Raw genomic sequence first — 56,518 nt, forward strand, 5'->3', positions numbered from 1 at the left:
CTAGGTCGCGCCCGTCTTTCGTCAGCGCCCGGTGCACCTGGCCGATCGAGGCGGCGGCCAGCGGGTGAACCTCGAACTTCTGGAACCGGCGCAGCCAGTCGGCGCCCCAGTTCGCGGTCAGCACCTTCTTCAGCTGGCCGCCCGGCATGTGGTGCGCCTCGGCCCGCAGGCGGCCCAGAATCTGCGCCAGTTCCGGCGGCAGCATGTCGCCGGCATCCATCGACAGAAGCTGGCCGACCTTCATCGCCGCGCCGCGCATCTGCGCCAGCTGATCGGCAACCTTGATCGCATTGGCCGGCGTCAGCAGCAGGTCGCCCATGCTGGGGCGCTTGCCCTGGGCGAACTGCCGCGCGCCCTGCACCGCCATGCCGCCGGCGATGCCGGACGCCAGCCCGCCCAGCCGGGCCAGCCGCGACAGGCGGGAACCGGGAACGGCAAGCGGGCGGGAGTCGAACTTCGGATGTGTCACGTCATGTTCCTGCGAGCGGGGTGCCGCAGCGCCCCGGCGAAAAAGGTGTCCGCCCGGAAGGGCGGACCGATGATTTCCTGAACCGGAATGTAGTGCCCCCCGGCGCCGCGCCAACGCCGTCATTCGGCGATGCAGATCTCGTTGCGCCAGATGCCCAGGGCCGTGCGCAGGATCAACCCGGCCACCACCAGCACCAGCACGACCAGCAGCCCCGCCCCGATCATCCGGTGCACCGCCGATGCCGCAGCCCCTGCATAGGCAAAGCTGGCAATCGTCAGCGCGGCCAGCGGGAACGACAGCGCCCACCACGACAAGGCGAACGGCATCCGGGTGAACTTCGCCGCCTGGGTCAGCACGATCAGCGCAAAGACATACCCGATGCTCAGCAGGATGTGCCCGAAGGCACCCACCTCGCCGGTCAACCTCAGCCACGCGATGAACGACACGGCGGGCGGCGCCACCATGATCATCAGCGTCGGCACCATCCGCCCCGGCATCGGGTCGTGGAACATCAGCCGGTTGATCACCAGTGTCAGCAGCACGATCCAGAAGATCAGCCCCCCGGAAAAGAACAGCCACGAAATCTCGGGGTGGCCCAGCGGCACGCCGGCAATCGGCACGATCACGTTGCCCACCGCGGGGATGAACCACGCCGGGGTCAGGTGCCCGGTCTGGAACGAGCGGTGCCCGATCCAGGCGCTGATCACCGACAGGGCAAGGACGCCCTGCAACCCGGTGCCGATCATCCAGACGATCCGCGCCGCCCCGGGCGCGGTGGCCAGCAGCGCCACCGACAGCAGCAAGAGCGAAATCGACATCGCCGGGAAGAAGGCAATGCGCACCGGATGATGCCATTCCGCCACCACTGCCGCCGGATGGCGCAGCGTCTTGGCCAGGTAGCCCAGCGTCACCAGCCCCAGCAGGGCAAGCGACACCATCAGCGACGCCTGCGAGGCTTGCGACCCCAGCCCGAAGGCCGTTTCCCCGGCATGCAGCGCCAGGGTCAGGCCCATCATGCCCATGCCGATGGCAAAGAACGTCACCGGATAATGCGACAGCCGCGCCGGGTGGGCGATGGCCTGGGGGTGCGGCGTAGCGGTCATCTGCGGTCTCCTGCCGGGTTCGAAGGCACGGTCGATCGTGGCCGGAGCCGGTGCAGAGCTGTCATGCGCGGTATCATCTGGTCACTCCTGAAAGCACCGGGGCTACGGCGGAACGGGTGCCGCGGGCGTTCGATGGCTGATAGCAGGTCGCGCGGCAAAGGGATGTGATGTGGTCACATTGCGCAAACCCTCTTGCCGGATTATCCGCCCGGGGGTCCTGGCGCACAGGGCATGGCCGCGGCCCGGCCAAAGTGCATCGCGATATGCGGCACGCAGCCCGCCACCTCGACCGGCTGGTTCTGCGTCGCCTGCCTGCGCCCGCTACCCTTGCAGCGTCGGCATCCATACGGCGCATACCCGCGCTGCCATCGGCGGTGTTGCGACGCCGCCTTGCGGGGCTCAGCGGCGCGCCTGTTCCGGCAGGTCGGTGCCGGTTTCGGCCACCCTTTCCAGCCGCGCGGTGATTTCCCGGCGCAGGGTGCGGCGCAGCTTGGCGGCGCGGTAGCGGTGCTGGTCGATCTCGGTCACGGGAACATAGGCCGGAATGGCCGCCGGGTGGCCGGCGTCATCGACCGCGACCATGGTGAAATAGCATGAATTGGTGTGCCGGATCACGCCGGTGCGGATGTTTTCCGCCTCGACCCGGATGCCGACTTCCATCGAGGTTCGCCCGGCATAGTTGATCGAAGCCTGAAACGTCACCAGCTCTCCGACGTGGATCGGTTCCTTGAACACCACCTGATCGACCGACAGCGTGACCGCGTAGCATTTGGAGAAGCGCGAGGCACAGGAAAACGCCACCCGGTCCAGCAGGTTCAGCAGCGCACCGCCGTGCACCTTGCCGCTGAAGTTCGCCATGTCCGGCGTCATCAGCACGGTCATTTCCAGATGGCGCTCGTCGGACATCGGATCGTCTCTCCGTCGGTTCAGGCAGGGTTTTCGTGCGGGCCCGGCCGTGGCGGGCGGGCGACGGATATGGAGATACCGCCCCTGACGCGCCCTTGCCGCGGGTAAAGCACAGGTGTCACCGCCCGTAAAGCGGGCTTGTGCCGACACGCGCTTGGCGGCGCTGAGAAACCTTTTTTGTCGCAGGGCAGGGGCAGGGGCAAGACTGCACCGGGTCGCCGCGCATAGTGCATCGGAGAAGAAATGGTGCCCCAGGAGGGACTCGAACCCCCGACCTCCTCATTACGAATGAGGCGCACTACCAGCTGTGCTACTGGGGCAGCGCGGGCCTGCGTATATCGGCCCCCTGCGATCTTTTCAAGACACCAAACGCGCCTTGCAGGATCATCGTGACGTTCCGTTACTGACCCATCTGCAACAACATCGCAACGGGTCGTTCGGGGGTGCAGCGCGTGCTGCCGACCCGACCTGCGGGCTTTTCCTATGGCCCTGACGGTGGCAAGTCAAGCCCTGCAACCGGCCGTTCCGCGGGTCTGATCGCCGGTCGGGCAGGCCTATCTGCTGCCCGCGTTCGCGCTGATGTCGATGATGTCCGATTCTCGCTTGGCCGCTGCGGCAGGCTTGCCGACGATCAGGGGCAGCAGCTCTGACCCGGTGGCGCTGGGGCCGCCGCTTTCCACGGGCTCGCGCCAGCTCAGCGTGTCGAAGCCACCGCAGTTGTCGCAGATCGGGCCCCAATTCGTGTGGATGGCCTGACATTTGTCGCAGCACCACTGCGGACCCCGCGGCGCGGTCAGCGCACGCGCAAGCCAGCCGCGAACCACCGCCTCGTCCGACCCTTCGCCGCGCTCGATGGCGGCCATGATCGCAAGCGACCGCTGCGTGGGGTGCCGCGTGGCCAGATCGCCCATGGCGCGGCGGGCCTCGGGGAAATCTTCGGCGGCGATGTTCAGTTCGGCCAGCAGCATCCGGGTTTCATCCTTGTCGGGATGAACCTCGGTCAGTGCACGAAAGCGCGTCACGCGGGCCGCGGCGGTTTCGTTCGGGTCGATTTCGGCGAAGGCCGCCGCGAGATCGGGGTGGGGCAACGCCTCCCACGCCTTTTTCAGCACGCGGGTGGCAAGCTTTGCGTCACCCTTGGCGATATAGCCGCGTGCGGCCATGGCGGCGGCGGGAATCAGGTCGGGCGACCGCCGGTTGGCCTCGATTGCCGCTTCACGTGCCTCGATCGAGGCATTTTCGTCGAACACCACCCTGGCTTCCTGCAGCGCCAGAACGGCATCGCGGCGGCGATACAGATCCTTGGGCATGCTGCCGCCCTTGAGCTTGGCCCCAAGCGTGGCGCGCGCGCCCTTCCAGTCCGACTGACCGGCCTGAAGCTTCAGCAGGATGTCCTGGGTCTCGGTGTTGCGCGGCTTCAGCGAGAACGCCTTTTCCGCCAGTTTCAGCGCGGTCTCGCTGTCACCTTCGGCCATTTTTTGCAGCATCAGGCCGCGCACGCCGATGAAGCGGGTCTGGGGTGCGGTCAGAAGGGCCTTGTAGGCTTCGGTGGCGCGCCTGCTGTCGCCCGCGAGTTCGGCCGCCTGGGCGGTCAGCAGGGTGGTGAGCTCGGGGCGGCCCAGATACTTCTGGGCCTTGGCGGCGCGCGACAGGGCAAGGCGGCCCTCGCCGGAAGCCAGCGCCAGCATCGATTCCGACAACGCCTGATAGCCCTTGCGTTCCCGGTTGCGGTCAAAGTAGCGCGAAATGGCGGTTTCATCGCCGTTCAGAAACTTCAGCACCGCCACGATCAGGCCAACGACCCGCATCACCAGCCAGATCACGACCACCAGCACCAGCGCCACGATCACCGCCTGCAGCGGACGCAACGTGAATTCCCACTGGGCAACCGCGATGCGGATGCCGGTGCCATTGTCGAGCAGCAGGCCGGCGCCGAAGGTCAGGCCCGCGATGGCGGCAACAAAAAGCAGAACCTTGATCAGGGACCAGATCATCGTGCGCGCCTCACTTTGCTGTCAGTTTGGCCGCCAGATCGGCGGTCGCTTGGGTTGCCTGCAGCCGCAAGGTCGCGAGCGCAGTCCACGGTTCCATCGCCGCCTTGCCTTCGGGTGGCAGGCTGTCAAGCAGCGCGACCGCCCCCGCAAGGTCGCCCGCGCGCAGCGCAGCCTCCATCCGCGACAGAACGGCATCGGGATCGTCGCCTTCGCGCGGGGAAAGCGACCTCACGCCGGTCTGGCTGCGCAGGAAGGCGCTGATCCGGTCGGTGACCTGTTCCCCCATGTTCGCCCGCAGCGAGGCTTCCAGTGCCGCCCGTGCCGGTTCGGAGAATTGGTCGATAAGGGCCGGCAGCGTCGGCAAGCCCTTGCCCGCCGCCCCGACCAGAATGCCGGGAACCTCGACGCCAGAGGTCGCAAGGTCGGTCAGCGCCTCGCCATAGGGCGAACCGCTGTCGATCGCGGCCTGCACCCGGGAAAGGGCCGCGAGCGAAATCGCGGCGCGGGCAGTGGCCACGGCTTCGGCCTTGATCGCGTTGGCATTGGCTTCGGCTTCGGTAAGCCTGTTCTGCGCGGCCTCGACCGACGCCACGATTTCGGCGGGCATTGCGGCGGTGGCGGCGCGGAGTTCCTCGACCTGAACCTTCAGGCCGCCAAGATCGGATTGCATCGCGAACAGCGCGGCGGGCGACATGCCGCCGCCTTCGATCGGCAGTTGCTCCAGCCTGGTCATCCTTTCTTCAAGCGCGGTGGCGGCCTCGGCCGCAGCGGTCAGCGCGGCATTCGCCGCAGCGATATCTGACATCATCGGCGCAAGCTGGTCTTCGGTCGCCCCGACCGGGCGTGCGTCAAGATCGGCGCGAAGGGCGGCGACGGCGCTGGTCAAGGCGGTGATTTCAGTGGCCTGCGTGGCGATCCGCGCCTCCATCGGGCCGGTGGCGGCCAGCGGCCAGCCATCGGGCACCGCAAACCGCGCCAGGGCGAAACCCATGCCCGCGGCGATCAAACCACCCAGCAGCAGACCGAAGAAGCCGCCTGCGCCACGTCTGCGCGGCGCTGCCGCCGCCACGGGTTGCACCCGGGCGCTTTCGGCGGCGAACGGCCCCTCGGAGATTTCGGCATCGGAACCTGTGCGGTTCGATGCGGCTTTCGGCGCATCGTCCAGATCGCGCAGAATCTCTTCGGCATCGGGAACGTCGCGCGACTGGTCAGGGCGCGACGCTTCGCCCCATTCCGGCGCGGAGGTCACGAAACCCGGCCTTGACGTTTCGTCGCCAACCAGATCGTCCTGCCGCGGCAGCTTGGAATCCGTATTTGCCATGGCCTTGCCTCCTAGCCTGTCCGGGGGGTGGCCGGACTCACTTGACCCTAGTCGTTGCGCGGCTCTCGCTCAAGCGCCGCCTCCTGCGGCAATCAGCAGCGCCACGGCCTCTTGCATGGCGTCAGAATCGGGCCGCCCTGCCGTGACCATGCGAGCCGGTTGCAGGCCCCCGGCCGCCTCTGCCACAGTCGGCGACAGGGCCGCAACCCATAGCGGTGCCGAGGTGCCCGCCTGCTGCGCCGCAGCGGTGAACAAGCTGGCGCTGCGCGGCGAAAACAGCGGCACCACCACTGGCGCCCCCTGCCGCAGAAGATGCAGCGCGTCCGGCGTCAGCGCCGCGGATTCTTGCGCGTAAACAACAGCCTGATCGGTCGGAATGCCCCTGGCGGTCAGCATTCCGGCCAGATCGCCCCGCACCTCGGCCCCGCGCAGGTGCAAGAGCGGCCCGGTTTCGCCTGCCGCAACAATGGCTTCCAGCAGCGCGTCGGCATCGCCTTTCGCCGAGATCGCGGTCAGTCCGCAATCGCGTGCCGCCTTGGCCGTGCGATCGCCCACGCACCACGCCCGGGTGATTCGCGCCAGCACGGGGTCGGCGGATAGTCGCGCAAAAGCGGCAACGCCGGTTTCCGAGGTGAATATCAGCGCGTCCACCGGCGTTTGCGGCAAAGCAGGCGCAAAGTAGCGCGGAACGAGCATCGGCGCGGCGACGCAGCGCAAGCTGTCGCCAAAGCGCGCGCGCAGCGCCGCTGCGAAACGGTCGCCCTGTTCGGCCGGGCGGGTCAGCAGGATCGCGGGCAGGGTCGGGGCCGGGGATTGTCTGGTCATGGTGCAGGTGTTACCTGCGGGCAACCTTTCTGGCAACGGTATGCCCATGGCGACGCTGACCTTCCTTGGCATCGAAAGCAGCTGCGACGACACCGCGGCAGCGGTGGTGCGCCATGTGCCGGGGCAGGTGGCGCAGATCCTGTCGTCGGTCGTTGACGGGCAGGCGGCGCTCCATGCCCCCTTTGGCGGCGTGGTGCCCGAGATTGCGGCCCGCGCCCATGCCGAGCGGCTGGATCACTGCATCGAGCGGGCGTTGCTGGAGGCGCAGGTGACGCTGGCCGATCTGGACGGCGTGGCGGTGACGGCGGGGCCGGGGCTGATCGGCGGCGTGCTGTCGGGGGTGATGTGCGCCAAGGGCCTGTGCGCCGCGACAGGGCTGCCGCTGGTTGGCGTGAACCATCTGGCCGGGCACGCGCTGACGCCGCGGCTGACCGACGGGTTGACGTTTCCCTATCTGATGCTGCTGGTTTCGGGCGGGCATTGCCAGTTTCTGCTGGTGCGCGGCGCCGAAGATTTTACCCGGCTGGGCGGCTCGATCGACGATGCCCCGGGCGAAGCCTTTGACAAGGTAGCGAAACTCCTGGGCCTGCCGCAACCCGGCGGCCCTTTTGTCGAAACCGAGGCGCGCGCAGGCGATGCGCGGCGGTTCACCTTGCCCCGCCCGCTGCTGGACCGGCCCGGCTGCGACATGTCGTTCTCGGGGCTGAAGACGGCGGTGCTGCGGGCGCGCGATGGTCTGGTGGCCGCACAGGGCGGGCTGACCCGCGCCGACCGCGCCGACCTCTGCGCCGGCTTTCAGGAAGCGGTGGCGGCGGTGCTGGGCGAAAAGACCCGCCGCGCGCTGGGTCTGGCGGGGGTGGCGGCCTTTGCCGTCGCCGGCGGGGTGGCGGCCAACAGCCGGATCCGCGCCGTGCTGGAAGCCGTGTGCGAAAAGGCCGGTGTGCGCTTTCTTGCGCCGCCGCTGGCGCTTTGCACCGACAATGGCGCAATGATCGCCTGGGCCGGAATCGAGCGGTTCCGGCTTGGCCTGCGCGACGACATGACGCTGGCCGCCCGCCCGCGCTGGCCGCTGGACAAGACCAGCCCGGCGCTGCTGGGGTTCGGCAAGAAGGGGGCGAAGGCATGAGCGTGGCCATTCTGGGTTCGGGCGCGTTCGGCACCGCCTTGGCTGTGGCGCTTGGGCGCGAAGGGCGGGTGACGCTCTGGGGTCGCTCGGCCGCCGGGGCGCGGCTGCCGGGGGTGGTGCTGCCCGACAGCGTGACCGTCACGGCAGACTTGGCAGCGGTTGAGGCGCAGACCGTGCTGATTGCCGTGCCGACCCAGGCGTTGGGCGGATTTCTGGCCGAACACGCCGCAAGGCTCGACGGGCGGCGGCTGGTGGCCTGCTGCAAGGGCGTCGACCTCGCGACCGGGCTGGGGCCGACCGGCCTGATTGCCCGCGCCTGCCCGGCGGCGCTGCCCGCGCTGCTGACCGGCCCCAGCTTTGCCGCCGACATCGCGCGCGGCCTGCCGACCGCCCTGACGCTGGCCTGCGCCGACGAGGCGGCGGGCGAGGCACTGCAAAGGCGGTTGTCGACCGGGGTGCTGCGGCTTTACCGCACCACCGATGTAACCGGGGCCGAGATGGGCGGTGCGCTGAAGAACGTGGTCGCCATCGCGGCCGGCGTGGTGATCGGTGCGGGACTGGGCGATTCTGCCCGCGCCGCCCTGATGACGCGCGGTTATGCCGAGATGGTCCGCCTTGCGCTGCGCTTCGGGGCGCGGGCGGAAACGCTGGCCGGCCTGTCGGGTTTCGGTGATCTGGTGCTGACCTGCACATCCGACCAGTCACGCAACTTCCGCTATGGCCGGGCGCTGGGTGCGGGCCAGCCGTTCGACACGTCCGTGACGGTCGAGGGCGTGGCCACCGCGAAGGCCGTCTGCGACCTTGCGCAGAAACATGCGATCGACATGCCGGTTGCCATGATGGTTTCTGCCCTGACCCGTGGCAGGATAGCCCTGCCCGATGCAATCCAGGCCCTGATGTCCCGCCCCCTGAAACAGGAATGAACGATGCGAGTTGCCCTGATCTGCCAAGACAAGCCTGATGCGCTGCAAATCCGGCTTGATACCCGCGCCGCCCATCTGGCGCATATCGAAAGCTCCGGCGTGGTCGAAATGGCCGGGCCGTTTCTGGATGCCGAAGGCCGGATGACCGGGTCGCTGGTCATCCTGTCGATTGAAACGCTGGATCAGGCCCGGCAATGGGCCGCCGCCGACCCCTATGCGCTGGCCGGTCTGTTCGCCTCGGTCACGATCACCGAGTGGAAGAAGGTGATCGGCTGATGGCCTTCTGGCTGTTCAAGTCCGAACCCGATGTCTGGGGATGGGATCACCAGGTCGCCAGGGGCGATGCGGGCGAGGAATGGCACGGCGTGCGCAACTATCAGGCGCGCAACAACATGCGGGCGATGAAGGTTGGCGATCAGGGGTTCTTCTATCACTCCAACATTGGCAAGGCCGTGGTCGGCATCGTCGAGGTCTGCCGCGAAAGCGCGCCCGACAGCACGACCGACGATCCGCGCTGGGATTGCGTCTGGGTCCGGGCGGTTCGGCCCTTTGCCCGGCCGGTGACGCTGGATACCTGCAAGGTGCAGCCGGGGCTTGAAAACATGGCGCTGGTGAAGAACACCCGCCTGTCCGTGCAGCCGGTCACCCCAGAGGAATGGCGAATCGTCTGCGGCCTTGGTGGCGTGGAACCCTGACCCTTGCGCGGCAACTGATGACGGCGCCAAAGCCGCCAACGGGGGACGTTCGGGTTGCCGGGAAAGGAACGAAGGGCCCCGCACCCCTACGGGACCCTTCATCCACCCCACGCGCTCCCTAGCACCACACGTGTTCTGAAAAGGTCCCGGGCTTCTGCCCAAGGCTGAACACTACCCCGAATCCGGGCCCGCACCAACGGCAATGCCGTGAAGAATTGATTCCATTCGGCTCAAAATCTTTAAGGGCCCGGAAAGGAAGCCCGCGCCACCGGCGCGGGCGTGCGGCAACCCGTTGGCAGGATCAGCCGTAAACCGCTTCCTTGCCGAAATGCCGGACCAGCATGTAATAGACCACCGCGCGGAACTTGGAACGGTTTGACCTGCCATAGGTTTCGATCACCGCCTGAATGCCGTCCATCAGCGCCGGTGAATCCGCCAGCCCCAGTTTCTTCATCAGGAAATTCTGCTTGATGGTTTCCAGCTCGCCGGCGTCCGTGCCGGCAACGGTAGAGGAATCGTCGCTGTAGATTGCCGGGCCGCAACCGATGGTGACCTTGGTCAGCAGCGCCATGTCGGCAACGATGCCGCATTTCGTCTTCAGGTCTTCGGCATATCTGGCGATCAGATCGTCTCTCTTGCTCATGTGGCATGTCCTCGTCCCGTTGGTCCGGCATGGCCCATGCCTGCCGATTGGACGAAAGCTTAGGCGAAAGGAAAGGGCCGACAAAGGAAAATGTCGGCCGCGCTTTCCGGCTTACGCAGGGTCAGGCACGGCTCAGGCGGACCGCCCACTGGTTGGCCAGCAGCTTCAGGCTGGCCTTTGCGCCCAATGCGGCAACGGCCTTTTCCACCGCGTGTTTCACCGGCGCACCGCTGGCTTCGGCCTGCCAGCTGAAATCGTCACCCGCGATGATGCCGTTCGGTTTCACCTTCTTGAGGCAAAGCGCGATATCGTCCGAGATGAAGGGATCGTTGTGATTGCCGTCGATATAGACCCAGTCCAGCGACCCATCGGGCAGCGCGTTCATGGCGTCAGCCGAGGTGGCGCGGTGAATCTTCACCACCGGATTGCCCGCGAACAGCGCAACGACCGCCTGATACTTCTCTTCCATCAGGTGTTCGTTCTTCTTGCGGCCGAAACCGGTATTGCCGAACTCCGGCATATACATCCAGGGGTCGATCAGGTGCAGTTCGGCGGGCTGGCAGATTTCCAGAATGCGCTGGCTGAAATTGCCTTCCCAGACGCCGATTTCTGCAACCACGCCGCCCTTGGGCAGGCTTTCCAGCAGCTTGCCCCGAACCTGTTCCCGTTTGCTGTTCTGTTCCATCCCGCCTCGCTGCCCCTTGTGCCGGGTGTTTGCTTCGGTGCGGCGATGATAGGCAGGGATGGCCGTGCTGGCAAAGGGTGTCTGGCGGTGCCCCGCCCGGCGTTGCACAAGCGCCGCAAGCATGGGGCCGGGCTTGCACCCGGCCCCGCGCGCCTCAATAGCGGTAATGGTCCGACTTGAACGGGCCGTCGACGTTCACGCCGATATAGTCGGCCTGATCCTTGCGCAACTCGGTCAGCTTGACGCCGATCTTCTTCAGATGCAGGCGGGCGACCTTTTCATCCAGCGCCTTCGGCAGGATGTAGACGCCCGGCGCATAGTCGCCGCCCTTGGTCCAGAGCTCGATCTGCGCCAGCACCTGGTTGGTGAACGAGGCCGACATCACGAAGGACGGATGCCCGGTCGCGTTGCCGAGGTTCAGCAGGCGCCCTTCGGAAAGCAGGATGATCCGCGCGCCCGAGGGCATCTCGATCATGTCCACCTGGTCCTTGATGTTGGTCCACTTGTGGTTCTTCAGCGCGGCGACCTGGATTTCATTGTCGAAGTGGCCGATGTTGCCGACGATCGCCATGTCCTTCATCTCGCGGATATGCTCGATGCGGATCACGTCGCGGTTGCCGGTGGTGGTGATGAAGATGTCGGCCGAAGACACCACGTCTTCGAGCAGCACCACCTCGAACCCGTCCATCGCGGCCTGAAGTGCGCAGATCGGATCGACCTCGGTCACCTTCACCCGGGCGCCCGCGCCCTGCAGCGAGGCGGCAGAGCCCTTGCCCACGTCGCCATAGCCACAGACCACGGCGACCTTGCCGGCCATCATGGTGTCGGTGGCGCGGCGAATGCCGTCGACCAGCGATTCCTTGCAGCCATACTTGTTGTCGAACTTCGACTTGGTGACCGAGTCGTTGACGTTGATCGCCGGAAAGGGCAGTTCGCCGCGCTTGTGCAGGTCGTAAAGGCGGTGAACGCCGGTGGTGGTCTCTTCCGACACGCCCTTGATGGCGGCGCGCTGTGCGGTGAACCAGCCCGGGCTCTCGGCAAGGCGCTTGCGGATCTGGTTGAACAGGCAAACTTCTTCATCGCTGGTCGGCACGGCGATCAGGTCGGTCTCACCCGCTTCGACCCGCGCGCCCATCAGAATATACAGCGTCGCGTCGCCGCCATCATCCAGGATCATGTTGCAGGTGCCTTCGGCGAACTGGAAGATCTTGTCGGTATAGGTCCAGTATTCTTCCAGCGTTTCGCCCTTGATGGCAAAGACCGGGGTGCCGGTTTCGGCAATCGCGGCCGCCGCGTGATCCTGGGTCGAGAAGATGTTGCACGAGGCCCAGCGCACATCGGCGCCCAGCGCCACCAGCGTCTCGATCAGCACGCCGGTCTGGATCGTCATGTGCAGGCTGCCCGCGATGCGCGCGCCCTTCAGCGGTTTCGTGGTGCCGAATTCCTCGCGCAGCGCCATCAGACCCGGCATTTCGGTTTCCGCGATAGTCAGTTCCTTGCGACCGAATTCGGCCAGAGAGATATCCTTGACGATGTGATCGTTCGGCATGAGCCGCGCTCCTTTTCAATGTGATTGCGCGGCAGATAGCATTTGTTGCGGGTCTCGACAACGCAGGGCTTCACTGTCTAGGGTCGGGCCGCAGAAAGAGGCCCCGATGAAACAACCCCGCGCCTGGCAACGGATGCTTTCGGGCCGCAGGCTGGACCTGCTGGACCCGACCCCGGTCGATATCGAGATCGAGGACATCGCGCATGGCCTGGCCTTCGTCGCGCGGTGGAACGGGCAGACCTTTGGCGACTGGCCCTATTCGGTTGCGGAACACTCGCTGCTGGTCGAAGAGATCTTTTCCCGCATGAACCCCGGGCAGCCCGCGAAATGGCGGCTGGCGGCGCTGCTGCACGACGCGCCCGAATACGTCATCGGCGACATGATCAGCCCGGTGAAATCGGCCGTCGGCCCGGCCTATGGCGAACTGGATGCCCGGCTTTCGGCTGCGGTTCATATTCGCTTCGGCCTGCCCGCGCTGCTGCCGCCCGCCGTGAAGAAGGCCGTCAAGGCGGCAGACCGGGTATCGGCCTGGCTGGAGGCCGTGCAGATTGCAGGCTTCACCAGAACAGAGGCAGACAAGCTGTTCGGGCGGCAGAATGCGATATTGCTGACGGGGCTGGAAATCCGGCTGCGCCCACCTGTCGTGGTGCGCGCAGCCTATGTTGCCCGCCATTCGGCGCTGCTGTCAGACTGCATCCCCTAGCCGATGCAGGTTGCCCTGCCTTTGGGCGACCGCAATTGCCGTTCATGACCCGGGACTGCAATCAGCATCAAGGCCGGGTCGGCCTGAAGATAACCCTCGGGTTCGCCGGAATACCATCACGGCCAATACCGGAACCGGTATCCCCGTCAGACTGCCAGATCGTCGGCGGCTTTGCCGGCCTTCATGGCAGCCTCGAACCAGCGCGGCCTGCGCCCGCGGCCCGACCAGGTATCCGAAGGATTCTCCGGGTTGGCATCCCAAGTTCGACAGCTGCGGGGCGGTTTTTGGTAGTTTTGGAATCGTCAGGATAGGAAAATCAAGTGGTTAGCTCGCCCCAAGATGGCTTTTGCAACGTATCTGTAGTTACACGCCCTAGCGATAAATTCCCTTTATTTTCAGCGGTTTTTCCTCTATTCTGCATTCCATGTTTACGCGCGTCACAGAGTCCGGCGGTCGCCGCTACCTGCAGATTGTCGAGTCGTTCCGCAACGATGCGGGCAAGTCGCGGCTGCGCGTCGTGGCCAATCTCGGTCGGCTGGATGCGTTCAAACTGGGACAGCTCGATGCCCTCATCAACGGGCTGAACCGTGCAGCCGGGCGCGCTGAAAATACGGCGTCGGATGTCATCTACGATGCCTCCCTCGGCTACGGCGACGTCTTCGCCCTTCACGAGCTTTGGAAGGATCTCGGCTTTGATCGCGCCCTGCAGCGCGCCCTGCGATCCGGGCGCAGGGAGATCGACGCTGAGGCCCTGATCCGCGCCATGGTGTTCAATCGGCTCTGCGCCCCGGACAGCAAGCTCGGGTGCCTGCGCTGGCTCGAAACCGTGGCAATGCCCGCGATGCCACAGGGCGTCACCCACCAGCATCTGCTGCGTGCCATGGATGCGCTGATGGACCATGCCGAGACTGTCGAGGGCGCGCTCGCCCGTCAGATCAGGCCCCTCGTGGATCATGATCTGGCCATTGTCTTCTATGATCTGACCACCGTGCGCATCCACGGGGAGGGGAGGGTCGACGACGATCTGCGCGCCTTTGGCATGAACAAGGAAACCGGCGGCATCGCCCGCCAGTTCGTCCTCGGCGTCGTGCAGACCGCCGAGGGCCTGCCTCTGATGCATACGGTCCACCCCGGCAATGTGGCTGAAACCAAGACGTTGCAGGCCATGCTCAAAACCGTGCTGCAGCGTTTCCCCATCCAGCGTATCATCTTGGTGGCGGACCGTGGCCTGCTGAGCCTCGACAACATCGGTGAGCTCACCGCCATGGCCGATCATGGTGGCCGCAAGCTCGAGTTCATCTTGGCCGTGCCGGCCCGCCGCTATGGGGAACTCGTCGAGACCTTCCGTGGGTTGGCTTTCGTGGAGGGTCTTGCCGAGGCTGCCTTTGCTGGCAACCGGCTCATCGTGGCTCAGGATCCCGACCGGGCAGCGCTGCAATCGGCCAAGCGGCGGGAGCGGATAGCGGAGCTGGAAACCATGGCCGACAAGCTGGTGACACGGCTGGATGCACAGGACGCCGGCGAGACCGCCCGCGGTCGCCGCGCCTCCGACCGGGGCGCCTACAGCCGCTTCACCCGCGCCGTGGCAGAGGCCGAGCTGACCCGCTTCATCAAGGCCGACTATACCGCAGACCGCTTCAGCTGGGCCGTGGACGAGGATGCCATCACCCAGGCAGAGCTCTTCGATGGCAAGCTGGCGCTTCTGACCAACGCTCCCGACCTCACGCCCGCGGAGGCAGTCACCCGCTATAAGAGCCTGGCCGATATCGAACGCGGCTTCCGCGTCCTGAAATCCGATATCGAGATCGCGCCGGTTCATCATCGCCTGCCAGACCGCATCCGCGCCCATGCCTTGATCTGCTTTCTCGCCCTCGTGCTCTACCGCGTCATGCGCATGCGCCTGAAGGCCAAGGGACACGCCGGCAGCCCTCGCACGGCGCTCGACCTGCTGGCTCGCATCCACAGGCATCAAGCCCGTATCGCGGAAAAAACGTTCCAAGGAACCACCACGCCAACCCCGGCGCAACTCGAGCTTTTTGATGCCCTGAGCCTGCCAAAACCCGCCCGATAGGGCCCCGTAGTTACATTTTTGGCTATTACGCCATAATAATATCAATCACTTACGCGTTTAACTGTCGAACTTGGGTGGCATACTTCGCGGCTGCCGGGGCGCGTTTGCGCGACGGCGCAACGCCCGTCAGTTCCGAAAGCGAGAAACCCATCTCGCGGGCCCGCTCCTCAAGATCCGCGAGGGCGTCTTTTTTCTTTCGGTCTTCATAGGATGCAATTGCCTTTGCAACCTGCACCTGAAGGTCTTTCAGTTCCTTCAGCGTCAGCGCGTTCAAGTTCTTGTCCACGAGTCTATCCTTGTATCATCCCCATATCAATTTAATCCAACTCGCGGATAAACTCAAGATAGCCTGAATACCCAAAAGGGCCCCGGAATACCGGAGCCCTCGATTGGCGAAATCACGCTTACTTTACTTTGGGCTGCGCTTGGCGAGGATGCGCTGCAACGTGCGGCGATGCATGTTCAGGCGGCGGGCGGTTTCGCTGACATTGCGTTCGCACATCTCGTAAACGCGCTGGATATGCTCCCAACGGACCCGGTCGGCCGACATCGGGTTTTCCGGCGGCGGCGGCAGGGTTTCACCGCGTGCCAGCAGCGCATTGGTCACCTCGTTGGCATCGGCGGGTTTGGAAAGGTAATCCGTCGCGCCGATCTTCACCGCGGCAACTGCCGTCGCAATCGCGCCATAGCCGGTCAGAACCACGATCCGGCAATCGGGACGCCGTTCGCGCAAGATCTCGACCACGTCAAGGCCGTTGCCATCTTCCAGCCGCAGGTCGACCACGGCGTAGGCCGGGGGACGCGCCTGCGCAATCGCCTTGCCGGCCGCAACACTGTCAGCGGTTTCCGGGATGAAGCCGCGCTTTTCCATGGCTTTGGCAAGACGCTTCACGAAAGGCTCGTCGTCATCGACAAGCAGAAGCGTCCTGTCGGCCCCAAGCTCGGCGCCCAATTCCTCAACCATGCTGACATCCCCTGTCCTGCGCGTGTCCGCAGACCGTAAGCCCATTTTGCGCAGAGGTCAAACCGCGCTGACATATTCAACCGGCATTGAGCACGCAAGCCACACGTTCGGCCATCTGGTCCGGCGTGACCTCGCGTTTGAAGAAATCGACGAAGCCGGTTCCGGGCAGCACCAGATAGGTGAAAGTGGAATGGTCGATCAGATAGTATTCCTCTGTCGGGTCCTGGATCTTGAAGTATGTCTTGTAGGCCAGCGACGCCGCCTTGACCTGTTCGAGGCTGCCGGTCAGACCGACCATCCGGGGGTGCATGTTGTCGGTGAACTCGGCCATCACTTCGGGCGTGTCGCGCGCCGGATCGACCGAGATGAACACCGGCGTCACCTCCAACCCCTGTTCTTCCAGAATATCCACCGCTTCGGCATTGCGGGCATTGTCGAGCGGACAGACATCGGGGCAGAAGGTGTAGCCGAAATAGACCAGCGACGGCCGGGTGATCACCTCGGCATCCGTGACCGTTGCCCCGGTTTCGTCGATCAGGGTGAACGGCCCGCCGATCGCGCCCCCGGCGACCTGCCCGCCGCGGCATTCGCTGTAGATGTCGGCCCCGCCGCGGAAGAACGCCGCCCAGACGGAAACGCCCACAATCACCAGCGTCATGGCCGCAGCCAGCCCTGCACTCAGCCTCGTCATCGGTTGCCGCCTCCACATGCCGCCCGCGTTCTTTCGGGCGGCACCATTGAACCAGCAAGCGGCCTCGCTTAACAAGGGGCAATATCGACCTGCGATCGCAAGGGCATTTCATGTTCTCTCCCAAACTCGGCCTGCTTTCGCGGGAAACCCATGGCGACTGGGTCCGGCTGCGCACCCTGATCGTGCTGCGCTGGATGGCGGTCACCGGTCAGCTTGCCGCGATCACGGTGGCCGACCGCATCACCGGGCTCGCGCTGCCGCTCGGGCTTTGCTACCTGGCCGTGGGGGCGGCGATCATCGCCAACCTGGTGTCGATTTTCGTCTATCCCGAGAACAAGCGCCTGTCCGAGGGCGAGGCGCTGATGACGCTGCTGTTCGATCTGGCCCAGCTATCGGCGCTGATCTTCCTGACCGGCGGGCTGACAAACCCGTTCGCGCTGCTGCTGCTGGCCCCGGTGATCATTTCCGCCAGCGCGCTGCAACTGCGCACCACGCTGATGCTGGGGCTGATCGCGATCGGGATGGTGACCTTCGTTGCAAGCTACAACCTGCCCCTGCATTTCCAGACCGGAGAGATGCTGGTCATTCCCGAGCTGTTCGAGTTCGGGTTCTGGCTGTCGATCGTGATCGGCATCCTGTTCCTCGGGCTTTATTCGCGGCGGATCGCGACCGAAATCCGGTCGATGTCCGAGGCGCTGCTGGCCACCCAGATGGCGCTGGCACGCGAACAGAAGCTGACCGACCTTGGCGGGGTGGTGGCGGCTGCGGCGCACGAACTCGGAACACCGCTGGCCACGATCAAGCTGGTCAGTGCCGAAATGATCGAGGAACTGGATGAATGGCCGGACCTGCGCGACGATGCCCGGCTGATCCGCGATCAGGCAGACCGGTGCCGCGACATCCTGCATTCGATGGGCCGGGCCGGGAAGGATGACCTGCATCTGCGGCAGGCCCCGCTGGACGCCGTGCTGCGCGAGGCCGCCGAACCGCACATCAACCGCGGCAAGACCATCCTGTTCCGGCTGGAACCGGGCGTGGGCGGCGAGCGGCGCCAGCTGAACGTCCGGCGCCCGCCCGAGGTGATCCACGGCTTGCGCAACCTGATCCAGAACGCAGTCGATTTCGCCCGAAGCACCGTCTGGGTCGAGGCGCGCTGGACCCGCACGCGGATTCTGGTCCGGATCAGCGACGATGGCGAGGGCTACCCGCCGCATCTGATCGGCCGGATCGGCGACCCGTTCGTGCGCAGCCGCCGGTCGGAACAGGATCTGGCGAAGCGCCCCGAATACGAAGGCATGGGTCTTGGCCTGTTCATCGCCAAGACCCTGCTGGAACGCTCGGGCGCCGAACTGACCTTTGCCAACGGCACCGACCCGTTCCTGCGGCCCGACGAACGCCCCGTTCGCTGCGGCGCGATCATCGAGGTGGTTTGGCCGATCGAACGCCTGCTGGCCCCGACCGACCAGCCGCTGGGCGAGAACACGAGGTTCGAGACCTAGTCGCTTGTAAAAATGGCGCCATTCTCTTTTCTTCCAGTCGCCCGGTTCCGCCTTTAATCTTCTGTTAACTTTCTCCTCTCACGGTTGCTCCTGATCGGGGCTTTTCTCTTTTGGGGATTCGGCATGCAAGTGGACTGGGTGCTCGGCCTGGAGCTTCTGGCGACGGCCGTGTTTGCCGCGGTGGCGGGATTGCTGGCGCTTGCAGCCCTTCAGGCGCGCGGCGCCGCGTCAAGGGGGGCGATCTTCACAGAAACGGCCGGGGGCACCACCTTCCTGTTCGATGGCGAAACGCTCGTCGATGCCACGCCCGGCGCGCGGGCCCTTCTGGCGCAAAGTCACGGCAAGGGTTCGCCGTGGGCCCGGCTTCTGGCGGTGCTCGGCCCGCGCTTCCCGGCGTTCGAGACCCGGCTTGGCGCGCTGTCGGGCGAAGGGCGGATTGCGCTGGCATCGGTCGATTCTGGGCAGGCCCCGCTGATGCTGCGCGCCGAACTGCGTGGCGGTCTGACCCGCATCACCCTGCTCGACCCCGAGGCAGAAACCAATCCGCCCGGCGCCGACCCCCTGACCCAGCGGGTGATCGAGGAAGAACTGGCACAGTTGCGCTCGACCGTGACGCAAGCCCCGATGATGATCTGGCGCGAGGCGGCGGGCGGCGACGTGGTCTGGGCCAATTCGGCCTATCTGCTGCAAGCGGCACGAAGTCTCGACCCCGGGCAGGATCTGGGCTGGCCCCTGCCGCGCCTGTTTGAACGGACGGCCAGCGCGCAGGGGGCTTCGGGGCAGCGTCAGCGGCTGGAACAGCCCGGCGGCGGGGCGGTCTGGTTCGACCTGATCAGCTATCCCGATGGCGAGGGGCGGCTGGTCTTCGGCCTGCCTGCCGATGCGGCGGTGCAGGCCGAAGGCCACCTGCGCGACTTCATGCAGACGCTGACCAAGACTTTCGCGCATCTGCCCATCGGCCTTGCGATCTTCGACAACCAGCGCCAGCTTGCCCTGTTCAACCCTGCCCTGATCGACCTGACCGGCCTGCCGCCGGACTTCCTGTCGCTGCGCCCGACCCTGTTCGCGGTGCTCGACGCGATGCGCGACCGCAACATGATTCCGGAACCCAAGGATTACCGCGGTTGGCGCAAGCAGATGAACGAGCTTGAAAAAGCGGCATCCTCCGGCACTTACGAAGAAACCTGGAGCCTGCCTTCCGGTCAGACCTACCGCGTGATCGGCCGCCCGCACCCCAACGGCGCGCTGGCCATGATGTTCGAAGACATCTCGAACGAGATGTCGCGCACCCGGCGGTATCGCGCGGATCTCGAGCTTGGGCAGGCGGTGATCGACGCGATGGATGATGCCATAGCCGTCTTTTCGCAGGCGGGCCTGCTGGTGATGTCGAATGCCGCCTATGCAACGCTCTGGGGCCATGATCCGGCGGCGGGTCTCGGCGACGGGGCGATTGCCACGCTGGCCGCGCATTGGCGCGACAATTCCGCCCCCTCGCCGATCTGGTCGGAGGCCGAGCGTTTCGTGGCGACACTGGGCGAAAGGGCCGCCTGGGGCGGCGACGCCCGGCTGGCCGACGGCAGGCTGGTGTCGTGTCGGTTCTCCGCGCTCGCGGGCGGGGCCTCGCTTGTCACGTTCCGGCCCGCGGCACCGGTCGAAGGCACCGCCCCGGCCTTTGCCACCGCAAGGGCCGTGCGCCGGTCTGCCTGACGGGCTTGCGGTGCCCCGGCGGGCGGCGATAAGGTCGCGCCATGCCGGTCGCTGCTTCGCTTTCGCTGTTCCTGCCTTCGGACGAGGCAACGTCCCGGCTGGGGCGCTGGCTGGCACACGCCTTGCAGCCCGGCGACACCCTGCTGCTTTCGGGCGCGATCGGCGCGGGCAAGACCCATCTCGCACGCGCCCTGATCCGCGAACGGCTGGGTCATGCCGAAGACGTGCCGTCGCCGACCTTCACCCTGGTGCAGACCTATGACGCAGGGGGCGTCGAGATCTGGCACGCCGACCTTTACCGCCTGTCGCACCCCGATCAGGTGGTCGAACTGGGGCTGGAGGCGGCGTTCGACACCGCGGTCTGTCTGATTGAATGGCCGGAAAGGCTGGGCTCCCTCGCCCCCCCGGGCGCGCTGCACCTGCATCTTCTGGCTGAGGCCGACGGGCGGCGCGTCACCCTGTCCGGCGCAGGCCGTGCCGCCCTGCTTGACAGGCTTTCCCGCGAATGGGGCGCGCATGTCTGACCGCGCCGCCCTGTCGCGGGATTTCCTCGCCCGCTCCGGCTGGGGCGATGCGGATCGCGCCTTCCTTGCGGGCGATGCCTCCGACCGGTCTTACGACCGGCTGCGGCGCGGAGGACAGACCGCCGTGCTGATGGATGCCCCGCCGGGCAAGGGCGACGACCCCGCCGTCTTCCTGCGGATCGCGGCCCATCTGCGCGGCCTCGGCCTGTCGGCGCCAGAGGTGCTGGCGCAGGATCTGGCGCATGGCTTCCTGCTGCTGGAGGACCTGGGCGATGCCCTTTATGCCCGGCTGATCCCTGCCGATCCGGCAGCCGAGATGCCGCTTTACGCCGCCGCAACCGATGTGCTTGTGCATCTTCAGGCGCATCCCGCCCCCGACGGCCTGCCCGACCTTTCGGCAGGGGACTGGGCGCGCGCGGCGGATTTCGCGCTGGACTGGTATCGCCATGCCATCACCGGCGACCGCTGCGATACCGGGCCCTTGGTCGCCACGCTGGCCGACCTGCTTGCCACTTACGCCGACGGCCCGCGCGTGATGATCCTGCGCGATTACCACGCCGAGAACCTGCTCTGGCTCCCTGGGAGCGAGGGGCTGCGGCGGGTCGGCCTGCTCGATTTCCAGCTGGGGCAGATGGGCCAGCCGGGCTACGATCTGGTCTCGCTGTTGCAGGACGCGCGCCGCGACGTGTCGCCGGAAACCGGGGCCGCGATGATGGCGCGGTTCACCACGGCGACCGGGGCCGACCCCGAAAGCTTCGCCCGCGCCTGTGCCGTGCTTGGCGCCCAGCGCGCCCTGCGCATTCTGGGCATCTTTGCCCGGCTGTGCCTGAAGGACGGCAAGCCGCAATACCTGCGGCTGATCCCGCGCGTCTGGGGCCAGTTGCAGCAGAACCTCGCGCATCCCGCGCTGGCCCCGTTGCGCACGATCTGCGACAGGCTGTTGCCGGAGCCCACCCCCGACCGGCTGGAAAGGATCGGCAGGCAATGCGGAACGACCCCGAAGCCCTGATGCTGTTCGCCGCCGGTTTCGGCACCCGGATGGGTGCGCTGACCGCAGACCGGCCGAAGCCGCTGATCCCGGTGGCCGGGCGGGCACTGATCGACCATGCGCTGGCGCTGGCCGATGCGGCGGGCATCACGCGCAAGGTGGTCAACCTGCACTACCTGCCCGACCGGCTTGCCGCCCACCTTGCCGCCCGCCCCGATGTCGCCCTGTCCTGGGAGCGTGACCGGATCCTCGATACCGGCGGCGGTTTGCGGGCGGCGCTGCCGCTGCTGGGCGACGGCCCGGTGCTCACGCTGAACACCGATGCGGTCTGGACGGGGCAGAACCCGCTGACACAACTCCGCGCCGCCTGGGATGGCGCGCGGATGGATGCGCTGCTGCTGGTCTTGCCGGTGGGCGCGGCGCAGGGGCACCCCGCCCGCGCCGACTTCACGCTCGACGGGCAGGGCCGGATTGCGCGGGCCGATGGGGCCGAGGGCTTGGTGTATCTTGGCGCGCAGATCATCCGCCCCGACCTGCTGGCGGGGTTTGCCGAGGCCAGCTTCTCGCTCAACCTGCTGTGGGACCGGCTGATCGGGCAAGGCCGGGCCTACGGGCTTATCCATCACGGCGGCTGGTGCGATGTCGGCCGCCCCGAAGGCATCGCGGATGCCGAAGCCCTGCTGGCTGCCGATGTTTGACATGCCCGGCCCCCGCCTGTTCGCGCTGCCGCCCGGTGTCGATTTCCCGGCGCTGCTGGTGCAGGGTCTGCGTGAAAGGCTGGCGGGCCAGCCGCCCGAGGCGATGGCGCAGGTGCAGCTTTTCGTCAACACCCAGCGGATGCGACGGCGGATCACCGACCTGTTCGCCGCGCAAGGTGCCGGTTTCCTGCCTCGCCTTCGGGTGGTCACCGATCTGGGGCCAGAGGCGGCGCTGGCCGGTCTGCCCCCCGCCGTTCCGCCGCTGCGGCGCAGGCTGGAGCTTACGCAGCTTGTCGCGCGCCTGCTGGATGGGCAACCCGATCTCGCCCCGCGCGCCGCGCTTTACGATCTGGCCGACAGCCTCGCCACCCTGATGGACGAGATGCAGGGCGAAGGCGTCAGCCCTGCCACGATTGCGGCGCTCGACGTGTCGGACCATTCGGCGCACTGGCACCGCACGCAGGCGTTCATGGCCATCGTCGCGCCGTTCTTCGCCGGAACCGAGGCGCCCGATTCCGAAACCCGGCAGCGAATGGTGGTCACGGCGCTGGCCGCCAGCTGGGCCGCAGATCCGCCGCCGGGGCCGGTGATCGTGGCAGGCTCCACCGGGTCGCGCGGCACCACGGCGCTCTTGATGCAGGCGGTGGCCGGGCTGCCGCAGGGCGCGCTGGTGCTGCCGGGGTTCGATTTCGACCTGCCGGGCACGGTGTGGCAGGGGCTTGGCGATGCGCTGACCGCAGAGGATCATCCGCAGTTCCGCTTCCGCCGCCTGATAGATGCCTTGGGTCTTTCCCCCGGCGACGTGGCGCCATGGGTTACGGCGGATGCGCCCAGCACGGCGCGCAACCGTCTGATTTCGCTGTCATTGCGCCCAGCCCCCGTCACCGACCAATGGCTGACCGAAGGCAAGCGTCTGCCCGATCTGGGGCAGGCGACGGAAGGCATGACCCTGATCGAGGCGCAAACGCCAAGGGCCGAGGCGCTGGCCATTGCCCTGATCCTGCGCCATGCCGCCGAGCAGGGCCGCCGGGCGGCGCTGATCACCCCCGACCGCAACCTGACCCGACAGGTCACTGCGGCGCTGGACCGCTGGGGCATCCTGCCCGACGATTCCGCCGGGCGGCCGCTGGCGCTTTCGGCACCGGGGCGGCTGTTGCGCCATGTCGCGGGGCTGATCGGGCAGCGCCTGACCGCCGAGGCGCTGCTGACCCTGCTGAAGCATCCGCTGACCGCCAGCGGGGCGGCCCGGGGCACGCATCTGCGCTTCACCCGTGATCTGGAACTGAAGCTGCGGAAATACGGGCCGCCCTTCCCCACCGGCGCGGTGCTGACTGAATGGGCGGCCACCCGGCCCGACCCGCTGGCACTGCCCTGGGCCGAATGGCTGGCCGGGGCGCTGGCGGGCCTGGAAACCATCGGCCCGCGCCCGCTGTCCGACCATGTGGCACAGCATCTCGCCCTGACCGAAACGCTGGCGCGCGGCCCGGATGGCGCCACCTCCGGCGGCCTCTGGCTGGAAAAGCCCGGCGAGGCGGCACTGGCCGCGATGGCCGAATTGCAGCGCGAGGCCCCGCATGGCGGCACCCTGACCCCCGCCGACTACCGCGCCCTGTTCGAGGCTATCCTCGCCAAGGGCGAGGTGCGCGAGGATGTCCAGCCCCACCCGCATCTGATGATCTGGGGCACGCTGGAGGCGCGGGTGCAGGGCGCCGATCTGGTCATCCTCGGCGGGCTCAACGATGGCATCTGGCCGCAGATGCCGCCGCCCGACCCGTGGCTGAACCGCCAGATGCGGCTGCGTGCCGGGCTCTTGCTGCCCGAACGGCGGATCGGGCTGTCGGCGCATGACTATCAGCAGGCCATAGCCGCGCCCGAGGTGGTGCTTACCCGCGCGCTCCGCGATGCCGAGGCGGAATCCGTGCCCTCGCGCTGGCTGAACCGCTTGCAGAACCTGCTGGGCGGCTTGCCCGCGCAGGGCGGGCCGCTGGCGCTGGCGGCAATGCAGGGGCGCGGGGCGGGCTGGCTGGCGCTGGCCGCGCGGCTGGAACTGCCCGAGGCGACCTTGCCCCCCGCCAAGCGCCCCGCGCCGCGCCCCCCGGTCGCCGCCCGGCCGACCGAACTGGCGGTGACCGGCATCCGCACCCTGATCCGCGACCCCTATGCGATCTATGCCCGCTACATCCTGCGGCTGAAGAAGCTCGACCCGCTGAAGCAGAGCCCCGATGCCCGGCTGCGCGGGTCGCTGCTGCACACCATCCTGGAACGCTTCGTGAAAGACCGGCCAGAGGAAACGCGCGCCGAGGCCCGCCTCCGCCTGATGGATATTGCCGAACAGGTACTGGTGACCGAGGCGCCGTGGCCCGCTGCCCGTGCCCTGTGGCGGGCGCGGCTGGACCGGTCCGCCGATTTCTTCCTGACCGCCGAGGCGGCGCAGGCCGGTGTGCCGCTGGTGATCGAAACCCCCGGCCACGTCACCCTGACCCCCCTGCCCTTCACCCTGACCGCCAAGCCCGACCGGATCGACGCGCTGCCCGATGGCCGGGTGCACATTCTCGACTACAAGACCGGCGCGCCGCCGACCGCCAAGATGCAGGCCGCCTATGACAAGCAACTGTTGCTGGAGGCCGCGATGGCCGAACGCGGCGCCTTTGCGGCACTGGGTGGCCCGCGCGAGGTAGCGCGGATCAGCTATATCGGGCTGGGGGCCAGCCCGAAGGTCGAGGAAACCGTGATCTCGCAAGACATGCTGGGTCGCGTCTGGGAAGACCTGCACCGGCTGATCGCCCGCTATCTGACCCATGATCAGGGCTACGCAGCCCGCCGCGCGGTGTTTGAAGAACGATTTCCCGGCGACTACGACCACCTTGCCCGCTACGGCGAATGGGAGATGAACGCCTGGCCAGAGCCGGAGGATGTGGGATGAGGCGCAACGATGCCTCCGAACGGCAGGTGCAGGCGGCGGACCCTGCCGCCTCGACCTGGCTGTCGGCCAACGCCGGTTCCGGCAAGACCCGCGTGCTGACCGACCGGGTGGCGCGGCTCTTGCTGAACGGGGTGGAGCCGGGGCGCATCCTGTGTCTGACCTATACCAAGGCCGCCGCGTCCGAGATGCAGAACCGCCTGTTCCGCCGCCTGGGCGGCTGGGCCATGCTGGAGGATGACGCGCTGCGCCGGGCGCTGGCCGAGCTGGGTCTGGAAGGCGGCGTTGCCCCGGAAAAGCTGGCGCAGGCACGGCAGCTCTTCGCCCGCGCCATCGAGACGCCGGGCGGGCTGCGCATCCAGACCATCCATTCCTTCTGTGCCTCCCTGCTGCGCCGCTTTCCGCTGGAGGCCGGCGTGTCGCCGCAGTTCACCGAGCTTGACGACCGCGCCGCCAGCCTCTTGCGCGACGCCATCGTGGAGGACATGGCCGAAACTCTGGCCCCGCAGGCGGTGGCCGACCTTGCCGCCGCCTATACCGGCGAGGATTTCGGCAATGTCGCGCAGGAAATCGCCAACCGCCGCGCAGGCTTTGCCCGCCCGATGGATGCCGCCGCCTGCCGCGCGCTGTTCGGCCTGCCCGACGGCGTGACGCCCGGCACGGTGCTGGACTCCGTGTTTCTGGGCGGGGAGGCGGAGTGGTTGGCCGATGTCGCAACCGTGCTCGCCCGGGGGTCGACGACAGACCTGAAGGCGGCTGCGGCGCTGGGTGCGATGACCCTTTCCGCGCCCGATCTGGCGACGCTGGCCGCGCTGGAAGACCTTTTCCTGACCGGCGGCAAGACCAAGGAGCCCTTCACCGCCAAGCTCGGCAGCTTCCCGACCAAGGACACCCGCGCCGCCCTCGGCCCCCTGCTCGACCGCCTCGAATCCCTGATGCTGAGGGTCGAGGCCGCCCGTGCGCCACGCCTTGCCCTTGCCGCGGCCGAACGGGCGCGGGTGATGCACGCCTTCGCCGCCGCTTTCCTGCCGCTTTATGCGGCGCGCAAGGCGGCGCGGGGGGCGCTCGATTTCGACGACCTGATCACCCGCGCCAAGGCCCTGCTGACCGACCCGTCGGTGGCGCAATGGGTGCTGTTCCGGCTGGATGGCGGCATCGACCACATTCTGGTGGACGAGGCGCAGGACACCAGCCCCGACCAGTGGCGGGTGATCGAGCTGCTGGCGCAGGAATTCACCGCCGGGCGCGGCGCGCGCGACACGCTGCGCACGATCTTCGTGGTGGGCGACAAGAAACAGTCGATCTATTCGTTTCAGGGTGCCGATGTCGCCGCCTTCGACAAGATGCGCGGCCTGTTCCAGACCCGGCTGGCCGAGGCGGGCACCCCGCTGCACAGCCTGTCGCTGGAACATTCGTTCCGCTCCTCGCCCGCGATCCTGCGGCTGGTCGATTTCACCTTTGACGAGCGCACGCGGGCCGATCTGGGCGGCGAGGTCCGGCATCTGGCGTTCAAGGACGCGATGCCGGGGAAGGTGGAGCTGTGGCCCGCCATCATCCCCGCCGAAAAGCCCGCCGAGAAGGAATGGTTCGACCCGGTCGACCTGATCTCTGACGAACATCACGCGGCGCGGCTGGGCCGGGCGGTTGCGGCGCGGATCAGGGCGATGATCGACGAGGGTCAGCAGATCCCCACCGATGCCGGCCCGCGCCCGGTGCATGAGGGCGACTTTCTGATCCTGGTGCGGCGTAGGTCCGACATCTTTGCCGAGGTGATCAGGGCCTGCAAGGCCGCCGGGCTGGCGATTGCCGGGGCCGACCGGCTGAAGCTGGGGGCGGAACTGGCGGTGAAGGATCTGGCCGCGCTCTTGGCCTTTCTTGCGACGCCCGAGGATGACCTGGCACTGGCCGAGGCGCTGCGCTCGCCCCTGCTGGGCTGGACGGAACAGCAGCTTTACACGCTCGCCCACGGCCGCAAGGGCTATCTGTGGGAGGCGTTGCGGGGCGGCGATCACCCCGAAACGCTGGCGATCCTGCGCGACCTGCGCGATCAGGCCGATTTCCTGCGCCCCTTCGATCTGATCGAACGCGCCCTGACCCGCCACGACGGCCGCCGCCGCCTGCTCGCCCGGCTGGGGGCCGAGGCCGAGGACGGGATTGACGAACTGCTGTCGCAGGCGCTGTCCTATGAACGCAACGACGTGCCCAGCCTGACCGGCTTCCTGACCTGGCTGCAGACCGACGATGTCGAGGTCAAGCGCCAGATGGATTCGGCGGGGGCGCGGATCCGCGTCATGACGGTGCACGGCGCCAAGGGGCTGGAGGCGCCGGTGGTCATCCTGCCCGACACCGCCGACCTGACACCCCGCGAGCGCGACGAGCTGTTCGCGCTGGAAGACGGCCCGATGGTGTGGAAAACCCCGGCCGACGCCAGCCCGCCCGCCATCGCGGCGGCGCGTGAGGCGCGCAAGGCCCGCGCGGCAGCGGAAAGCCTGCGGCTCCTCTATGTCGCGATGACCCGGGCGCAAAGCTGGCTGATCGTGGCTGCGGCGGGCAAGGTCGGCGGCGCATCGTGGCACGACCTGATCCGACGCGGGATGGAAGCGGCGGGGGCGGTGGCCGATGCGGGCGGGCTGAGCTACACGGTCGGCGATTGGCCCGCACCTCAACCGCTGGCCGCCCCCCACCCGCCGCGCCGTCCTCCCTGCCCGGCTGGATGCGCCGCCCGGCCCCGGCCGTGCCGGTGCTGCCCGACCTGCTGTCGCCCTCGGGCCTCGGCGGAGCCAAGGCGCTGCCGGGCGAGGCGGGGCTGGACGAGGCTGCGGCCAAGGCACGCGGCACCGCCCTGCACCTGCTGCTGGAGCATTTGCCGGGCCTTGACCCGTTGCGGTGGCCCGGCATGGCAGCGGCCTTGCTGGGGGATGCACCCGACCTGCCCGCCGTTCTGGCCGAGGCAGAGGCGGTACTGGCGGCGCCCGACCTAGCGTTCCTGTTCGCCCCTGACGCGCTGACCGAGGTGGCGATCACCGCCGATCTGGACGGTCGCCGCCTGCTGGGCACCATCGACCGGCTGCTGGTGGCCTCCGATCATGTACTTGCCATCGACTACAAGTCCAACGCGGTGATCCCGGGATCGGTGGCCGAGGTGCCGGAGGGCATCCTGCGCCAGATGCGCGCCTATGCGCAGGCACTGGCGCAGATCTACCCCGGCCGGAGGGTGGAAACCGCGATCCTGTGGACGCGGGCGGCGCGCCTGATGCGGCTGCCCTAGATTAGTCGGCACCTTTTCCGAACAACCGTTCCGCTTCCGTCTGCGTATAGCGTCCCAGCCGCACATCCTCGGCCACCGCCGCGCGATCCCGCCGGGCCGGATCACCGTACCCGCCCCCGCCGGGCGTGCGCACCCGCACCCGGTCGCCGGGGGCAAGGGCGATGTCCTGCGCCTTGGACAGGTGTTCTGGCACCATCACCACGCCGCCGCGCGTCACCTCGACCCGGTTCACCCCGCCATCGCCGCCGCCCCGCGCGCCCTGCGGCCCGACCCGGCCATGATCCATCACGAAACTCGCCCGCGCCGAACCACGCAGCAGTTCGATCTCGTAATCCAGCCCGAGGCCGCCGCGGTGCTGCCCGGCCCCGCCCGACCCCTCGTGCAGCGCGTAGCGGCGGTACAGGACGGGATAGGTCTGCTCCATGATCTCGACCGGCGGCGCCTTCGAGATGCCGATTGTCGAACATCCGTTCGATAACCCGTCATGATCGGCATTCCCGCCGTAGCCGCCGCCCGAAATCTGATACATGACATAGTCGCGGCCCTTTTCGGGGTCGTGCCCGCCCAGCCCGAAATTACCCGAGGTGCCGGCCGGGGCCGCCGTCACCCGGTCCGGCAGGGCCTGCACCAGCGCGGCGAACACCGCCTCGGCAATGCGCTGGCTGACCTCGGCGGCGCAGCCCGATACCGGGCGGGGATAGTGCGCGTCAAGGAACGTCCCCTCGATGCCCGTCACCGCCAGCGGCTCGAACGCGCCCGCCGAAATCGGCACATCCGGGAAGATATGGCGCATCGCCAGATAGACCGACGACAGCGTGGTGGCGCGGACCGAGTTCATCGGCCCCATGCAGGGCGGCGACGACCCGGCGAAATCGAAGGTCAGCCCATCGCCCGCCCGCGTCACCGCCAGGGCGATGGTCAGCGGCTCATTCACCACCCCGTCGCTATCCACGATCGCCGTCGCCCGATACGCCCCCTCGGGGATCAGCGCGATGTTGGCCCGCATCTGCCGCGCCGCCAGCACCCGCATCTCGGAAATCGCCGCCGTCACCGTGGCATCGCCGTAACGGTCCAGCAGCGCGCCCAGCCGCGCCGCCCCCACCAGCAGCGCCGAGGCCTGCGCCTTCACATCGCCGATCCGCTGTTCAGACACCCGGATGTTGGAACAGATCACCTGCCACAACTCGGCATCCATCACGCCCTTCTTGAACAGCTTGACCGGCGGCAGGCGCAGCCCTTCCTGTTCGGCGCTGATCGCGCTGGCCGAAAACCCGCCCGGCACGGCGCCGCCGGTATCGGGCCAGTGCCCGGTGTTCGACAGCCAGCAGTACAGCGCCCCATCCCGGTAGAACGGCATGGCAAAGCGCACGTCCATCAGATGCGTGCCGCCCAGATAGGGGTCGTTGACGATGTAGATGTCGCCCGGTTCCGGCGGCAGGGTCACGCCGGATGCGATGCGCTCGACGATGTGGCGGGTGGAAAACTGCATGGTGCCGACGAACACCGGCAGCCCGCGCGCCCCCTGCGCGATCAGCGCGCCGTCGGTGGCGGAGTAGATGCCGTCCGACCGGTCGTCGGCTTCAGCGATCACCGGCGAGAAGGCGGCGCGGGAAAAAGTCAGGTCCATCTCGTCGCAGACCTGTTGCAGGCCGGCCTGGATCACGGCGAGGGTGACGGGGTCAAGCATCGCGGCCTCCGACATGGATGATCAGGTTGCCCTGCGCGTCGCCGGTCACTTGATCGTCGGGGGCGACGACGATGGTGGTATCCATCTGCTCGATGATCGCTGGGCCGTGCAGGTCCAAGGCCAGCGGCAGGTGGTCGCGCCAGTAGACGGGCGTGTCGATCCAGCCGCCGAACCACACCGGCCGCCGCCCGGTCTGCGCCTCTGGCAGGCTACGGCGGCCTGCAGGGTCGATCAGACGGGAAAGGTCGATCTCGGGGCGCTGGCCGATCACCGAGCAGTTGAGGTTCACCAGATTGGCCCGGATCGTCGGCAGATCGACATGGAAGCGGGCGTGATAGGCGGCCTCGAACAGCCCTTGCAGCTCGGCCCGCGACGGGCGGCCATGCGGCAGCGGCACGCGCAGCAGATGGGTCTGGCCGACAAACTGCATCTCGGCCGAACAGGCGGCGCGCACCCCGGTCAGCGCCAGCCGCTCGGCACTTATCAGCGCGCGGCCCTCGGCCTCCTGCGCCGCCCAGATGCCATGCACCGCCTCCATGTCGGCCAGATCCAGCGGTCGGTTGAGCGTGCGCACGAAATCGTGCCGCAGGTCGGCCACCACACAGCCCAGCGCGTTGGTGATGCCGGGGCGGGCGGGCACCAGCACGCGCGGGATCGAAAGCTCCCGCGCCAGCGCCGTGGCGTGCAGTGGCCCCGCCCCGCCAAAGGCGAACAGCGCGAAGTCGCGGGGGTCGGCCCCCATGGAAATGGAAACCATCCTTATCGCCCCGGCCATGTGGGTGTTGGCAATGCGGATCACGGCTTCCGCCGCCTGTTCCACCCCCAGCCCCAGCGGCGCGCCGATCTGGTCGGCCATCGCCGCCCGAGCCGCCGCCGCCCCCTGCCCGAAGCGTTCCGGCGACAGGCGGCCCAGCAGCAGGTTGGCGTCGGAAATCGTGACCCGCGTGCCGCCCCGGCCATAGCAGATCGGGCCGGGGGTGGAGCCCGCACTTTCCGGCCCGACCCGCAGCATCCCCCCGGCATCGACCCGCGCCACCGACCCGCCGCCCGCCCCCACGGTGCGCACATCGACCATCGGCACATGGATCGGCATGGCATATTCGATCTCGATCTCGTTCGAGACCGGGGCGCGGCCATCGCGGATCAGCGCAACATCTGTCGAGGTGCCGCCCATGTCATAGGTGACAAGGTTCGCCATCCCGGCACGCACCCCGGTATAGACCGCCGCCATCACGCCCGAGGCGGGGCCGGACATCACGGTCTTCACCGCCTCGCGCGCCACCCGGCCAGCCGCGACCATGCCGCCGTTGCCGTTCATCACCAGCAGGTCGCGCGCATAGCCCCGCCCCGCCAGCTCCGTCGCCAGCCGGGCAACATAGCGCTCCAGCATCGGTTGCACCGAGGCATTGACCGCCGCCGTCACCCCGCGCTCATACTCCCGGCTTTCCGACAGCAGCGAGTGACCGGTGGTGATGTAGGGCGTGGGCCAGATCTCGGCGGCCACTTCCGCCGCGCGCAGTTCATGGGCCGGGTTGGCATAGGCGTGCAGGAAATGGATGACGACCGATTCACACCCCGCCGCGATCAGGTCGGCAAGTGCTGCCCGCAGCGCGCCCTCGTCCAGCGGGGTCAGCACCCGGCCCTGCGCGTCCATCCGTTCCGGCACCTCAAGCCGCAGGTCGCGCGGGATCACGGGGGTGAAGCGCCCGGTCATGCCATAGGGTTGCGGCCGGGTGCGGCGGCCAAGCTCCAGCACGTCGCGAAAGCCCTGCGTGGTGATCAGCCCGGTGCGGCACAGGTTGCGTTCCAGCACCGCGTTGGTGGTGGTGGTGGTGCCATGCACGATCAGGTCGATGTCGGCCAGCGCCGCCTCTGCCGCGTCAAACGCCGCCAGCACGCCGAACGCTTGATTGTCGAGCGTGGTCGGCACCTTGGCCAGCCGCACCGCGCCGGTCGCGGGGTCGAGAATCACCAGATCGGTGAAGGTGCCCCCGACATCGACGCCTGCCACCAGACCTGCCATCTAGACCCCCACATAATGCTGGAACTGCGGCGCATCATGCGTCAGGCCTGCGGCGGGCAGCACCTCGGCCACCTGCCCTCCGACCACGAAGGCCACCCGGTCGGCGACCGACAGCACCGCATCGACCCGCTGTTCCACCAGCACCGTCGCCACCCCGGTCGCCTTCAGCGCCAGCACCGTTTCGCGGATCAGCGCGATCATCGAGGGTTGCAGACCCTCGGTCGGCTCGTCCAGCAGCAGCACCTTTGGGTCAAGGCACAGCGCGCGGGCAATCGCCAGCATCTGCTGCTCGCCCCCCGAAAGGGTCGAGGCCTGCTGGCCCAGCCGTTCGCGCAGGCGGGGGAACAGCGCCAGCACCCGCTCGCGCATCGCGGCGCCATGGTGCCGGGCCATCAGCCCGATCTCGATGTTCTCGGCCACGGTCATCTCGCCGAACAGCCGCCGCCCCTGCGGCACGTAGCCCACGCCACGGCGCGGCACCTCATGCGCGGGCAGGCCGTGGATCGCCTGCCCGTCCAGCGTCACCGACCCCGCCGACAGCCGCACCTGCCCCATGATGGCGCGCAGCATCGTGGTCTTGCCCGCCCCGTTGCGCCCCATCACGCAGGTAACCTCGCCCGCCCGCGCGTGCAGCGTCAGGCCGCGCAGCACCTGCACGTTGCCATAGCCCGCATCCACCGCTTCCAGCCGCAGCATTCAGCCCCCCAGATAGGCGGATTGCACCGCCCTGTTGGCGCGCACTTCCGCAGGCGTGCCCTGCGCCAGCTTTTCGCCAAAGTTCAGCACGGTGATGCGCTGCGCCAGATCCATCACCACGTCCATGTTGTGCTCGATCAGCAGCACCGTGGTTTCCGGCACCACCGATCTGACCAGCGCCTTGAACGCGTCAATCTCGGCATTGGCCAGCCCCTGCGTCGGCTCGTCCAGGATCAGCAGCCTTGGCCGCAGCGCCAGACCCATCGCGATTTCCAGCAGCCGCTGATGGCCGTAGGACAGCGTGCCCGCCTCCTGATCCGCCCGCCCCTCCAGCCCGACGCGGGCAAGCGCGGCCAGCGTTTCCGCGTGCAGATCGGTCGCGCCCCGCCGCTGCACCGCCAGCGCCACATTGTCGAACACCGGCAGGCGGGCATAGATCGCGGTGATCTGGAAGGTGTAGGCGATGCCGCGCAGCACCCGCGCATGGGCGGGCAGGCGGGTGATGTCCTGCCCGTCGAACAGGATGCTGCCCGCCTGGGCCGCGATCCGCCCCGACAGCAGGCTGACGAAGGTGGTCTTGCCCGCGCCGTTCGGCCCGATGATCGCGTGAATCTCGCCTTGGCAAAGGTCGAAATCCACCGCCTCCACCGCGCGCAGCCCGCCGAAATGGCGGGTCAGCCCGCGGGCCTGCAACAGCGTCACGGCAGCCATCGCCACAGCCTTTCGCGCAATGCCCCGAGGATGCCCCGCGGCGCGAACAGCACCAGCACAAGCAGCGCCACCCCCACCACCAGCAGATGCGCGGTGGTGTAGCTGCTGGAAATGTCGATCAGGTAGAACATCACCGTCACCCCGATCAGCGGCCCCAGCACGGTGCCCGCCCCGCCCAAGAGCACCCAGAGCAACGGCAGGATCGAATACTGGATGCCCGCAAAACTCGCCCCGACATAACCGAACAGCAACGCATACCCCGCCCCCGCCGCCCCGGCGTAAAGGCCCGAGATGCCCAGTGCCAAAAGCTTCACCCGAAAGGGGTCATAGCCCAGCATCCGGCTGCGCTCCTCGTTTTCGCGCATCGCGATCATCACCCGCCCGGTGGACGAGCGCACCAGCGCGAGGTTGACCAGCAGCGCCACCGCAAACAGCCCGAAGGCCGCAAGATAGCGCGGCGTGTCGCTCGAAAGATCAAACCCCAGCAGGTTGCGGGCCGCCTGCGGGATCACGAAACCCTCGTCACCCCCCGTCACCGCGCCGAAGTAGAGGATCGTCAGATACCCGGCCTGCGCGAACATCAGCGTCACGATCATGAAGCTGACCCCCGCCGTGCGCAGCGCGAGCAGCCCCACCGCCACCGCCACCGCACCCCCCGCCAGCAACCCCAGCGGCAGCGCCGCAGCCGCCCCCAGCCCGAACAGCGAAACCGCAAGGCCGGTGCCGTAAAGCCCGGCGCCAAAGAACAGCGCGTGACCAAGGCTCAGAAGCCCGGTGTAGCCGAAGGCGATGTTGTAGCCCATGGCATAGACCGACAGCACCATGATCCGGGCCATGTTGGTCTGGTGATACGACGGCAGCACATATTGCGCGCCGAACAGCACCGCCAGAACCGCCAGATGCAGGGCCCAGTCTCGGGCGCGCAGGCCGGTCATGCCAGCCGCTTTCCGAACAGCCCCTGCGGGCGGAACACCAGCACCAGCGCCACGAACAGCGTCGCCAGAATCTTTGCCAGCGTCGGCGAGAAGAACATCGAGATCACCCCGTCCGACAGCCCGATCACCAGCGCCGCAACCAGCGTGCCGCGCAGCGAGCCCAGCCCGCCGATGATCACCACGATGAAACTCAGCAGCAGCGGGTCGTGCCCCATCAGGTAATGCGCCTGGCTGATCGGCACGATCAGCACCGCCGCCACCGCCGCAAGGCCGGCGCCGAGCGCGAACGTCCCGGCATAGACCCGGTCGACGTTGATGCCGAAGGCCCGCGCGGTGTCGCGGTCAAGCTGCGTAGCGCGCATCACCAATCCGGTGCGCGAGCGGGTCATGAACAGCCACACCCCGGCCAGGATCACCGCCGCCGCCGCGACCACCGCCAGCTTGTAACCGGAATAGCCGAACCACGGAAACTGGATTCGCCAGATGAACGGCGCCTCCACCGGCCGCGCATCGGGGCCGTAGAAGGTCAGCGCCGCCTGTTGCAGGATGTAAAGCAGCCCGATGGTCGCGACGATGGTCGCCTCGGGGTCGTAGTTCAGCCGCTTCAGCACCAGCACATCGGCCAGCGCCGCCACCGCGCCCACCAGAAGCGGGCACAGGATCAGCGCCACCGCAAAGGCCACCCAGGGCGGCCCCGGCACCCATTGCGTGACGAACCACGCCGCCACTGCGCCCAGCATGAAGAATTCGCCATGCGCGACGTTGACCACCCGCATCACGCCGAACACCAGCGAAAGGCCCACGGCGGTCAGCGCCAGCACGGCGGCGGCGACAAGCCCTTCCATCAGGGCCAGAAGAAGGAACGGTCCGAAATCCATGGGGATGCGGGGGCGCTGCCGCCCCCGCCGGTCCTGTCAGAACGACATCGTGGAATAATCCACCGCATCGGGATACATGCCGTCCTCGATCGCGGCGATGTGCACCCGCATCAGCTTGCCGCCCTCGACCTTGCTGATGAACTGGTGGCCGAACACCTGGTGCGTCTTGCCGTTGAACACCTTGTCGCCCTGCGGATGCTCGCGCGACAGCGGCATGGTGGTCATCGCCTCGATGGCCTCGACCAGTTTCTGGCGGTCGGCCACGCCCTGATAGCCCGCAGCCTCCATCCCGGCCTTCAGCACGAACAGCGTTTCCCAGGTGGAAAACATATGGGCATAGGTTGAAACGTCGCGCTTGTCGCTGACCGACGCGCCGTTGTCATCCACCCCCACGGCGGCGCGGTAGAACGTCTCGTGCTCGGTGGCATCGGCCTGCTTGACGCGGCAGTGGCCTTCCCAGAAATGGCTGCCCTCAAGAAACTCCAGCCCCGGCGAGGCCAGATCGACCGCCTCCAGCGAGTCGATGAAACCGAAGATCTGCGGCCGCGCGCCGGTCCCGTAGAACTCGCCCAGCTCCTTGACGAAGGTCAGGACAGCCGGGCCGACCATGACGTGATAAAGCACCTCGGTATCGGCAGGGATCTGCGGCAGGTAGCGGGTGAAGCTGGTTTCGGTCGGCGGAATGGCGATCATCGCCACGACCTCGCCGCCCTGTTCCTTGATCGCCTCGCTGAACGCGTCGCGGTGGTCGTAGCCGAAGGCATAGTCGGGGAAGACCATCGTCACCTTCTTGCCCAGGTTGGCCGCGACCCAGGGCGCCATGGCGCGGACCTGCGCCTTCACGTCGGTGATGCCGGGTTGCAGCGTCCAGCGGTTCAGGCCCGAGGCGACGTGGAACCCTTCGGAACACACCAGATACGGCACCTTCAGCTCGCCCGCGCGCGGGGCGGACCCGATCACCACATGCGAGAACAGCGGCCCGAAGATCGCGTCGCAGCCGTGCTGCGAGGCCAGCTTTTCCACCACCTCGGAGCCGCGCCGCGGGTCGGTGCCGTCATCCTCGAACACGATCTCGACCGGGCGGCCGTTGATGCCGCCGGCCTCGTTCAGCACCTTCAGCGCGGCTTGCGTCGTGCGTTCATACCAGCGCCCGTAGGCCGCGCCGATGCCGGTGCGGTGCAGTTGGAAGCCCAGCTTGACCGGCGCCGAGCTTTGCGCCTGGATGAAGCCGGGAAACGCCAGCGCGCCGGCACCTGCCGACATGCCCATCAGAACCGAACGCCGCGAGGGGGCGCTGCCGATCAGGGGATTTTTCATCGTCACTCTCCGCTGTAGGGGGTGGCCGGTGGTCTTGCAGTGCCCCGGCCTTGAAAGAAAGAATGTGCGTGTAGAAACAGGATGTCCAAGGATTTCTGCGCCCCCGTCACGCACCCAGCGGCGATGACAGAAGCCACAGCCCCAGAACGGTATAGCCTATCATCAAAGCCGTCATCGGCAGATGCGCCACAGCGCGCACCCTGCCGCCCAGCCGCAGCGCCAGCAGCACCGCCAGCACATGCGCGCCCAGAATTGCGGCGAATTGCAGGTTCCACACCAGCGTCATCATCCGCGCATTCGAAAGGAACCCGAACGAGACATAGAACGGCGCCAGCCCCAGCCAGGCGTCGCCGCGAAACAGCGGGTCGTTCAGCGCGGCCAGCGTGTATTGCCCCGAGGTCAGCAGCGTCACCAGATAATGCGCGCCATGGTATCCTGCGGCAATCGCCAGAAAGCTGAGGCTGACCGGCCCGGTCGGCAGCGCCGCCCCAGCCAGCCGGCCCAGCCGCAGCGCACCCAGTATCGCCGCCGCCGTCAGCGCCCAGGCCGCAAGCAGCCCCGCCGTGTTGACGCCCATCACCGCCGAGCGGCCCGAGAATTCCAGCGGGTTTTCCCCCACCAGCCCCAGCCACCAGAACGTCTCGCGCAGCCCGTCGAAGGTCAGCGCAGCCAGCGCCAGCATCACGAAGGCCACGGCCGAAGGGGTCAGCGGCGGCATGGCAAGCACCTGCGTGCCGGGCCAGCCTGCGTATAGCCGTGCCCGCCGCCCGTCGATCTCCAGCCACAGCGGCGCAATGCGGGCGATGAAGCCCATGTAGACGGTCAGGAACTCGCCCTGCTCCAGCCAGTCTTCGCCCTCCAGCACCGCCAGCACGAAAATGCCCAGCCAGTAGGCCAGCGCCACCTGCGCCAGCACCAGCGGGTCGTCGGGCGACAGCGACACGATCAGGAACCACGCAAACGCAAGCAGCCCCGCCACCGCAGGCCCATGCCCCAGCCGCGCCAGCCCGACGCCGCCCCGCCGCCCCAGCAGCGCACGCACCAGCCGCACCGGCGCCGTCCACGGGTTCACCGCCCGCCACAGGTTGCCGAAAAGCATCGACCCCAGCGGCAACGCCACCCATACCACGGTCCAGATCACCAGCGTCATCAAGTTGTGCATCGGGTCGCGTGATCCCAGATGCCCGACCAGCACCAGCCCGAAAAAGCACAGGAAAGCGGCATAGCTCGTCAGGTTGACCGGCAGCCAGACGCGGCGGTCCAGCAGCAGCCGGGGCTGCATGACCGGCAGGCGGTGCGACAGCGCGCCCAGCGCCGCCGTCAGCGCCACGGTCAGCGCGGCACCCGTCATGTAGAAACCCGTGGGCAGGGTCATCACCACCGAAGGCGGCAGGGCGCAGGCAAAGGCCGCGCCGGGCAGCAGCAGCAAGGCTGCGGCCAGCCCGCGCATCAGCGCAGACCGTCCGTGCCGGTCACCTGCCAGACCTCCAGCCCGCCCATCCGCGAATGGATGCGCGGCCCCTTTGCCATCGCCAGCACGAACACGATCTCATCCGCCTTCGGCCCGTCGGGCACGCAGACGGTGATCGCGTCGAAATGGCTCCGGACATAGGCCGCGTTGATGTGGCCCAGCGGCACGTCGAGGCTGCCGCCCATCGCCGCGACCTTCATGGCCGAGGGCACGATGGCCCGGCTTTCGCCCAGCCGCTCGCGCATCGCATGGCCGCCCGGCACATGCCAGAGCGCGCCGTGTTCGGCCTCGCCCGCCGCGCCAACCAACGCGCCTTTGCCGTAGCCGTCGATGCCCTCGCGCCCGCCAAGGGCGGCGATCAGGCGATCGGTCAGCATCAGGCCCAGCGGCTTCAGCACCTCCATCGCCGGTTGCAGGTCGGGGGCGTGGGTGTCGGCAAAGGGGTTGCGCACCACCGCCATGATCGCCCCGCGCAGGCGCGGCGTGGGCGGCACCGCGCCGCCGTCGTGCAGGATCTCCTCGACCAGCAGGGAAGTCTTGCGCAGGGTGAACTCGGTCAACTCAGGTCTCCGGGGTGGCGGCCAGCGTGATCCGGCCAAGGGTTCGGGTTTCAGGGTGCAGGAAAATCGCCGCCCCCGCAATGATGCCGCGCCCCAGAAGGGCCTGCGCGTGCGCCGCACCCCGGTCGAGCGCCGCCGCAACCTCGGCAGCCGTCAGCGCGCCGACATGGACAGTGACCGGCAACCGGCCCAGATCGCTGTCGGACTGCAGCTTGACCGCCGCGCGCCGCAGAATGGCGGGGTGGCCGGGCAGATCGACCGCGTTGGCAATCATCGTTGCCGCCGCGTCGGCCTCGGCGGCGGTGCGGGCCAGCACGGTCACCGCATCGGCAATGCCCAGCGACCAGCTGCGCCCCCGCCACCCCGAGGTCGCAATGCCCCGCGCCGCATCGCCATGCCGCAGCGTGACCCGCCCCGGCAGCGCGGCGGGCATAAGCCGGACCAGATCGGGGTGCAGCGCAATCGCCGCCGTCAGGCTTTCGCCGGGGGCCAGATGCAGCGCGATGTCGCCGCCGTTGTTGACATGGGCGCGCGTCAGCCCCGCCCCGCCCGGCGCCCCGACCATCGCGGCCAGCACCGCATCCGCCACCGCCCCCGCCACCGCAGCCATCGGGGTGATGAACGCAGGCCGGTGCGGCGCCACCGCGGCCGCCATGGCCAGCGCAATCGCCCCGGTCAGCGGCTGAGGGTCGGGGGAGCGCAGGGCGGCAAGCTCTGCAACCAGCTCCTCCAGCAGCCCGTCGAACCGGGCCATCGCCCGTGTATAGGCACCCTGCACCGCGCGCGGCTCGCCCTCGGCGCAGATGATCAGGTCTATCGGGCCGTAGTGCAGATGCAGCCGCCCGTCCGGCAGGATTGCGGCGCGGGGTCCGCGCGGATGAACGGTCATGCGTGCTCCTCCGGCCGGCGGTCCAGCCGGGCGGCGGTGGCGTATTCGCCGCCCTCGGCCATCATCTGCGGCAGGCTGCGGATCGCGGCCTCGTGCCCGCCAAGCGCCAGATAGGCGTCGCGCGGCAGCGTGAACTCCAGCGGGGCCACCAGCGCCGGGGTCGGCACATGGCCGAACGCCCCGGCGGGCAGCCGCGTCACGTCGACCATGAAGGTGATGCCGCCACCCGGCCAGATGTAGCATTCGGCACCGCCGCTGGTCAGCCTTGTTTCGCCCGCCTGCACCGATCGGGTCAGCCGCACCGGGTTGCGCGTAACCCCAGAACGCAGCGAGCCGCCGGCCCCGCCCATGAACAGCACGGTGCAGAGCGACGGTTCGCAATTCTCGTCGATAAGCCTCACGGTCGGGATCAGGCTTTCCGGCAGGCCGCGTTGCTGCGGCACAAGGTCATCATCCAGCACATAATAGGCGAAGTCCTCGCCCGTGGTCGAGACCATCAGCAGCGTCAGCCCCGGCCGCGCCCCCTTCTTCGGATTCCACGGCCCGAGGATTTCCAGCGGGTCGGTCAGCCGCGTGCCGCCCCAGCCCAGCCCCGGCTCCGACACCCGGAAGTAGCGCCCGGGGGTGGACCGGCTGCCCTTGATCCTGATGCCGGTGTCGGGCCAGCCCAGCACCTTGCCCGCCTGATGTTCCGACACCACGCCGGTGATGTGGTCATCGACGACCACCACCTCGTCCACCAGCCCGCGCCACTGGTCGGCAAACATGCCGATGGTGGCCGACCCGCAGCCGACCCGCATCCGCCGTTCGCGCTGGCCATCGACCACGGGCGCCGCCCCCGCCTGCACCACGACCTCTGCACCGCCATCGATGGTCAGCGTGACCGCCTCGCCGTTGCACAGCGCCAGCAGGGCGGCGCAGGTGGCGCGGCCCTCGGCCTTCGAGCCGCCGGTCAGGTGATGCACCCCGCCGAGCGACAGCATCTGGCTGCCGTATTCCGCCGTGGTGACATGGCCTGCAGGCTCGCCTTCTGCCCGCACCACGGCACCTTCCGCACCCAGATGCCGGTCGGTGTCGATCTTAACCTTGACCCCGCAATAGGAAAAGATCGCCTCGGTGACCACGGTCACCATGTCGGCCCCCGCGACAGTCGATGACACGATGAAGGGCGCCGGTTTGAAGTCGGGGTAAGTGGTGCCCGACCCGATGCCGGTCACCAACGTGTCGGCGGGCAGCAGCGTGTCGTCCCAGCTGTGCCCGGCAAAGGGAATGACCTGCCCGCCTGCCGCGACCGTGGCCGACAGCAGCACCACCGGGTCCGTCCGCACGATCCGGCCCGCATCGTTGCCGTAACGGTCGCAGGCCCCGGTCTGCCCCGGCGCGATGTAGCACATCACCGGGCAGGCATCGCAGCGGATCTTGTCAGCGGCCATCGCGGGCCGCCTTTATCGCCGCCAGAACCCGGTGCGGCAGCGCAGGCAAGCGCGTGACCTCGGCACCCGAGCCGTGGCGGATGGCGTTCAGGATCGCGGGCGCCGTGGGGATCAGCACATGCTCGCCCAGCCCCTTGGCACCCATCGGGCCTTCGGGGTCGGGCACCTCGATCAGGATGCTTTCGATCGGCGGCACGTCGCCCGTGGTGGGAATCAGGTAGTCGTGCAGGTTCTCGGTCCGGCCGGGAATATATTCCTCCATCAGCGCCAGACCGATGCCCTGCGCGATGCCGCCCTCGATCTGGCCCTTCGCCAGATCGGGGTTGATCGCCCGGCCAAGGTCATGTGCGGCGGTGATCTTCAGCAGGCGCACCCTGCCCAGCGCCATGTCCACCGCCAGTTCCACCATCTGCGCGCCGTAGCCGTAAACGGCATAGGGCACTCCCTGCCCGTCGGCATCCAGCGCGCTGGTCGGCGGGTCGTAGGTCTGTTCCGCCGACAGGGCATAGCCGCGCGCGTCGGGCGGCAGCGTGGCAAGGTCGATCACCCGGCGCACACCACCTTCGGTCGCCACGACCGACGCGCCCTGCAAGGCCAGTCTGGCCCCATCGCCCATGTTGGCCAGCCGCAGCAGGTCTGCCCGCAACGCCGCCCCCGCCGCCTGCGCCGCGCGCCCGGTGACGAAGGTCTGGCGGCTGGCCGAGGTCTTGCCGGCATCGGGGGTAAGGAACGTATCCGGCCCGATCAGGCCGAATGCCGCCAGCGGCAGGCCCAGCGCATCGGCGGCGATCTGGGCGATGACGGTGTTCGACCCCTGCCCGATGTCGGTCGCGCCCTGATGCAGCAGCAGCGCCCCCGCCTGCGTCAGCCCCAGCCGGATGGTCGAGGGGTTGGGCAGCGCGGTGTTGCCGCAGCCATACCAGCACGACGCGACGCCGACCCCCCGCCCCGGCTGGCCCGCAGCCTCGGCCAGCGCACGTGCCCAGTGGGGCCTGAGCGCAGTCAGGCATTCGGCAATGCCGGTGGCGCGCATCACCTGCCCCGTAGCCGACGCATCGCCGTCGCAGAGCGCGTTCCGCAGGCGAAACTCCAGCCGGTCGAGCCCCGACGCCTCGGCCAGCCGATCATAGAGCGTTTCCTGCCAGATCGCCGCCTGCGGCACGCCAAAGCCGCGAAACGCGCCAGACACCGGCCCGTTGGTATGCACCGCCCGCGCCGTGGCCGTGATGTTGGGCGTAAGGTAGGGGCCCGAGACATGCACCGGCACCCGGTTTGCCACGGTCGGCCCCCAACTGGCATAAGCGCCCGTGTCGAACAGCCCGTCCACCTCCATCGCCGTAACGCGGCCCGCGGCATCGCAGCCGATGCGCCCGTGCAGCCGGGCCGGGTGGCGCTTGGTGGTCGAGGCCATGCTTTCGCCGCGGCTGTAGACCATCCGCACCGGCCGCCCGGTCTTCAGCGTAACCAGCCCCAGCAGGGGTTGCAGGCTGACATCCAGTTTCGAGCCGAACCCGCCGCCCACTGCCGAGGGGATGATGCGCAGCCGGTTGTGCGGCAGGCCCAGAATGGCGGCGGTGTCGTCGCGGTCCATTACCGGCGCCTGCGTGCAGGCGCGGATCACCAGCGTGTCGCCCTCCATCCACGCGGCCCCGGCTTCGGGTTCGATGTAGGCGTGCTCGACAAAGGCGGTCTCTACCGCGCCTTCCACCACATGCGCCGATGCGGCCAGCGCCGCCTGCGCATCGCCACTGCGCACCCGGCCCTGGATCAGCCGGTTGCCGGGACGGTCGGCGTGGATCAGCGCCGCCCCCTCCGTCTCAGCCTCTGCCGGATCGAGCAGGGGCGGCAGCGGCGACCACTCCACCGGAAAATCGCTGATGTCGGTGGCGCGGCCATCGTCCTCGAACGCCACCAGCGCCACCGCCTCGCCGCGAAAGCGGGCTTCGGCCACCGCCAGCGCGGGCTGGTCGGCATAGGGCGGGATCACGCCAAAGCAGTTGCGGCCCGGAATGTCGGCGGCGATGAAAACCTGCACGCCGCGCGCCCGCGCCCACCCGGCCAGATCGCCAAGGCGGAACGCGGCGCGGTGGTGGGGCGAGCGCAGCGCCTTCAGCACCAGCCCGCCGGGTTGCCAGAGGTCGGCCCCGAACAGGTCGCCCGCCACCTTGGCCGCGCCATCCAGCCGGGGCTGGCTTGCCCCCACCGCCTGCCCGGCGTCGGGCATTGCGGCCACCGGCACGGTGCTGTCGGCATCGCAGACCGCCGCAACGATCCGGGCATAGCCGGTGCAACGGCAAAGCACCCCGCCCAGCGCCTCCTCCACCTCCATCCGGGACGGCTTTGGCGTGGCGCGCAGCAGCGGCAGGGCGGCCATCAGCATCCCCGGCGTGCAGATGCCGCATTGCGCCGCGCCGTGGCGCAGGAAGCTGGCGCGCAGCCGGGTCAGGGCCGGGTCGTCGGCCTCAACCGTGGTCACCGCGCGCCCCGACACCCGTGCGGCAGGCATCAGGCAGGCGCAGACCGCCGCGCCATCGACCAGCACGGTGCAGGCCCCGCAATCGCCCGCATCGCAGCCGACCTTGGTGCCGGTCAGCCCCGCATCCTCGCGCAGCACCTCGGACAGGCGGCGGGTCGGCGGCACATCCAGCACCACGGCGCGTCCGTTCAGGGTGAACCCAAGGCTCATGCCGCGGCCTCCTTCGCCAGATCATCCACCGCGCGGCGCAGCAGTTCTGCCGCAGCGCCGGCGCGGTAGGCGGCCGTCGCGCGCAGATCGTCCAGCGGGGTCAGCGCCGCCGCCACCGCCGCATCACCGATCCGCGCCGCAGCCTGCGCCAGCGGCGCGCCCGGCAGCGCGGCCTCGACCAGCGGCAGGCGCACCGCCACGGCGGAACAGGCCCCGACCGCCAGCGCCGCCTCGGTCACCATCCCGCGCACCACCACCAGCCGCACCGCCACCATGGCGATCGAGATCACCAGATAGGCCCGCGCCCCCAGCTTGAGAAACCGCGACGCCCCCGCCAGCCCCGCGTCCGGCAAATGCACCGCCACCAGCAGCTCGTCGGGCGCCAGCGCCGTGCGGCGCGGCCCGGTGAGGAACGCGGCCAGAGGCAGCCGCCTTGTGCCGCGCAACGAGGCCAACTCGACCTCTGCCCCCAGAACCAGCAGCGGCGGCACGCCATCGGCGGCGGGCGAGGCGTTGCAGAGGTTGCCGCCGATGGTGCCCGCGTTCTGGATCTGCCGCCCGCCGACCTGCACCGCCGCCTGCCGCAGCGCATCGCAGGCGGGGGGCAGTGCTGCCGCCTCAGCTTCAGCCCCCTCAACTCCGGCCCCCGGACTCCCAGCCCCGGCGACCTCGGCCCATGTCACCATTGCCCCAAGCCGCATCCCCGCCGCATGTCGGCGGATGCCCCGCAGATCGGGGATCGCAGACAGGTCCAGCACCGGGCGGCAGATGTGCTTGCCAGTCACCGCGGGGTAAACGTCGGTCCCCCCGGCCAGCGCCTGCCGGCGAGATTGCGCCAGCAGCGCCAGCGCCTCGGGCAGGGTGTCGGGACGGGCGTAATCTGGCGGCATCGGGCGAAATCTTCCCCAACAAATCGTTTGCGCGCAAACACCTTGCTGCCCGCACCCCTGACCTGTCAACTTTCTTGCGCGAAGGGCGCGGGCAAGCTATCCCGAAATCGTGACCGACAGCGATGCCACCCCGACCGACGCCTATGTGCTGGATGACCAGGTAGGCTATGTGCTGCGCCGCGTGACGCAGCGCCATCTGGCGCTGTTCTCCGAAGCGATACCCGAGGTCACGACCACCCAGCTTGCCGTTCTGGCCCGTCTGCACGAGATCGGGCCGCTGTCGCAGAACCATCTGGGGCGGGCGACGGCGATGGATGCGGCCACGATCAAGGGCGTGGCCGGCCGACTGGTGCGGCTGGGGCTGGTCAGCATCGCCGCCGACCCCGGCGATCGCCGACGCCTGACGATCACCCTCACCGACAGCGGGCGGGCGCTGTTCTTCCGCACTCGCCCCACCGCGCTTGCGGTGTCGGATCGCACGCTGGCACCGCTTACGGCGGCGGAACGGGCGGTACTGTTGGCCCTTCTGGTGCGGCTGACCTGATCAGACCGCCATCATCAGGCGCAGCGCGTCATAGATCGCCGCATGGGTATTGCGCGCCGAAACCGCATCCCCGATGCGGAACAGCGAAAACCCCTCCGGCCCGCCGGTCAGGCCCTGCGGCGCGCCGTCAATCAGCGCGCCATGATCCACCGCGCCAAGGTTGACCGACAGCGGCTTCAGCGCGAAATAGAGGTCGTCCAGCGGCCATGTGCCGTGGTTCACCACCACCTGATCGTAGTGCTTCACCTTCTCCAGCGGCATGTAATCGCTGCCGACCGTCGCGCGCAGCAGGTTGCCGTCACGCGCCACCGACCGCAGCCGGTAGGTGACGGTGAAGGTGGTCTTGCGCCCCTGCAGCGCACGCATGTAGGGCACCAGGTTCATCGCCATCACGTCCGGCGCAAAGGTGCGGTCCGGCGTCATCACCTCGACCTCGGCGCCGCTTTCCGCGATCAGCTGCGCGGCCTGCAGGGCGGCATGGTCGCCCGCGTCGTCGTAAAGCAGCACGTTGGTGCCGGGCTTCACGTCGCCCGACAGGATGTCCCAGGCCGAGACAACCAGATCGTTGCCCGACTCCAGCACATCGGTGTTGGGCAGGCCGCCGGTGGCGACGATCACCACATCGGGGGCAAGGGCGGTCACGTCCGCCGCCTCGGCCCAGGTGTTGAAGCGGAACTCGACCCCCCGCGCCGCGCATTGCGCCATGCGCCAGTCGATGATGCCGATCATCTCGCGCCGCCGCGGGCTTTGCGCCGTCAGGCGGATCTGGCCGCCGGGATTGGCCGCCGCCTCGAACACTGTCACGCTGTGCCCGCGTTCCGCCGCCACCCGGGCTGCCTCCAGCCCCGCGGGGCCTGCCCCCACGATCACCACCCGTTTCGCCACTGCCGCCGGGGCGATGGTGTGGGGCAGGGTTTCCTCGCGCCCGGTCGCCGGGTTGTGGATGCAGAGCGCCATGCCGCCCTGATAGATCCGGTCAAGACAGTAGGTCGCGCCGACGCAGGGGCGGATGTCTTCCTCGCGCCCTTCGATGATCTTGCGCACGATATGCGGGTCGGCCATGTGCGCCCGTGTCATTCCCACCATGTCAAGCTTGCCCGAGGCCACCGCATGGCGCGCCGTCGCCACGTCGGGGATGCGCGCGGCGTGAAAGGTCGGCAGCCCGACCTCGGCCCTGATCCGCCCCGCGAAATCCAGATGCGGGGCCGAGGCCATGCCCTGGATCGGGATCACGTCGGTCATCGCCGGGTCGGTGTGGATGCGGCCCTTGATGATGTTGACGAAATCGACCAACCCGGAGTCGCGGAAGGTCCGCGCGATCTGGACGCCCTCGTCGGCGGTGATGCCGCCCGGCTCGCCCTCGTCGGCGGTGTAGCGCATCCCCAGCAGGAAGCCCTCGCCAACACGCTTGCGGCAGGCGGCCAGCACCTCCATCGCAAAGCGGGCGCGGTTCTCGAAAGTGCCGCCATACGGGGCGTCCAGCGCATTGGTCAGCGGTGACATGAACTGGTCCATCAGGTGGCCGTAACACTCGAACTCCACCCCATCGAGCCCGGCGACCTGCATCCGTTCGGCCGCGTCGGCGTAATCCTCGATGATGCGGGCGATGTCCCAGTCCTCGACCACCTTGGGGAAGGCGCGGTGGCTGGGCTCGCGCGCAGGGCCTGCCGCCACCACCGGCAGCCAGTCGCCCTTGTCCCAGCGGGTGCGGCGGCCAAGGTGGGTGAGCTGGATCATCACGGCGCAGCCCTGTTCGTGGCAGTCGTCGGCCAGACGCTTCATCCAGCCCACCACCTCGTCCTTGTAGGCCAGGATGTTGTTGAACACCGGCGGACTGTCGCGCGACACCGCCGCAGAGCCCGCCGTCATGGTCAGCGCCACGCCCGCCTTTGCCCGTTCCAGATGGTAAAGGCGGTAGCGGTCTTTCGGCATCCCGTCCTCGGGGTAGGCCGGTTCGTGGCTGGTCGTCATGATCCGGTTCTTCAGGGTCAGGTGTTTCAACTGGTAGGGTTGCAGAAGCGGATCGCTGGACATGGTTTTCCCCCTGGTCTGGCCGACAGCCGAGTCTTGCCGCAGCTTAGGCGCGGGCCGCCGCCCCCCGATAGTCCGGAAGCGACACCGTCATGCCCTTGCTGGCCGCCTTTGCGCAGCGACCTTGCGCCGCGCCCGCCGCCCGCAGGCTTGCCAGCCCTGCCCGGCCGCGCCTATAGCCGGGCCATGGACTCGGTGATGGCCCCCGACAGCGATGCGATCCTGCCGCGAAACACGCGGCAGTCGCTGCCCATGGCGCTGCTGCGGGCCCGCGAAGCGGTGATGGCCCGCTTTCGCCCGCTGCTCGATGCGGCAGACATCAACGAACAGCAATGGCGCGTGATCCGGGTGCTGGCCGAGTCCGGTCGGCTGGATGCAACGGAACTGTCGGCGCGCGCAAACATTCTGGCACCGTCGCTGACCCGGATGATCCGGGCGATGACCGATCGTGGGTTGATCACCCGGCACGCCGACAGCAAAGACCGCCGCCGGGTGATGCTGGAGAACACGGAAATGGCGACTGCGCTGATCCGTGCGGTCAGCCCGCACAGCCTTCAGATCTACCGCGGGCTGGAACGCGATTTCGGGCCGGACCGCATGGCGACGCTTCTGGCATTGCTGAACGATCTTGCGGCACTGGCACCGCCAGACGAGCGGCGGCCCTGAGCCATCCCGATATCGTGAGGCGCCGCGGCCCCGACCCACGATCCCTTGACGCAGGTCGGCGCGGTCCATAGGTTCCCTGCCAACACATTCATTCTGGGAGTCCTTGAAATGGCCACCGTTGCCGTCACCGATGCCACCTTCGATGCCGAGGTCCGCCAGTCGGATGTTCCCGTCGTCGTCGATTTCTGGGCCGAATGGTGCGGCCCCTGCCGCCAGATCGGCCCGGCGCTGGAGGAACTGGCGGTCGAATACGCCGGCCGCGTCAAGATCGTGAAGATCAACGTCGATGAAAACCCCGACAGCCCCGCCGTTCTGGGCGTGCGCGGCATCCCTGCGCTGTTCCTGTTCAAGGACGGCCAGGTGGTTTCGAACAAGGTCGGGGCGGCGCCCAAGGCGGCGCTGGCAAGCTGGATCGCCAGCGCGATCTGATTGCGCGCCGGGGCCGATCGAAACGGGGTGCCAGCCGGCACCCCTTTTTCATGCCGGCCCCCGCGACGTGTGGCCCGCTTGTGCAGCCCCCGGCCCCGGCCCATATAGAACCGACAATGCGGAGGCAGGCATGGCGGAAGACAGGTTTCCCGGCTGGCACGGCACCACGATCCTTGCGGTGCGGCGTGGCGGCGAGGTTGTGGTGGCAGGCGACGGGCAGGTGAGCCTTGGCGCCACCGTCATCAAGGGCACGGCACGCAAGGTGCGTCGCCTCTCGCCCGGCGGGCGCGACGTGGTGGCAGGCTTTGCCGGCTCGACCGCCGACGCCTTCACCCTGCTGGAACGGCTGGAAAAGAAGCTGGAGGCGATGCCGGGGCAACTGGCGCGCGCATCCGTCGAACTGGCGAAGGACTGGCGGATGGACAAGTATCTGCGAAATCTGGAAGCCATGCTGATCGTGACCGACGGCGCCGACCTTTTCGTGATCACCGGGGCGGGCGACGTGCTGGAACCCGAGCATGACGTGGCCGCCATCGGCTCGGGCGGCAACTTCGCCCTGGCCGCCGCGCGCGGCCTGATGACCACCGACCTTTCCGCCGAAGATGTCGCCCGCAAGGCCATGGCCATCGCCGCCGAGATCTGCGTCTACACCAACGGCAACCTGACCGTCGAACGGATTGCGAAATGACCGACCTGACCCCGCGCGAAATCGTCTCGGAACTTGACCGCCACATCATCGGCCAAAGCGACGCCAAGCGCGCCGTCGCCGTGGCGCTGCGCAACCGCTGGCGGCGCAAGCAGCTGGCCGACGACCTGCGCGACGAGGTCTACCCCAAGAACATCCTGATGATCGGGCCGACCGGCGTCGGCAAAACCGAGATCAGCCGCCGTCTGGCCAAGCTCGCCCGCGCGCCGTTCCTGAAGGTCGAGGCGACCAAGTTCACCGAGGTGGGCTATGTCGGCCGCGATGTCGACAGCATCATCCGTGATCTGGTCGATGCCGCCATGGTCGACACCCGCGCCCGGATGCGCGAGGACGTGAAGGCCCGCGCCGCCAAGGCCGCCGAGGAACGGGTGATCGAGGCCATCGCCGGCAAGGACGCCCGCGAACAGACCCGCGAGATGTTCCGCGGCAAGCTGAAGCGCGGCGAGCTTGACCAGACGATGATCGAACTCGACATCGCAGACACTTCCAACCCGTTCGGCGCCTTCGACCCCACGGGGCAAGGCCAGCCCGGCATGATGAACCTGGGCGAAATCTTCGGCAAGATGGCCGGGCGCACGCAGAAACGGCGAATGACCGTGGCCGAAAGCCATGACCTCCTGATCAGCGAAGAGGCCGACAAGCTGCTGGATGACGAAACGGTCAAGACCGCCGCGCTGGAGGCGGTGCAGGAAAACGGCATCGTCTTCATCGACGAGATCGACAAGGTCTGCGCCCGGTCCGATACGCGCGGCGCCGATGTCAGCCGCGAGGGCGTGCAGCGCGACCTGCTGCCGCTGATCGAGGGCACTACCGTTTCCACCAAGCACGGCCCGGTGAAAACCGACCATATCCTGTTCATCGCCAGCGGCGCCTTCCACATCGCCAAGCCCTCGGACCTGCTGCCTGAACTTCAGGGCCGCCTGCCGATCCGGGTGGAACTGCGCCCCCTGACCGAGGAGGATTTCGTCCGCATCCTGACCGAAACCGACAACGCGCTGACCCTGCAATACTCGGCGCTGATGGCTACCGAAAAGGTCGCCGTCAGCTTCACGCCAGACGGGATCACCGCGCTGGCGGGCATCGCGGCCGAGGTGAACCGCGCGGTCGAAAACATCGGCGCGCGCAGGCTTTACACCGTGATGGAACGGGTGTTCGAAGAGTTGTCCTTCACCGCGCCCGACCGGGGCGGCGAGGCGGTGGTGGTCGATGCGGCCTTCGTCGAGGCAAATCTGGGCGCGCTGTCGCGCTCGGCCGACCTCAGCCGCTATGTTCTTTAGGCCGCAGGGCAAACCGCTTGACCGCTGACGCGGGCCGGGTGATCCAGTGCGGGCACAAGCGCAACAGGATGGTCCCGTGAAACCGCTCGCTCTCGTCCTCGTCCTGCTGGTGGCCTGCACGCCGCGCGGCACCATCACCATGGATCCCCGCGCCGGCGACGTGGGCGACGTGCGGTCGGTCTTTGTCGGCACAACGCGGGCGGTCGATCCGGCCACCGGCACCTTCGGCGGCGAGCGTACCGAAACCGCCGCCTTTGCGCGTTACGACGTGTCGGTGCCGCCCGACCGCGCGCCGGGCGAGATCAATTGGCCGCCCAGACGCGGGCCCGCCGATCCTGCCACCGATTTCCTCACCACCGCGGCCATTGTCCACCCCGACGCCCGCACCTTCCGGGCCGATCTGGCCCGCGCGCTGGCACAGGAAGGGGTGGGCGAGCGTGATGCCGTCGTGTTCGTGCATGGCTTCAACAACACCTATTCGGAAGGGCTCTACCGGATCGCGCAACTCGCGCATGACCTCGACCTGCCCGGCGCGGTGGTGCATTACTCCTGGCCCTCGGCGGGCAACCCGCTGGGCTATGTCTATGACGCCGATTCCGCGCTGTTCGCCCGCGACGGGCTGGAGGTGCTGCTGAACCAGGTGGCCGACGCCGGGGCGAAGCGCATCTTCCTCGTGGCGCATTCGATGGGCAGCGCCCTGACGATGGAGACCCTGCGCCAGATCGCGATCCGCAACGACAAGGCACTGATGGCGCGGATCGGCGGGGTGATCCTGATCTCGCCCGATCTGGATGTCGACGTGTTCCACGCCCAGGCCACGATGATCGGCAAACTGCCCGACCCGTTCCTGATCTTCGGCTCGAACCGCGACCGCATACTGCAACTGTCGGCCGGGCTGACCGGCAAGACCGAGCGCCTCGGCAACCTGTCGGAGATCGCACGCCTTGCCGACCTTAAGGTGACGTTCATGGAGGTCGGCGCCTTCTCCTCGGGCGCCGGCCATTTCACCGCCGCCACCTCGCCCGCGCTGCTGCAACTGCTCGGCCGGATGGTCGAGGTCAACGCGGCCTTCGTCTCCGACCAGAAGGGCCGGACCGACCTGCTGTCGGGCGCGGTGCTGACGGTGCAGAACGCGACCGAAATCATCCTGCTGCCCGTCACCGCCATCGCTGGCGAAATCGCCAATTAGCGGCGGCGCAGGTAGACGTAATATGCCCCCGACCCGCCATGCTTCAGATGCGCCTCGGCCACCTGCAAGACGGCCGGCCCCAGCGGCGCCATGTGCAGCCAGTGCGGCACCTGATGCTTCAGAACCCCCTGCCGCTGCGGGATCGGACCATGGTCGGCGGTGCGCCTGCTGCCCTTGCCGGTGATGACCAGCACAAGCCGCAGCCCCTGCGCTTGAGCGTTCAGGATGAAGCCGATCAGTTCGGGATGCGCCTCCGACAGCGTCATGCCGTGCAGGTCAAGCCGCGCCTCGGGGGAAAGCTTGCCGCGCGCCATCCGGGCGAAGCTTTTCGCATCCATCCGCAACGGCGCCTCGGCCAGCAGGGCGCGCAACGGCGGCTGAACGTCGTGCCCCGAAGGTCGCACATGCGCCTTCTCGCCGATGCGAAAGCGCCCGAAGGAGGGCGCGGGATGGATGACATTCGGCGGCTCATGCGTGACGGCGGCAGGCAGATCCTCGATTTTTCGTAGAAAAATCGCGGGCCGTCCCGGGTGCATCGGCTGTGCGGTGCGCGCGACGGCGGCCCAAAGCTCTTCTTCGTCGGGGCGCAGGGTGCGGCGGCGGGCCATGGCTCAGCCGTCCGGCAGCAGGGCAAAGGCCCGGTCGATCGGCAACAGCACGATCATCCGGCCGCCGTCCTTCACGGTCCCCGCATCCTCGCCCGCCTGATACCCGGTGCCGAAAAAGATGTCGGCCCGCTGCGCGCCCTTGATCGCGCCGCCGGTATCCTGCGCAATCATCAGGCGGCGCAGGGGGTTGCGGCCATCCTTCTCGATCCAGACCGGCGCCCCCAGCGGCGTATGGGCCGGATCGACCGCCAGACTGCGCATCGTGGTGATCGAGCGCCCCATCGCCCCTATCGGCCCCTTCTCGGGGGCCAGGTTGGCCAGCTTGCGGAAAAACACGTAAGACGGGTTGTGAAACAGCAGTTGCGCACCCTCAACCGGGTTGCGCCGCACCCAGGCACGGATCGCCTGCGCCGAAACCTCGTGCAGCGCATGGGTGCCGCGCCGCACAAGTTCCTGCCCGATGGAGCGGTAGGGCTGGCCGTTCTTGGCGGCATAGCCGACCCGGATCACCCGGCCATCCGGCATCCGGATGCGGCCGGAACCCTGCACCTGCAGAAAATACACCTCCACCGGGTCATCGAGCCAGGCAATCTCCAGACCGCGGCCGCGCAGCAATCCGCCCGCCTCGATGTCGCCGCGGCTGTGCCAGACGCTGCCCTCGGTCAGTTCCGGCGGCTTGGCATAGATCGGCCACGCAAAGCGCGGGGTGCGAACCGGCGAGCCGGGAAGTTCGGGCTCGTAATAGCCGGTGAACAGTGCCGGGGGTTCGCCCATCAGCACCGGCCGGAAGAACAGCTCGAAGAAGCTGCGCGCCGCCGCCGCGCTGCCTTCGGCATCCGCGGCAAGTCGACACAGCGGCTGCCACTCGGGCCCGTCGATCAGGCTGCACGTCCCGCGAAACACCGCCAGCGCCGCGCGGTGGTCATCGTCGCGCCAGCCGTCCAGATCGTCAAAGCGCAGCACCTGCGCCGCCGCAGGGCCCGCGCCCGCCATCACGGCCAGCACGACGGCGAGGCTGCGCAGCAGGGCACGCATCAGTCCCCGGTGGCGACGAGTTGCCAGTTCGGATCGTTCGAACCCATGACGCGGGCAAAGGTCCAGACATCGCGCTGGCGCTTGACCTCTGTCGGCGATCCCTCGACCACCTCGCCCAGCTTGTTGCGCACCAGCGAGGTCAGTTCGCCGACAAAGCGCACGGCAATCTCGGCCTCGCGGGTGTCGCGGTCAAAGGTGGCCTCCTGCAGCGCAAGATCCCGCAAACCAACGAAATTCGCCTCGACCGTCAGCCCTTCGGCCTCGCGCGCCTGCACGGCGGCCTCGAAGCTCTGATACACGTCGTCGGACAGGAAGCCCTTGATCTGCGCCAGATCGCCCTTTTCGAAGGCCATCAGGATCATCTCGTAGGCACCGCGCGCGCCGTTCAGGAAATCGCCGACGCCAAAGCCCGGTTCTGCCATCTTCATGCCCGCCAGCGCCTTGGCGGACGGGCTGCCATCGGCGACATGGTCGGTGATGTCGCGGTCAGGCCCGCCCTCGATCACTTCGAAGTCGCGGCGGGCGCGCACCGGCTGCTCCTCGATCGGCAGCGGGGGCTTCTCGAAGCCATCGCGCGTGCCCAGCACATTCCGCAGCTTGAGAATGAGAAAGACGGCGATCCCGGCCAGGACAAGCAGTTGGATCAGGGATGAGCTCATGTAAACCTCGGGGTCTCGAAGGGCGGGACGGGCGGCTTTTCGGTTGGTAACCAGCCCCTGTTGACCCTATGTAAGTGAGGGGTCGGTCCAAGTCCACCGCCTGACCCACAGATTGCAGTCCCGAAGGAGCCTGGGAATGTGGCTTTTTGCATTCGTGGTCGGCTTGCCGCTGATCGAGATCTCTTTGTTCGTCACCCTTGGCGGGTGGCTGACTCTCTGGCCGACGCTGGCGCTGGTGCTGGCATCGGCGGTTCTGGGGGTCTGGATCCTGCGCGGCCAGGGCCTGCGCGCCGTGGGCGAGATGCGCAATGCCGCCCAAGGCATGGCCGACCCGCTGTCGCCGCTGGCGCAGGGCGCGTTGCGCATGATGGCCGGCATATTCCTCGTGATGCCCGGCTTCTTCACCAGTGCGGTCGGCCTGCTGCTGCTGGTGCCGCAGGTGCGGGATCTGGCGATTGCGCGGATGGCCCGGCGGATGCAGGCGTCTGGCGTCGTGGTGCGCCGGACCCAGAGCGATGCCCCGATCGACGCCGATTATCAGGTGCTGGACGCCACGCCGCTGGATGCACCCGATCAGGAACGCCCCGGAAGCTCTGGCTGGACCCGGCATTGAGGCCACCAATCCGACCTGCTAGACAAGGCGTCAGATAGCGCGCCCAACGCGCGAACCACGCAGGAGAGACCGATGACAGAGGCCAATGGCACCGCCCCCGCCACCCCCCAGATCAAGATGCAGGTCTTGGCGCAATTCATCCGCGACATGTCGTTCGAGAACATGGTGGCCCAGAAGGGCCTGACCGGCGGCGACGTGCAGCCCGACATCCAGGTTGCGGTCAGCCTCGATGCCCGCAAGCGCGCCCTTGAACACCAATACGAGGTGATCACGAAATTCCGCATCACCTCGAAGAACAAGGTCAACGGCGACACGCTGTTCCTGATGGAGCTTGATTACGGCGGGATCTTCGTTGTCGAGGGCGTGGCGGAGGAACAGCTTCACCCCTTCCTGCTGATCGAATGCCCGCGCCTGCTGTTCCCCTTCGTGCGGCGCATCATCTCGGACGTGACGCGCGATGGCGGCTTCCCGCCGCTGAACGTCGACACGGTGGATTTTCTGGCGCTCTACCGGCAGGAACTGGCGCGCCGCGCCGAGGCGCAGCAGGCAACTGCGGCCGCGCCCCGCGTCGAAGTCGAATAGCGCCCGGCCGTCAAACCCGCCTGTTCCAGATCGCGCCGTCGCCCAGCTTTGCCACGAAAGCGGCATGGGCGGCTGCTTCCTCTGCCGTTAGCAGCGGCGGCAGGGGTGTCGGCCGGGGCCGCGCCCGCCAGTCGCCGTTCTGGTCGGTGCTGCCCTGAACGACCCGCGGGGCGGCTGCCAGCACCAGATCGGGCTGCCGCCCGCCGATCAGCTCCAGATACACTTCCGCCAGGATCTCGCTGTCCAGCAGCGCGCCGTGTTTCTCGCGCCCCGAATTGTCCACCCCGAAGCGGCGGCACAGCGCGTCGAGGGACGCGGGCGAACCGGGAAACTTCTTGCGCGCCATCAGCACGGTATCCAGCGCCCGCTCGAACGGCAGCGGCGGCAGCCGCGCCGCTGTCAGCTCGGCGTTGAGGAACTTCATGTCGAAGGCGGCATTGTGGATCACCAGCGTCGCGTCGCCGATGAACTCCAGGAACGCCGCGGCGATGCTGCGGAACAGCGGCTTGTCGCGCAGGAAATCGTCGCCCAGACCGTGAATCTCGAACGCCTCTTTCGGCATCATCCGTTCGGGATTGAGGTATTGATGGTAGGTGCGCCCGGTCGGCATGTGGTTGAACAGTTCCACCGCACCGATCTCGACGATGCGGTGGCCTTCGGCGGGTTCAAAGCCGGTGGTTTCGGTATCCAGCACGATCTCGCGCATCACTTGGCCTTTCGGATGTAGTCGATCAGGGCATTCACGCCTTCACGCGCGGCCTCAATGCCCAGGGTCTCGATGATATGGGTGGCGCGGGCGCGCTTTTCGGCGTCGGGCATCTGGCGGGCGAGGATGGTCTGAAACTGCGCCTCGGTCATGCCGGGGCGGGCCATGACGCGGGCACGTTGCAGCGCGGGCGGTGCCGTGACCAGAAGGGTCGCGTCCATCTCGGCTTCGGTGCCGCGCTCGAACAGCAGGGGTATGTCGAGCACCACGATGTCGGCGGCTGCCCCGGCCAGAAAGGTGTCGCGGTCGGCGGCGACCAGCGGGTGAACCACCGCCTCCAGCCGCGCCAGCGCGGTGGTGTCGCTGGCGATCCAGCGCTTGAGGATGCCCCGGTCGATGCCGCCTGCGAACACCGCATCGGGGCAAAGGGCACCCACCGCGCTCACCGCGCTGCCCCCGGGCGCGTAAAGCCGGTGAACGGCGGCATCCGCATCCCAGACCGGCAGGCCCGCTTCGGCAAAGAACTCCGCCGTGGTCGATTTGCCCATGCCGATCGAGCCGGTCAGGCCAAGTCGAAACGTCATGCCCCGATCACCGCGGCGCGGGTGGCATCGTCAACCTCCGGGCGGCGGCCGAACCAGCGTTCGAAGCCCGGCGCGGCCTGATGCAGCAACATGCCGAGGCCATCAACGACGGTGCAGCCGATGTCTTCGGCCTCTATCAGGAAGGCGGTCTTCAGCGGGGTATAGACCAGATCGGTGACCAGCGTGCGCGGGTGCAGCGCATCCAGCGGCACCCGGAGGTCAGGCTTGCCAACCATCCCGAGCGAGGTGGTGTTGACCACGGTCGCCACCCCGTCGAGCATGTTGCCGGCCTGCACCCAGTCGTGAACCACCACCTTTGCGCCGAAATCGGACCGCAGAGCCTCGGCCCGCGGGCGCGTGCGGTTGGCAAGCCGGATCTCGGGCACGCCAACCTCGATCAGCGCGGCAATGACCGCCCGTGCCGCCCCGCCGGCCCCGAAC

General features: G+C 68.1%; 51 protein-coding genes, 1 tRNA gene and 3 pseudogenes (2 of these 55 running past the window's edge). 21 read left to right on the top strand and 34 right to left on the bottom strand.

Features of this window, described 5'->3' with window-relative positions:
* The 7 genes from RNZ50_21425 to RNZ50_21455 all read right to left on the bottom strand — a co-directional run.
* On the bottom strand, positions 1–469 hold the start of the coding sequence (locus RNZ50_21425; GenBank protein MDT8857557.1) for an AarF/ABC1/UbiB kinase family protein. Its footprint begins 854 nt before the window's first position; 469 of the gene's 1,323 nt are visible here — the first part of the coding sequence; its start codon is at positions 467–469; its stop codon lies beyond the left edge, outside the window.
* Positions 470–588: 119 nt separating this feature from the next.
* Entirely contained in the window at positions 589–1,572 is a 984-nt protein-coding gene (locus tag RNZ50_21430; protein ID MDT8857558.1) for an SLAC1 anion channel family protein, read from the bottom strand.
* Between the two features lie 399 nt (positions 1,573–1,971).
* Entirely contained in the window at positions 1,972–2,478 is a 507-nt protein-coding gene (locus RNZ50_21435; GenBank protein ID MDT8857559.1) for an acyl-CoA thioesterase, read from the bottom strand.
* A 244-nt stretch (positions 2,479–2,722) separates the two neighbouring features.
* A tRNA-Thr gene (locus RNZ50_21440) sits at positions 2,723–2,798 on the bottom strand.
* Between the two features lie 234 nt (positions 2,799–3,032).
* Positions 3,033–4,472 carry a heme biosynthesis HemY N-terminal domain-containing protein gene (locus RNZ50_21445; GenBank protein ID MDT8857560.1) on the bottom strand — a complete coding sequence of 480 codons (1,440 nt, stop codon included), beginning with the start codon at positions 4,470–4,472 and terminating at the stop codon, positions 3,033–3,035.
* 10 nt (positions 4,473–4,482) lie between these two features.
* Complete coding sequence (locus RNZ50_21450; protein MDT8857561.1) at positions 4,483–5,793, bottom strand: hypothetical protein; 1,311 nt, start codon at positions 5,791–5,793, stop codon at positions 4,483–4,485.
* 69 nt (positions 5,794–5,862) lie between these two features.
* Positions 5,863–6,618, bottom strand: a complete 756-nt coding sequence (locus RNZ50_21455) for a uroporphyrinogen-III synthase (protein ID MDT8857562.1) — start codon at positions 6,616–6,618, stop codon at positions 5,863–5,865.
* 46 nt (positions 6,619–6,664) lie between these two features.
* On the opposite strand from RNZ50_21455, the gene tsaD reads away from it, so the two are divergent.
* From tsaD to RNZ50_21475, 4 genes are read left to right on the top strand one after another with little or no spacing between them, the layout of a single operon-like run.
* Positions 6,665–7,744, top strand: coding sequence for a tRNA (adenosine(37)-N6)-threonylcarbamoyltransferase complex transferase subunit TsaD (gene tsaD, locus RNZ50_21460; GenBank protein ID MDT8857563.1), 1,080 nt, complete (start codon positions 6,665–6,667; stop codon positions 7,742–7,744).
* On the top strand, positions 7,741–8,667 hold the full coding sequence (locus tag RNZ50_21465; GenBank protein ID MDT8857564.1) for an NAD(P)H-dependent glycerol-3-phosphate dehydrogenase: 927 nt from the start codon (positions 7,741–7,743) through the stop codon (positions 8,665–8,667). The genes tsaD and RNZ50_21465 overlap by 4 nt, the downstream gene beginning before the upstream one ends.
* Before the next feature lie 3 nt (positions 8,668–8,670).
* Positions 8,671–8,943 (top strand): YciI family protein, encoded by a 273-nt coding sequence (locus RNZ50_21470; GenBank protein MDT8857565.1) that lies wholly within the window; start codon positions 8,671–8,673, stop codon positions 8,941–8,943.
* A complete protein-coding gene (locus tag RNZ50_21475; GenBank protein MDT8857566.1) occupies positions 8,943–9,362 on the top strand; it encodes an EVE domain-containing protein in 420 nt (139 codons plus the stop codon). Before RNZ50_21470 ends, RNZ50_21475 begins: the two co-directional genes overlap by 1 nt.
* Positions 9,363–9,663: 301 nt before the next feature.
* On the opposite strand, the gene RNZ50_21480 is transcribed toward RNZ50_21475, so the two are convergent.
* The 3 genes from RNZ50_21480 to ahcY form a co-directional block, all read right to left on the bottom strand.
* The gene (locus tag RNZ50_21480) at positions 9,664–10,005 is read right to left on the bottom strand and encodes a DUF2853 family protein (GenBank protein ID MDT8857567.1); all 342 of its coding nucleotides are present in this window, start codon (positions 10,003–10,005) and stop codon (positions 9,664–9,666) included.
* Between the two features lie 121 nt (positions 10,006–10,126).
* Positions 10,127–10,690: a class I SAM-dependent methyltransferase gene (locus RNZ50_21485; protein ID MDT8857568.1), complete on the bottom strand. Its 564-nt coding sequence runs from the start codon at positions 10,688–10,690 to the stop codon at positions 10,127–10,129.
* A 154-nt stretch (positions 10,691–10,844) separates the two neighbouring features.
* On the bottom strand, positions 10,845–12,239 hold the full coding sequence (gene ahcY / locus RNZ50_21490) for an adenosylhomocysteinase (protein ID MDT8857569.1): 1,395 nt from the start codon (positions 12,237–12,239) through the stop codon (positions 10,845–10,847).
* A gap of 106 nt (positions 12,240–12,345) precedes the next feature.
* Here ahcY and RNZ50_21495 point away from each other — a divergent pair, with 106 nt between their 5' ends.
* Positions 12,346–12,942, top strand: coding sequence for an HD family hydrolase (locus RNZ50_21495; protein ID MDT8857570.1), 597 nt, complete (start codon positions 12,346–12,348; stop codon positions 12,940–12,942).
* A gap of 146 nt (positions 12,943–13,088) precedes the next feature.
* Here the strand turns inward: RNZ50_21495 and RNZ50_21500 are convergent.
* Positions 13,089–13,196, bottom strand: a pseudogene (locus RNZ50_21500) (H-NS histone family protein).
* Between the two features lie 170 nt (positions 13,197–13,366).
* On the opposite strand from RNZ50_21500, the gene RNZ50_21505 reads away from it, so the two are divergent.
* Entirely contained in the window at positions 13,367–15,013 is a 1,647-nt protein-coding gene (locus RNZ50_21505; GenBank protein MDT8857571.1) for an IS1634 family transposase, read from the top strand.
* 76 nt (positions 15,014–15,089) lie between these two features.
* Here the strand turns inward: RNZ50_21505 and RNZ50_21510 are convergent.
* The 3 genes and pseudogenes from RNZ50_21510 to RNZ50_21520 all read right to left on the bottom strand — a co-directional run bounded on the left by RNZ50_21510 (position 15,090) and on the right by RNZ50_21520 (position 16,668).
* Positions 15,090–15,299: pseudogene (locus RNZ50_21510) on the bottom strand (H-NS family nucleoid-associated regulatory protein).
* A 123-nt stretch (positions 15,300–15,422) separates the two neighbouring features.
* Complete coding sequence (locus tag RNZ50_21515) at positions 15,423–15,977, bottom strand: ActR/PrrA/RegA family redox response regulator transcription factor (GenBank protein ID MDT8857572.1); 555 nt, start codon at positions 15,975–15,977, stop codon at positions 15,423–15,425.
* A gap of 76 nt (positions 15,978–16,053) precedes the next feature.
* Positions 16,054–16,668, bottom strand: a complete 615-nt coding sequence (locus RNZ50_21520) for an SCO family protein (protein MDT8857573.1) — start codon at positions 16,666–16,668, stop codon at positions 16,054–16,056.
* Positions 16,669–16,778: 110 nt separating this feature from the next.
* Here RNZ50_21520 and RNZ50_21525 point away from each other — a divergent pair, with 110 nt between their 5' ends.
* From RNZ50_21525 to addA, 7 genes and pseudogenes are all read left to right on the top strand, one after another.
* Complete coding sequence (locus RNZ50_21525) at positions 16,779–18,167, top strand: ActS/PrrB/RegB family redox-sensitive histidine kinase (protein ID MDT8857574.1); 1,389 nt, start codon at positions 16,779–16,781, stop codon at positions 18,165–18,167.
* Positions 18,168–18,290: 123 nt separating this feature from the next.
* A complete protein-coding gene (locus RNZ50_21530) occupies positions 18,291–19,874 on the top strand; it encodes a PAS-domain containing protein (GenBank protein MDT8857575.1) in 1,584 nt (527 codons plus the stop codon).
* Between the two features lie 41 nt (positions 19,875–19,915).
* Positions 19,916–20,398, top strand: coding sequence for a tRNA (adenosine(37)-N6)-threonylcarbamoyltransferase complex ATPase subunit type 1 TsaE (gene tsaE / locus RNZ50_21535; GenBank protein MDT8857576.1), 483 nt, complete (start codon positions 19,916–19,918; stop codon positions 20,396–20,398).
* The gene (locus RNZ50_21540; protein ID MDT8857577.1) at positions 20,391–21,407 is read left to right on the top strand and encodes a phosphotransferase; all 1,017 of its coding nucleotides are present in this window, start codon (positions 20,391–20,393) and stop codon (positions 21,405–21,407) included. Before tsaE ends, RNZ50_21540 begins: the two co-directional genes overlap by 8 nt.
* Positions 21,383–22,084, top strand: a complete 702-nt coding sequence (locus RNZ50_21545; GenBank protein MDT8857578.1) for a nucleotidyltransferase family protein — start codon at positions 21,383–21,385, stop codon at positions 22,082–22,084. Before RNZ50_21540 ends, RNZ50_21545 begins: the two co-directional genes overlap by 25 nt.
* The gene (addB, locus tag RNZ50_21550) at positions 22,077–25,007 is read left to right on the top strand and encodes a double-strand break repair protein AddB (protein ID MDT8857579.1); all 2,931 of its coding nucleotides are present in this window, start codon (positions 22,077–22,079) and stop codon (positions 25,005–25,007) included. Before RNZ50_21545 ends, addB begins: the two co-directional genes overlap by 8 nt.
* Positions 25,004–28,272, top strand: a pseudogene (gene addA, locus RNZ50_21555) (double-strand break repair helicase AddA). Before addB ends, addA begins: the two are co-directional and overlap by 4 nt.
* Before the next feature lies 1 nt (position 28,273).
* Here the strand turns inward: addA and RNZ50_21560 are convergent.
* The 13 genes from RNZ50_21560 to RNZ50_21620 form a co-directional block, all read right to left on the bottom strand.
* Positions 28,274–29,959, bottom strand: a complete 1,686-nt coding sequence (locus tag RNZ50_21560) for a hydantoinase B/oxoprolinase family protein (protein MDT8857580.1) — start codon at positions 29,957–29,959, stop codon at positions 28,274–28,276.
* The gene (locus RNZ50_21565; protein MDT8857581.1) at positions 29,952–31,982 is read right to left on the bottom strand and encodes a hydantoinase/oxoprolinase family protein; all 2,031 of its coding nucleotides are present in this window, start codon (positions 31,980–31,982) and stop codon (positions 29,952–29,954) included. The genes RNZ50_21560 and RNZ50_21565 overlap by 8 nt, the downstream gene beginning before the upstream one ends.
* Positions 31,983–32,678 carry an ABC transporter ATP-binding protein gene (locus RNZ50_21570; GenBank protein ID MDT8857582.1) on the bottom strand — a complete coding sequence of 232 codons (696 nt, stop codon included), beginning with the start codon at positions 32,676–32,678 and terminating at the stop codon, positions 31,983–31,985. It abuts the gene before it with no gap.
* Complete coding sequence (locus RNZ50_21575; GenBank protein ID MDT8857583.1) at positions 32,679–33,380, bottom strand: ABC transporter ATP-binding protein; 702 nt, start codon at positions 33,378–33,380, stop codon at positions 32,679–32,681.
* Positions 33,377–34,324 carry a branched-chain amino acid ABC transporter permease gene (locus RNZ50_21580; protein MDT8857584.1) on the bottom strand — a complete coding sequence of 316 codons (948 nt, stop codon included), beginning with the start codon at positions 34,322–34,324 and terminating at the stop codon, positions 33,377–33,379. Before RNZ50_21580 ends, RNZ50_21575 begins: the two co-directional genes overlap by 4 nt.
* Entirely contained in the window at positions 34,321–35,202 is an 882-nt protein-coding gene (locus RNZ50_21585; protein MDT8857585.1) for a branched-chain amino acid ABC transporter permease, read from the bottom strand. Before RNZ50_21585 ends, RNZ50_21580 begins: the two co-directional genes overlap by 4 nt.
* 36 nt (positions 35,203–35,238) lie before the next feature.
* Positions 35,239–36,519 carry an ABC transporter substrate-binding protein gene (locus RNZ50_21590; protein ID MDT8857586.1) on the bottom strand — a complete coding sequence of 427 codons (1,281 nt, stop codon included), beginning with the start codon at positions 36,517–36,519 and terminating at the stop codon, positions 35,239–35,241.
* Positions 36,520–36,625: 106 nt separating this feature from the next.
* Complete coding sequence (locus RNZ50_21595) at positions 36,626–37,969, bottom strand: hypothetical protein (protein ID MDT8857587.1); 1,344 nt, start codon at positions 37,967–37,969, stop codon at positions 36,626–36,628.
* On the bottom strand, positions 37,969–38,550 hold the full coding sequence (locus tag RNZ50_21600) for an amino acid synthesis family protein (GenBank protein ID MDT8857588.1): 582 nt from the start codon (positions 38,548–38,550) through the stop codon (positions 37,969–37,971). Before RNZ50_21600 ends, RNZ50_21595 begins: the two co-directional genes overlap by 1 nt.
* Position 38,551: 1 nt before the next feature.
* Positions 38,552–39,439: a UPF0280 family protein gene (locus RNZ50_21605; GenBank protein MDT8857589.1), complete on the bottom strand. Its 888-nt coding sequence runs from the start codon at positions 39,437–39,439 to the stop codon at positions 38,552–38,554.
* Positions 39,436–40,872, bottom strand: coding sequence for a 6-hydroxynicotinate reductase (locus tag RNZ50_21610; GenBank protein MDT8857590.1), 1,437 nt, complete (start codon positions 40,870–40,872; stop codon positions 39,436–39,438). Before RNZ50_21610 ends, RNZ50_21605 begins: the two co-directional genes overlap by 4 nt.
* On the bottom strand, positions 40,862–43,558 hold the full coding sequence (locus RNZ50_21615) for a molybdopterin cofactor-binding domain-containing protein (GenBank protein ID MDT8857591.1): 2,697 nt from the start codon (positions 43,556–43,558) through the stop codon (positions 40,862–40,864). Before RNZ50_21615 ends, RNZ50_21610 begins: the two co-directional genes overlap by 11 nt.
* Entirely contained in the window at positions 43,555–44,448 is an 894-nt protein-coding gene (locus tag RNZ50_21620) for an FAD binding domain-containing protein (GenBank protein MDT8857592.1), read from the bottom strand. The genes RNZ50_21615 and RNZ50_21620 overlap by 4 nt, the downstream gene beginning before the upstream one ends.
* A gap of 109 nt (positions 44,449–44,557) precedes the next feature.
* Here RNZ50_21620 and RNZ50_21625 point away from each other — a divergent pair, with 109 nt between their 5' ends.
* Positions 44,558–44,992 carry a MarR family transcriptional regulator gene (locus tag RNZ50_21625; protein ID MDT8857593.1) on the top strand — a complete coding sequence of 145 codons (435 nt, stop codon included), beginning with the start codon at positions 44,558–44,560 and terminating at the stop codon, positions 44,990–44,992.
* Here the strand turns inward: RNZ50_21625 and RNZ50_21630 are convergent, their stop codons facing one another.
* Positions 44,993–47,026, bottom strand: a complete 2,034-nt coding sequence (locus RNZ50_21630) for an NADH:flavin oxidoreductase (protein MDT8857594.1) — start codon at positions 47,024–47,026, stop codon at positions 44,993–44,995.
* A 195-nt stretch (positions 47,027–47,221) separates the two neighbouring features.
* Here RNZ50_21630 and hpaR point away from each other — a divergent pair, with 195 nt between their 5' ends.
* The 5 genes from hpaR (at position 47,222) to RNZ50_21655 (ending at position 51,290) form a co-directional block, all read left to right on the top strand.
* Positions 47,222–47,689 carry a homoprotocatechuate degradation operon regulator HpaR gene (hpaR, locus tag RNZ50_21635; protein MDT8857595.1) on the top strand — a complete coding sequence of 156 codons (468 nt, stop codon included), beginning with the start codon at positions 47,222–47,224 and terminating at the stop codon, positions 47,687–47,689.
* A 108-nt stretch (positions 47,690–47,797) separates the two neighbouring features.
* Positions 47,798–48,118: a thioredoxin gene (trxA, locus tag RNZ50_21640; GenBank protein ID MDT8857596.1), complete on the top strand. Its 321-nt coding sequence runs from the start codon at positions 47,798–47,800 to the stop codon at positions 48,116–48,118.
* A 130-nt stretch (positions 48,119–48,248) separates the two neighbouring features.
* A complete protein-coding gene (gene hslV / locus RNZ50_21645; protein MDT8857597.1) occupies positions 48,249–48,806 on the top strand; it encodes an ATP-dependent protease subunit HslV in 558 nt (185 codons plus the stop codon).
* Positions 48,803–50,101, top strand: coding sequence for an ATP-dependent protease ATPase subunit HslU (gene hslU, locus RNZ50_21650; GenBank protein ID MDT8857598.1), 1,299 nt, complete (start codon positions 48,803–48,805; stop codon positions 50,099–50,101). Before hslV ends, hslU begins: the two co-directional genes overlap by 4 nt.
* A 76-nt stretch (positions 50,102–50,177) precedes the next feature.
* The gene (locus RNZ50_21655) at positions 50,178–51,290 is read left to right on the top strand and encodes an alpha/beta fold hydrolase (GenBank protein ID MDT8857599.1); all 1,113 of its coding nucleotides are present in this window, start codon (positions 50,178–50,180) and stop codon (positions 51,288–51,290) included.
* Here the strand turns inward: RNZ50_21655 and RNZ50_21660 are convergent.
* From RNZ50_21660 to RNZ50_21670, 3 genes are read right to left on the bottom strand one after another with little or no spacing between them, the layout of a single operon-like run.
* Positions 51,287–51,898, bottom strand: coding sequence for a Smr/MutS family protein (locus RNZ50_21660; GenBank protein ID MDT8857600.1), 612 nt, complete (start codon positions 51,896–51,898; stop codon positions 51,287–51,289). The genes RNZ50_21655 and RNZ50_21660 overlap by 4 nt on opposite strands.
* 3 nt (positions 51,899–51,901) lie before the next feature.
* Complete coding sequence (locus RNZ50_21665; protein ID MDT8857601.1) at positions 51,902–52,933, bottom strand: MltA domain-containing protein; 1,032 nt, start codon at positions 52,931–52,933, stop codon at positions 51,902–51,904.
* Positions 52,933–53,592 (bottom strand): Tim44/TimA family putative adaptor protein, encoded by a 660-nt coding sequence (locus tag RNZ50_21670; GenBank protein ID MDT8857602.1) that lies wholly within the window; start codon positions 53,590–53,592, stop codon positions 52,933–52,935. The genes RNZ50_21665 and RNZ50_21670 overlap by 1 nt, the downstream gene beginning before the upstream one ends.
* A 136-nt stretch (positions 53,593–53,728) precedes the next feature.
* On the opposite strand from RNZ50_21670, the gene RNZ50_21675 reads away from it, so the two are divergent.
* The gene (locus RNZ50_21675) at positions 53,729–54,205 is read left to right on the top strand and encodes an FxsA family protein (protein MDT8857603.1); all 477 of its coding nucleotides are present in this window, start codon (positions 53,729–53,731) and stop codon (positions 54,203–54,205) included.
* Positions 54,206–54,277: 72 nt separating this feature from the next.
* Positions 54,278–54,787 carry a protein-export chaperone SecB gene (secB, locus tag RNZ50_21680; GenBank protein MDT8857604.1) on the top strand — a complete coding sequence of 170 codons (510 nt, stop codon included), beginning with the start codon at positions 54,278–54,280 and terminating at the stop codon, positions 54,785–54,787.
* Positions 54,788–54,797: 10 nt separating this feature from the next.
* On the opposite strand, the gene dnaQ is transcribed toward secB, so the two are convergent.
* The 3 genes in view from dnaQ to RNZ50_21695 are tightly spaced (each overlapping or abutting the next) and all read right to left on the bottom strand, a layout consistent with a single transcriptional unit that may run on beyond the window.
* Positions 54,798–55,493: a DNA polymerase III subunit epsilon gene (gene dnaQ, locus RNZ50_21685; GenBank protein MDT8857605.1), complete on the bottom strand. Its 696-nt coding sequence runs from the start codon at positions 55,491–55,493 to the stop codon at positions 54,798–54,800.
* Entirely contained in the window at positions 55,493–56,077 is a 585-nt protein-coding gene (coaE, locus tag RNZ50_21690) for a dephospho-CoA kinase (protein ID MDT8857606.1), read from the bottom strand. The genes dnaQ and coaE overlap by 1 nt, the downstream gene beginning before the upstream one ends.
* A protein-coding gene (locus RNZ50_21695; GenBank protein MDT8857607.1) for a shikimate dehydrogenase crosses the window boundary here: on the bottom strand, positions 56,074–56,518 show its 3' portion. 395 nt of this gene lie beyond the right edge of the window; only the last 445 of its 840 coding nucleotides appear in the window; its start codon lies off the right edge, out of view; its stop codon occupies positions 56,074–56,076. The genes coaE and RNZ50_21695 overlap by 4 nt, the downstream gene beginning before the upstream one ends.

This window comes from Paracoccaceae bacterium Fryx2 (assembly GCA_032334235.1).
Taxonomy (GTDB): Bacteria; Pseudomonadota; Alphaproteobacteria; order Rhodobacterales; family Rhodobacteraceae; genus JAVSGI01.

Coding starts and splice junctions, on each gene's coding strand:
- RNZ50_21450 (MDT8857561.1), bottom strand. CDS start 5,793: ATGGCAAATACGGATTCCAAGCTGCCGCGGCAGGACGATCTGGTTGGC.
- RNZ50_21590 (MDT8857586.1), bottom strand. CDS start 36,519: ATGAAAAATCCCCTGATCGGCAGCGCCCCCTCGCGGCGTTCGGTTCTG.
- RNZ50_21630 (MDT8857594.1), bottom strand. CDS start 47,026: ATGTCCAGCGATCCGCTTCTGCAACCCTACCAGTTGAAACACCTGACC.
- RNZ50_21435 (MDT8857559.1), bottom strand. CDS start 2,478: ATGTCCGACGAGCGCCATCTGGAAATGACCGTGCTGATGACGCCGGAC.
- RNZ50_21445 (MDT8857560.1), bottom strand. CDS start 4,472: ATGATCTGGTCCCTGATCAAGGTTCTGCTTTTTGTTGCCGCCATCGCG.
- RNZ50_21525 (MDT8857574.1), top strand. CDS start 16,779: ATGTTCTCTCCCAAACTCGGCCTGCTTTCGCGGGAAACCCATGGCGAC.
- RNZ50_21545 (MDT8857578.1), top strand. CDS start 21,383: ATGCGGAACGACCCCGAAGCCCTGATGCTGTTCGCCGCCGGTTTCGGC.
- RNZ50_21675 (MDT8857603.1), top strand. CDS start 53,729: ATGTGGCTTTTTGCATTCGTGGTCGGCTTGCCGCTGATCGAGATCTCT.
- RNZ50_21610 (MDT8857590.1), bottom strand. CDS start 40,872: ATGGCCGCTGACAAGATCCGCTGCGATGCCTGCCCGGTGATGTGCTAC.
- RNZ50_21605 (MDT8857589.1), bottom strand. CDS start 39,439: ATGACCGTTCATCCGCGCGGACCCCGCGCCGCAATCCTGCCGGACGGG.
- coaE (MDT8857606.1), bottom strand. CDS start 56,077: ATGACGTTTCGACTTGGCCTGACCGGCTCGATCGGCATGGGCAAATCG.
- RNZ50_21455 (MDT8857562.1), bottom strand. CDS start 6,618: ATGACCAGACAATCCCCGGCCCCGACCCTGCCCGCGATCCTGCTGACC.
- RNZ50_21475 (MDT8857566.1), top strand. CDS start 8,943: ATGGCCTTCTGGCTGTTCAAGTCCGAACCCGATGTCTGGGGATGGGAT.
- hslV (MDT8857597.1), top strand. CDS start 48,249: ATGGCGGAAGACAGGTTTCCCGGCTGGCACGGCACCACGATCCTTGCG.
- hslU (MDT8857598.1), top strand. CDS start 48,803: ATGACCGACCTGACCCCGCGCGAAATCGTCTCGGAACTTGACCGCCAC.
- RNZ50_21430 (MDT8857558.1), bottom strand. CDS start 1,572: ATGACCGCTACGCCGCACCCCCAGGCCATCGCCCACCCGGCGCGGCTG.
- RNZ50_21485 (MDT8857568.1), bottom strand. CDS start 10,690: ATGGAACAGAACAGCAAACGGGAACAGGTTCGGGGCAAGCTGCTGGAA.
- RNZ50_21540 (MDT8857577.1), top strand. CDS start 20,391: ATGTCTGACCGCGCCGCCCTGTCGCGGGATTTCCTCGCCCGCTCCGGC.
- RNZ50_21515 (MDT8857572.1), bottom strand. CDS start 15,977: ATGGTTGAGGAATTGGGCGCCGAGCTTGGGGCCGACAGGACGCTTCTG.
- addB (MDT8857579.1), top strand. CDS start 22,077: ATGTTTGACATGCCCGGCCCCCGCCTGTTCGCGCTGCCGCCCGGTGTC.
- RNZ50_21495 (MDT8857570.1), top strand. CDS start 12,346: ATGAAACAACCCCGCGCCTGGCAACGGATGCTTTCGGGCCGCAGGCTG.
- trxA (MDT8857596.1), top strand. CDS start 47,798: ATGGCCACCGTTGCCGTCACCGATGCCACCTTCGATGCCGAGGTCCGC.
- RNZ50_21565 (MDT8857581.1), bottom strand. CDS start 31,982: ATGGCAGGTCTGGTGGCAGGCGTCGATGTCGGGGGCACCTTCACCGAT.
- RNZ50_21615 (MDT8857591.1), bottom strand. CDS start 43,558: ATGAGCCTTGGGTTCACCCTGAACGGACGCGCCGTGGTGCTGGATGTG.
- RNZ50_21520 (MDT8857573.1), bottom strand. CDS start 16,668: ATGACGAGGCTGAGTGCAGGGCTGGCTGCGGCCATGACGCTGGTGATT.
- RNZ50_21560 (MDT8857580.1), bottom strand. CDS start 29,959: ATGCTTGACCCCGTCACCCTCGCCGTGATCCAGGCCGGCCTGCAACAG.
- RNZ50_21570 (MDT8857582.1), bottom strand. CDS start 32,678: ATGCTGCGGCTGGAAGCGGTGGATGCGGGCTATGGCAACGTGCAGGTG.
- RNZ50_21665 (MDT8857601.1), bottom strand. CDS start 52,933: ATGCGTGCCCTGCTGCGCAGCCTCGCCGTCGTGCTGGCCGTGATGGCG.
- ahcY (MDT8857569.1), bottom strand. CDS start 12,239: ATGCCGAACGATCACATCGTCAAGGATATCTCTCTGGCCGAATTCGGT.
- RNZ50_21505 (MDT8857571.1), top strand. CDS start 13,367: ATGTTTACGCGCGTCACAGAGTCCGGCGGTCGCCGCTACCTGCAGATT.
- tsaD (MDT8857563.1), top strand. CDS start 6,665: ATGGCGACGCTGACCTTCCTTGGCATCGAAAGCAGCTGCGACGACACC.
- RNZ50_21465 (MDT8857564.1), top strand. CDS start 7,741: ATGAGCGTGGCCATTCTGGGTTCGGGCGCGTTCGGCACCGCCTTGGCT.
- secB (MDT8857604.1), top strand. CDS start 54,278: ATGACAGAGGCCAATGGCACCGCCCCCGCCACCCCCCAGATCAAGATG.
- dnaQ (MDT8857605.1), bottom strand. CDS start 55,493: ATGCGCGAGATCGTGCTGGATACCGAAACCACCGGCTTTGAACCCGCC.
- tsaE (MDT8857576.1), top strand. CDS start 19,916: ATGCCGGTCGCTGCTTCGCTTTCGCTGTTCCTGCCTTCGGACGAGGCA.
- RNZ50_21660 (MDT8857600.1), bottom strand. CDS start 51,898: ATGGCCCGCCGCCGCACCCTGCGCCCCGACGAAGAAGAGCTTTGGGCC.
- RNZ50_21620 (MDT8857592.1), bottom strand. CDS start 44,448: ATGCCGCCAGATTACGCCCGTCCCGACACCCTGCCCGAGGCGCTGGCG.
- RNZ50_21595 (MDT8857587.1), bottom strand. CDS start 37,969: ATGCGCGGGCTGGCCGCAGCCTTGCTGCTGCTGCCCGGCGCGGCCTTT.
- hpaR (MDT8857595.1), top strand. CDS start 47,222: ATGGCCCCCGACAGCGATGCGATCCTGCCGCGAAACACGCGGCAGTCG.
- RNZ50_21530 (MDT8857575.1), top strand. CDS start 18,291: ATGCAAGTGGACTGGGTGCTCGGCCTGGAGCTTCTGGCGACGGCCGTG.
- RNZ50_21480 (MDT8857567.1), bottom strand. CDS start 10,005: ATGAGCAAGAGAGACGATCTGATCGCCAGATATGCCGAAGACCTGAAG.
- RNZ50_21470 (MDT8857565.1), top strand. CDS start 8,671: ATGCGAGTTGCCCTGATCTGCCAAGACAAGCCTGATGCGCTGCAAATC.
- RNZ50_21585 (MDT8857585.1), bottom strand. CDS start 35,202: ATGGATTTCGGACCGTTCCTTCTTCTGGCCCTGATGGAAGGGCTTGTC.
- RNZ50_21580 (MDT8857584.1), bottom strand. CDS start 34,324: ATGACCGGCCTGCGCGCCCGAGACTGGGCCCTGCATCTGGCGGTTCTG.
- RNZ50_21670 (MDT8857602.1), bottom strand. CDS start 53,592: ATGAGCTCATCCCTGATCCAACTGCTTGTCCTGGCCGGGATCGCCGTC.